This is a genomic window from Kitasatospora sp. NPDC091276, from assembly GCF_040684355.1.
GTDB lineage: Bacteria > Actinomycetota > Actinomycetes > Streptomycetales > Streptomycetaceae > Kitasatospora.
Window position 1 is genome coordinate 1 of sequence record NZ_JBFBFU010000004.1, and the last position, 56763, is coordinate 56763.

The 56763-nt window shown below is 72.4% G+C and carries 53 protein-coding genes and 1 tRNA gene (1 of these 54 only partly in view); 37 read left to right on the forward strand and 17 right to left on the reverse strand.

The features are described from left to right. The 4 genes from AB0O19_RS05935 to AB0O19_RS05950 form a co-directional block, all read left to right on the forward strand. Positions 1–267, forward strand: a 267-nt coding sequence (locus AB0O19_RS05935) for an acyl-CoA dehydrogenase family protein (RefSeq protein ID WP_363618064.1), incomplete at its 5' end; no start/stop codon positions are given. A gap of 76 nt (positions 268–343) precedes the next feature. Next, positions 344–1108, forward strand: a complete 765-nt coding sequence (locus AB0O19_RS05940; RefSeq protein ID WP_363618066.1) for a TetR family transcriptional regulator — start codon at positions 344–346, stop codon at positions 1106–1108. Between the two features lie 190 nt (positions 1109–1298). Continuing rightward, entirely contained in the window at positions 1299–2684 is a 1386-nt protein-coding gene (locus AB0O19_RS05945; protein WP_363618068.1) for a chloride channel protein, read from the forward strand. Positions 2685–2888: 204 nt separating this feature from the next. Next, positions 2889–3611, forward strand: a complete 723-nt coding sequence (locus AB0O19_RS05950) for a YukJ family protein (protein ID WP_363618070.1) — start codon at positions 2889–2891, stop codon at positions 3609–3611. A 25-nt stretch (positions 3612–3636) separates the two neighbouring features. Here the strand turns inward: AB0O19_RS05950 and AB0O19_RS05955 are convergent, their stop codons facing one another. The 7 genes from AB0O19_RS05955 to AB0O19_RS05985 form a co-directional block, all read right to left on the reverse strand. Beyond that, a complete protein-coding gene (locus tag AB0O19_RS05955) occupies positions 3637–4308 on the reverse strand; it encodes a prolyl oligopeptidase family serine peptidase (protein ID WP_363618072.1) in 672 nt (223 codons plus the stop codon). Positions 4309–4398: 90 nt separating this feature from the next. Next, positions 4399–5880, reverse strand: a complete 1482-nt coding sequence (locus AB0O19_RS05960) for an NAD(P)/FAD-dependent oxidoreductase (protein WP_363618074.1) — start codon at positions 5878–5880, stop codon at positions 4399–4401. Between the two features lie 77 nt (positions 5881–5957). After that, on the reverse strand, positions 5958–6602 hold the full coding sequence (locus tag AB0O19_RS05965) for a flavoprotein (protein WP_363618076.1): 645 nt from the start codon (positions 6600–6602) through the stop codon (positions 5958–5960). A gap of 17 nt (positions 6603–6619) precedes the next feature. Next, positions 6620–7150, reverse strand: a complete 531-nt coding sequence (locus AB0O19_RS05970; protein ID WP_363618078.1) for a hypothetical protein — start codon at positions 7148–7150, stop codon at positions 6620–6622. After that, complete coding sequence (locus tag AB0O19_RS05975) at positions 7147–8058, reverse strand: alpha/beta hydrolase (protein ID WP_363618080.1); 912 nt, start codon at positions 8056–8058, stop codon at positions 7147–7149. Before AB0O19_RS05975 ends, AB0O19_RS05970 begins: the two co-directional genes overlap by 4 nt. Beyond that, entirely contained in the window at positions 8055–8903 is an 849-nt protein-coding gene (locus AB0O19_RS05980) for a hypothetical protein (RefSeq protein ID WP_363618082.1), read from the reverse strand. Before AB0O19_RS05980 ends, AB0O19_RS05975 begins: the two co-directional genes overlap by 4 nt. A 106-nt stretch (positions 8904–9009) precedes the next feature. After that, complete coding sequence (locus AB0O19_RS05985; RefSeq protein WP_350878031.1) at positions 9010–9183, reverse strand: cypemycin family RiPP; 174 nt, start codon at positions 9181–9183, stop codon at positions 9010–9012. A gap of 505 nt (positions 9184–9688) precedes the next feature. Here AB0O19_RS05985 and AB0O19_RS05990 point away from each other — a divergent pair. Beyond that, a complete protein-coding gene (locus AB0O19_RS05990; protein ID WP_363618084.1) occupies positions 9689–10387 on the forward strand; it encodes an ATP-binding cassette domain-containing protein in 699 nt (232 codons plus the stop codon). A 5-nt stretch (positions 10388–10392) separates the two neighbouring features. Continuing rightward, entirely contained in the window at positions 10393–12069 is a 1677-nt protein-coding gene (locus AB0O19_RS05995) for a DUF6297 family protein (protein WP_363618086.1), read from the forward strand. Between the two features lie 208 nt (positions 12070–12277). Here AB0O19_RS05995 and AB0O19_RS06000 read toward each other — a convergent pair. Further along, positions 12278–12365 (reverse strand) — tRNA-Leu (locus AB0O19_RS06000). Positions 12366–12656: 291 nt separating this feature from the next. Here AB0O19_RS06000 and AB0O19_RS06005 point away from each other — a divergent pair. From AB0O19_RS06005 to AB0O19_RS06015, 3 genes are all read left to right on the forward strand, one after another. Continuing rightward, positions 12657–13988: a M20/M25/M40 family metallo-hydrolase gene (locus tag AB0O19_RS06005; protein WP_063346934.1), complete on the forward strand. Its 1332-nt coding sequence runs from the start codon at positions 12657–12659 to the stop codon at positions 13986–13988. Between the two features lie 246 nt (positions 13989–14234). Then, entirely contained in the window at positions 14235–14480 is a 246-nt protein-coding gene (locus tag AB0O19_RS06010) for a chaplin (RefSeq protein ID WP_363583937.1), read from the forward strand. Between the two features lie 341 nt (positions 14481–14821). Continuing rightward, the gene (locus AB0O19_RS06015; protein WP_363618088.1) at positions 14822–15661 is read left to right on the forward strand and encodes a chaplin; all 840 of its coding nucleotides are present in this window, start codon (positions 14822–14824) and stop codon (positions 15659–15661) included. Positions 15662–15977: 316 nt separating this feature from the next. Here AB0O19_RS06015 and AB0O19_RS06020 read toward each other — a convergent pair whose 3' ends face one another. Next, on the reverse strand, positions 15978–16187 hold the full coding sequence (locus AB0O19_RS06020) for a DUF5703 family protein (protein ID WP_280681853.1): 210 nt from the start codon (positions 16185–16187) through the stop codon (positions 15978–15980). 366 nt (positions 16188–16553) lie between these two features. Here AB0O19_RS06020 and AB0O19_RS06025 point away from each other — a divergent pair, with 366 nt between their 5' ends. After that, entirely contained in the window at positions 16554–17159 is a 606-nt protein-coding gene (locus AB0O19_RS06025) for a hypothetical protein (protein ID WP_063346931.1), read from the forward strand. Between the two features lie 86 nt (positions 17160–17245). Here AB0O19_RS06025 and AB0O19_RS06030 read toward each other — a convergent pair whose 3' ends face one another. After that, entirely contained in the window at positions 17246–19516 is a 2271-nt protein-coding gene (locus AB0O19_RS06030; RefSeq protein ID WP_363618090.1) for a helix-hairpin-helix domain-containing protein, read from the reverse strand. Between the two features lie 49 nt (positions 19517–19565). Then, positions 19566–20546, reverse strand: a complete 981-nt coding sequence (locus AB0O19_RS06035) for an aldo/keto reductase (protein ID WP_363618092.1) — start codon at positions 20544–20546, stop codon at positions 19566–19568. A 251-nt stretch (positions 20547–20797) separates the two neighbouring features. Between AB0O19_RS06035 and AB0O19_RS06040 the strand changes: the two genes are divergently transcribed. Continuing rightward, positions 20798–21844 (forward strand): LLM class F420-dependent oxidoreductase, encoded by a 1047-nt coding sequence (locus tag AB0O19_RS06040; RefSeq protein ID WP_363583931.1) that lies wholly within the window; start codon positions 20798–20800, stop codon positions 21842–21844. Positions 21845–21867: 23 nt separating this feature from the next. Here AB0O19_RS06040 and AB0O19_RS06045 read toward each other — a convergent pair whose 3' ends face one another. Continuing rightward, positions 21868–22851: a magnesium and cobalt transport protein CorA gene (locus AB0O19_RS06045; protein ID WP_363618094.1), complete on the reverse strand. Its 984-nt coding sequence runs from the start codon at positions 22849–22851 to the stop codon at positions 21868–21870. A 196-nt stretch (positions 22852–23047) separates the two neighbouring features. Between AB0O19_RS06045 and AB0O19_RS06050 the strand changes: the two genes are divergently transcribed. From AB0O19_RS06050 to mshC, 6 genes are all read left to right on the forward strand, one after another. Then, positions 23048–23740: an MSMEG_4193 family putative phosphomutase gene (locus AB0O19_RS06050; RefSeq protein WP_363618096.1), complete on the forward strand. Its 693-nt coding sequence runs from the start codon at positions 23048–23050 to the stop codon at positions 23738–23740. Positions 23741–24131: 391 nt separating this feature from the next. Further along, positions 24132–24707, forward strand: coding sequence for a DUF3090 domain-containing protein (locus AB0O19_RS06055; RefSeq protein WP_350878006.1), 576 nt, complete (start codon positions 24132–24134; stop codon positions 24705–24707). Positions 24708–24763: 56 nt separating this feature from the next. Beyond that, entirely contained in the window at positions 24764–25549 is a 786-nt protein-coding gene (locus tag AB0O19_RS06060) for an SCO1664 family protein (protein WP_063350993.1), read from the forward strand. Positions 25550–25617: 68 nt separating this feature from the next. After that, the gene (locus AB0O19_RS06065) at positions 25618–26547 is read left to right on the forward strand and encodes an AraC family transcriptional regulator (protein ID WP_363618098.1); all 930 of its coding nucleotides are present in this window, start codon (positions 25618–25620) and stop codon (positions 26545–26547) included. A 131-nt stretch (positions 26548–26678) separates the two neighbouring features. Continuing rightward, positions 26679–27518 (forward strand): carbohydrate-binding protein, encoded by an 840-nt coding sequence (locus tag AB0O19_RS06070; protein WP_363618100.1) that lies wholly within the window; start codon positions 26679–26681, stop codon positions 27516–27518. 284 nt (positions 27519–27802) lie between these two features. Further along, entirely contained in the window at positions 27803–29032 is a 1230-nt protein-coding gene (mshC, locus tag AB0O19_RS06075; RefSeq protein ID WP_363618102.1) for a cysteine--1-D-myo-inosityl 2-amino-2-deoxy-alpha-D-glucopyranoside ligase, read from the forward strand. A 91-nt stretch (positions 29033–29123) separates the two neighbouring features. On the opposite strand, the gene AB0O19_RS06080 is transcribed toward mshC, so the two are convergent. Both AB0O19_RS06080 and AB0O19_RS06085 read right to left on the reverse strand, forming a co-directional pair. After that, complete coding sequence (locus tag AB0O19_RS06080; RefSeq protein WP_363583922.1) at positions 29124–30074, reverse strand: PAC2 family protein; 951 nt, start codon at positions 30072–30074, stop codon at positions 29124–29126. 370 nt (positions 30075–30444) lie between these two features. Continuing rightward, positions 30445–31536, reverse strand: coding sequence for a hypothetical protein (locus AB0O19_RS06085; RefSeq protein WP_363618104.1), 1092 nt, complete (start codon positions 31534–31536; stop codon positions 30445–30447). 143 nt (positions 31537–31679) lie between these two features. On the opposite strand from AB0O19_RS06085, the gene metH reads away from it, so the two are divergent. From metH to AB0O19_RS06100, 3 genes are all read left to right on the forward strand, one after another. Further along, on the forward strand, positions 31680–35186 hold the full coding sequence (gene metH, locus AB0O19_RS06090; RefSeq protein ID WP_363618106.1) for a methionine synthase: 3507 nt from the start codon (positions 31680–31682) through the stop codon (positions 35184–35186). A 154-nt stretch (positions 35187–35340) separates the two neighbouring features. Continuing rightward, positions 35341–36045, forward strand: a complete 705-nt coding sequence (locus AB0O19_RS06095) for an HAD family phosphatase (protein WP_363618108.1) — start codon at positions 35341–35343, stop codon at positions 36043–36045. A gap of 353 nt (positions 36046–36398) precedes the next feature. Further along, entirely contained in the window at positions 36399–38018 is a 1620-nt protein-coding gene (locus tag AB0O19_RS06100) for an ABC transporter substrate-binding protein (protein ID WP_363618110.1), read from the forward strand. A gap of 88 nt (positions 38019–38106) precedes the next feature. Here AB0O19_RS06100 and AB0O19_RS06105 read toward each other — a convergent pair whose 3' ends face one another. Together AB0O19_RS06105 and AB0O19_RS06110 are read right to left on the reverse strand one after the other, a co-directional pair. Beyond that, on the reverse strand, positions 38107–38778 hold the full coding sequence (locus AB0O19_RS06105; RefSeq protein WP_063346919.1) for a response regulator transcription factor: 672 nt from the start codon (positions 38776–38778) through the stop codon (positions 38107–38109). After that, a complete protein-coding gene (locus AB0O19_RS06110; RefSeq protein ID WP_063346918.1) occupies positions 38778–39686 on the reverse strand; it encodes a RecB family exonuclease in 909 nt (302 codons plus the stop codon). Before AB0O19_RS06110 ends, AB0O19_RS06105 begins: the two co-directional genes overlap by 1 nt. A 168-nt stretch (positions 39687–39854) precedes the next feature. On the opposite strand from AB0O19_RS06110, the gene AB0O19_RS06115 reads away from it, so the two are divergent. From AB0O19_RS06115 to AB0O19_RS06125, 3 genes are all read left to right on the forward strand, one after another. Continuing rightward, entirely contained in the window at positions 39855–41075 is a 1221-nt protein-coding gene (locus tag AB0O19_RS06115) for a site-2 protease family protein (protein ID WP_363618112.1), read from the forward strand. A 45-nt stretch (positions 41076–41120) separates the two neighbouring features. Beyond that, positions 41121–42080, forward strand: coding sequence for a tRNA (adenine-N1)-methyltransferase (locus tag AB0O19_RS06120; RefSeq protein ID WP_350877994.1), 960 nt, complete (start codon positions 41121–41123; stop codon positions 42078–42080). Positions 42081–42205: 125 nt separating this feature from the next. Continuing rightward, positions 42206–42811: a hypothetical protein gene (locus AB0O19_RS06125; RefSeq protein ID WP_363618114.1), complete on the forward strand. Its 606-nt coding sequence runs from the start codon at positions 42206–42208 to the stop codon at positions 42809–42811. 13 nt (positions 42812–42824) lie between these two features. On the opposite strand, the gene AB0O19_RS06130 is transcribed toward AB0O19_RS06125, so the two are convergent. Further along, positions 42825–43130, reverse strand: a complete 306-nt coding sequence (locus AB0O19_RS06130; protein ID WP_363583906.1) for a ferredoxin — start codon at positions 43128–43130, stop codon at positions 42825–42827. A 283-nt stretch (positions 43131–43413) separates the two neighbouring features. On the opposite strand from AB0O19_RS06130, the gene arc reads away from it, so the two are divergent. From arc to tatA, 14 genes are all read left to right on the forward strand, one after another. After that, the gene (arc, locus tag AB0O19_RS06135) at positions 43414–45180 is read left to right on the forward strand and encodes a proteasome ATPase (protein ID WP_363583904.1); all 1767 of its coding nucleotides are present in this window, start codon (positions 43414–43416) and stop codon (positions 45178–45180) included. A gap of 230 nt (positions 45181–45410) precedes the next feature. Continuing rightward, positions 45411–46922, forward strand: a complete 1512-nt coding sequence (dop, locus tag AB0O19_RS06140; RefSeq protein ID WP_208869055.1) for a depupylase/deamidase Dop — start codon at positions 45411–45413, stop codon at positions 46920–46922. 174 nt (positions 46923–47096) lie between these two features. Next, on the forward strand, positions 47097–47315 hold the full coding sequence (locus AB0O19_RS06145; RefSeq protein ID WP_031069167.1) for a ubiquitin-like protein Pup: 219 nt from the start codon (positions 47097–47099) through the stop codon (positions 47313–47315). A gap of 163 nt (positions 47316–47478) precedes the next feature. Continuing rightward, positions 47479–48321 carry a proteasome subunit beta gene (gene prcB, locus AB0O19_RS06150; protein ID WP_363583902.1) on the forward strand — a complete coding sequence of 281 codons (843 nt, stop codon included), beginning with the start codon at positions 47479–47481 and terminating at the stop codon, positions 48319–48321. 31 nt (positions 48322–48352) lie between these two features. Continuing rightward, positions 48353–49108: a proteasome subunit alpha gene (gene prcA, locus AB0O19_RS06155; protein WP_363583900.1), complete on the forward strand. Its 756-nt coding sequence runs from the start codon at positions 48353–48355 to the stop codon at positions 49106–49108. 121 nt (positions 49109–49229) lie between these two features. Continuing rightward, the gene (pafA, locus tag AB0O19_RS06160; protein WP_363618116.1) at positions 49230–50591 is read left to right on the forward strand and encodes a Pup--protein ligase; all 1362 of its coding nucleotides are present in this window, start codon (positions 49230–49232) and stop codon (positions 50589–50591) included. 136 nt (positions 50592–50727) lie between these two features. Beyond that, on the forward strand, positions 50728–51714 hold the full coding sequence (locus AB0O19_RS06165; RefSeq protein ID WP_363618118.1) for an FKBP-type peptidyl-prolyl cis-trans isomerase: 987 nt from the start codon (positions 50728–50730) through the stop codon (positions 51712–51714). A 246-nt stretch (positions 51715–51960) separates the two neighbouring features. Further along, positions 51961–53271 carry an FKBP-type peptidyl-prolyl cis-trans isomerase gene (locus AB0O19_RS06170; protein WP_363618120.1) on the forward strand — a complete coding sequence of 437 codons (1311 nt, stop codon included), beginning with the start codon at positions 51961–51963 and terminating at the stop codon, positions 53269–53271. Between the two features lie 163 nt (positions 53272–53434). Next, positions 53435–53818 carry an FKBP-type peptidyl-prolyl cis-trans isomerase gene (locus AB0O19_RS06175; protein WP_363583892.1) on the forward strand — a complete coding sequence of 128 codons (384 nt, stop codon included), beginning with the start codon at positions 53435–53437 and terminating at the stop codon, positions 53816–53818. Between the two features lie 165 nt (positions 53819–53983). Continuing rightward, complete coding sequence (locus AB0O19_RS06180) at positions 53984–54976, forward strand: WYL domain-containing protein (RefSeq protein ID WP_350877984.1); 993 nt, start codon at positions 53984–53986, stop codon at positions 54974–54976. Between the two features lie 26 nt (positions 54977–55002). Beyond that, positions 55003–55950 carry a WYL domain-containing protein gene (locus AB0O19_RS06185; protein WP_363618486.1) on the forward strand — a complete coding sequence of 316 codons (948 nt, stop codon included), beginning with the start codon at positions 55003–55005 and terminating at the stop codon, positions 55948–55950. 27 nt (positions 55951–55977) lie between these two features. After that, positions 55978–56184, forward strand: a complete 207-nt coding sequence (locus AB0O19_RS06190) for a hypothetical protein (RefSeq protein ID WP_363583890.1) — start codon at positions 55978–55980, stop codon at positions 56182–56184. Positions 56185–56244: 60 nt separating this feature from the next. Further along, a complete protein-coding gene (locus AB0O19_RS06195; protein WP_159398379.1) occupies positions 56245–56421 on the forward strand; it encodes a hypothetical protein in 177 nt (58 codons plus the stop codon). Positions 56422–56676: 255 nt separating this feature from the next. Continuing rightward, positions 56677–56763 carry the start of a Sec-independent protein translocase subunit TatA gene (tatA, locus tag AB0O19_RS06200; RefSeq protein WP_363583888.1) on the forward strand. The gene runs 231 nt beyond the window's last position, so only the first 87 of its 318 coding nucleotides appear in the window; the start codon lies at positions 56677–56679; its stop codon lies off the right edge, out of view.

Sequence of the window (56763 nt, forward strand, 5' to 3'; positions counted from 1 at the left end):
CTGGAGGCGGCGCGGCAGCTGACGTATGCGGCGGCGGCGAAGTCGCAGCGTGGGGACGGGGATCTGACGTTCTTCGGGGCGGCGGCGAAGTGCTACGCGTCGGATGCGGCGATGGAGATCACGACGGACGCGGTGCAGTTGCTGGGCGGGTACGGGTACACGCGGGACTATCCGGTGGAGCGGATGATGCGGGACGCGAAGATCACCCAGATCTACGAGGGGACCAACCAGGTCCAGCGCATCGTCATGGCCCGCAACCTGCCGTAACAGCGCCTCCGAGGTGCACCGACGGCCGGGCCGAGCACCCGGTCCGGCCGTTCGGGGCCGATGCTATGTTCCGGGAATGAGCGAGAAGGAAGAGCAGGACCTGCCCATGAACGACGGGCCCGCCAAGCCGGCGATGCGCGAGGCGCTCGTCGCCGCGGCCTTCGAGCTCTTCCTGGAACGCGGCTTCGAGCAGACCACCATCGACGACATCGTCTCGCTCGCCGGGGTCGGCCGGCGCTCCTTCTTCCGCTACTTCCCGGCCAAGGAGGACGTGGTCTTCCCGGACCACGAGCGCAGCCTCGCCGAGATGACGGAGTTCCTGGAGTCCGGCACCGGCGAGGAGGACCCGGTCAAGCACGCCTGCGACGCGGCCCGGCTCGTCCTGCGGATGTACGCCGAACAGCCCTCCTTCTCCGTCCAGCGCTACCGCCTCACCCGCAAGGTCCCCGGCCTGCGGGCGTACGAGCTCTCCGTGGTCTGGCGCTACGAGCACACGCTCGCGGCCTACCTGCGCGGCCGGTTCGCCGACCGGCCGGACGGCCCGCTGCGCGCCGACGTGACCGCCGCCGCCGTCGTCGCCGCGCACAACCACGCCCTGCGCACCTGGCTGCGCTCGGGCGGCGAGAGCGACTGGGTGGCCGAGGTCGACGCGGCGATGGCCTTCGTCACCGGCACCTGGAACGACCGCCCGGGCGGCGAGAACGGCGCGGGCGGGGAGTCCGGGGAGTCCGGGGAGTCCGGGGCGGACGATGTGGTGGTGCTGGTCGCCAGCCGCCGGGCGCCGCTGTGGCGGATGGTCCAGGGCATCGAGAGCGCGCTCGGCGACGCCCACCGGCTCTGACCGCCGGCTCCGGCCGACGCCGACCCGCTCCGGTCGCCACCCGCTGCGGAGGACGCTCCCACCCGAACGGCGCAACTCCGCTCGTCCGGCGCCCGGCTGACGGGCCGCACGCCGTGCGGGCCGCCCGGCCCCGGGCGAGACTCGGTCGCAGGACGGGGGCCGCGCGCCCCGGGAGCGCGAAGGAGCGGCGATGCCGGGGACGCCCCAGCAGGAGAACGGTGGCCCCACCCTGCGCCAGGTGCTGCTCGGCAAGGGCTACCTCGGCCTGCTGCTGGTCGCCGCCCTGATCGGCGCCCCGGTCTCGCTGGTCGCCTTCGGCTTCGTCGGCCTGGAGCACCAACTCCAGCACTGGGTCTGGGAGAGCCTGCCGGTCACCGCCGGCTTCGACCGCGCCCCCTGGTGGTGGCCGCTGCCCGCGCTGCTGCTGGCCGGCCTGCTGCTCGCCCCCGTGGTCACCCGGCTGCCCGGGCACGGCGGCCACGTGCCGGTGGACGGGCTGGGCGGCCCGCCCACCCCGCCGGGCGCCGTCCCCGGCGTGGTGCTGGCCGCGCTCGCCTGCCTGCCGCTCGGCGCGGTGCTCGGCCCGGAGGCGCCGCTGATGGCGATCGGCGGCGGCCTCGCGCTGCTCTCCGTCCGGTCCGCCAGGCGGTCCCAACACCCGGAACTGGTACCGGTGTTGGGCACGGCCGGGGCGGCGGCCGCGATCTCCACCATCTTCGGCAGCCCGCTGGTGGCGGGCGTGATGATGATCGAGGCGGCCGGGCTGGGCGGCCCGCGGCTGATCGCTCTGGTCCTGCCCTGCCTGCTGGCCAGCGGGGTCGGTGCGCTGGTCTTCACCGGCTTCGGCCACTGGACCGGGCTGTCGATCGGCGCGCTCTCGCTGCCGCGGGTGCCCGAGAGCGGCGTCCCGGACCCGGGTGACTTCCTCTGGGGCGTCCCGCTGGCGGTGGTGATCGCCGTGGTCTGCGTGGCCGGGCAGGCCCTCGGCCGGCGGGTCAAGGCCTTCACCACCCGCGATCCGGACGGCCCCCGGCCGATGCCGACCGCTCGTCGGACCGCCGTCCGGACGGTGCTGTGCGCGATCGCCGTCGGAGCCTGCCTCGCGGCGTACGCCCTGCTCACCGGTCGCTCACCGGAGGAGGCCGCGCTCTCCGGGCAGGCCACCCTGGGCGCGCTGGCGGCCGACCCGGCGGCCTGGCCGATCGGGGCGCTGCTCGCCCTGGTGCTGTGCAAGACGGTCGGCTGGGGGATCGCCCTGGGCAGCCTGCGCGGCGGCCCGATCTTCCCGGCGATCCTGATCGGTGCCGCGCTCGGGGCGGCCTGCGCGCCGCTGCCCGGCCTCGGCACCGCGCCCGCGCTGGCCGCCGGACTGGCCGCCTCCGGCGCGGCCGTCACCCGGCTTCCGGTCACCAGCACGGTGCTGGCGGCGGCGTTGCTGGGTGGTCAGGCCGCCGATGCGATGCCGCTGCTGATCGTCACCGCGGTGACGGCCTTCGTCACCGGCGAGCTGGTCCGGGGGCGGTCGAGACGCGTCCACGTCCCGCCCGGCGGGGGTGGGCCGGCACCGGCCGACTGACCGTCCAGCCCTCGCCCGGCCCCCAGGCGCCCGTGGCCCCGACGTCAACGTTCTGCGGCGCGAAAATCCCTTCGGGGGACGGCAGATGAACAACTGCGGATTCCACGGTCCCCGGTCGGCGGGGTGCGCGATAACGGAGGCACCCCGGCCGGCCGGCCGACGGGGCACCAGGACCAGCAGCCAGGGAACCGAGGAACGACACCCATGCCGATCAGCGACTACGGCGTGCTCGCCGCCACCGCCGTCGACCGGCGCCGCGAGGGCGCCACCGACACCCCGCACTACCAGATCCACCTGCGCGACGCCGGGGGCACCGACTACCGCGCGGCGGTCAACGTCCTCTCCCAGCAGGCCCCCGCCGACCTGCGCTACCTCGCGGTCGAGGACTTCCGGCACCCCGTCACCGGCCTCCTCCCGCCGGCCGGCAGCGGCTGGAACCCGGTGCCGTCCCGGCCGGGCACGGCGAGCCTGGACTTCGTCCGCGGGCGCCTGTTCGACCCCGCGGCGATGCGCGTCCTGCCGCCCGACCTCCCGGGCCCGGACAACGACCTCGCCGACGTGCTCGACCAGCACGTCCAACGGGCGATCGCCGACCCGGCGGCCGCGGTGTACGTCTTCGGGCAGCGCTTCGGGCCCGAACCCGGCGTCCCGGACAAGGTGTTCGGCTTCCTGCCCGGCAACGGCGTGCACGACGTGCACATGAACCAGGGCAACAGCGGGCGGTTCCGGACGGACGACGGCGTCTACCAGGACGGCGCGCTGCTCGTCCACCTGCCGGCGGAGAGCCGGTGGGCGGCGGTGTTCCTGGCCTTCCAGTCGCAGTCCTGGCACACCGACGACCGCACCGGACACGCCCTGCCCGCGTCCGTCCCGCACCCCACCCGCCCCCGGACCGGGCCCCGTCAGGCGACCGGCCCCCAGCAGTAGGTCCTGTCCGGCCGATCCTGGCGGATCAGCCCGCGCTGTGGGACCGGCGGGACTGGGCGAGCAACCAGGCGTAGACCTCGGGGTCGTCGTACGTCCGCGTCCAGGAGTCGTGGCCGACCCCCGGGTAGCGGGTGAACCGCACCGGACCGCCCGCCTCCCGCAGCGCCTCGACCACCCGCTCGGTGTGGGCGACCGGGACGACGTCGTCCTCCCCGCCGTGGAAGGCCCACACCGGGAGGTCGACGAGGCGCGGCGCCGCCTCGCTCAGCCCGGACCCGCAGATCGGCACGGCGGCGGCGAACCGGCGCGGGTACCGGGCGGCCAGCGCCCACGTGCCGGTGCCGCCCATGCTCAGCCCGGTAACGTACCGCCGGTCCGGGTCGATCCGGTACGTCCGCGCCACCTCCTCGACCAGGGCCGCCAGCGCGCTCACCTCCGCGACCCACGAGCTGTGCGCCGGGCACTGCGGGGCCACCACCACGAACGGCAGCTTCGCCCCGGCGGCGATCTGCCGCACCGGACCGTGCACGGCGAGCGCCGCCAGATCCTCGCCGCGCTCCATGGCGCCGTGCAGGAACAGCAGCAGCGGCCACGGCCTGGGGCCCTCGTCGTACCCGTCCGGCAGCGACAGGGCGTACCCCAGGTCGTTGCCGTCCTCGTCGACGGCGAAGCGGTGGTGCTGAACAGGTGCGGACATCGGTCTCCTCCAAAAACGTCAGGGGTTCCACGGGGCGGACCCGCCGCCACCACCCTTACCGAGGAGCCTCTCCGATTGATGACGCCGCCGTCACGGTTCACGTCGCAAAGACGCCGGACAGGGCCCGAGCGAGGGCGGCGCGGCGATGCCGAACTCCCGGCGGAGCGCGGAGACGGCGGCGAGGTAGCCGCTCATGCCGTGGACGCCCGGACCGGGCGGTGTGGACGCGGAGCACAGGTAGACGCCGGGCAGTGGGGTCGCGTACGGGTTCCACCGGGGGGTCGGGCGCATGAGCAGCTGGCCGAGGGTCAGGGCCCCGGCCCCGATGTCCCCGCCGACGTAGTTCGGGTTGTACGCCTCGTACTGGACGCCGTTGGTGCTCCGGGCGGCGACGACCGTCTCGGCGAACCCGGGCGCGTACTTCTCGATCTGTGCCGTGACGGAGCCGGTGGGGTCCGCCGCGTACCCGTTGGGCACGTGCGCGTACGCCCAGACGGGCCGTTTCCCGGCGCGGACCCGAGCGGGATCGGCGACGCCGGGATCCACCAGCAGCACGAACGGGTCGCCCGCGTCGACACCGCGGGCGACCCCGGACTCCCGGCGGTAGATCTGCGCCTGCGACCCTCCGAGGTGCACGGTGGCGGCCCTGGCCACGTCGGTGTTCCGCCACGGGATCGCCTCGGACACCAGGAAGTCGACCTTGGCCGCCGCGGGCCCGTACCGGAACCTGCGGAGCCGCCGCCGGTAGGCGGCGGGCAGCCGGTCGCCCGCCACGGCCGAGAACTCCTTCGGCCCGGTGTCGAACATGACGACGCGCGAACCGCGCACCTGCGCCAGGTCGGTGATGCGCGCACCGGTGTGGATCTGCCCGCCGTGGCGCCGGATGTCCTCGGCCAGGCCGGCCGCGATCTCCGAGCTCCCGCCGCGCGGCACCGGCCACCCCGAACTGTGCGCCAGGTGGCCGAGGAAGACCGACACGGCTCCGCCGACGATGCTGGGGAGCCTGCCGACGGCGTGCGCGGCCACCCCGGCGAGGAGGGCGGCCGCCTCGTCGGTCGCGAACCGGCGGGTGGCGAGCGCCGTCCCGTGGACCAGGGACCGCCACGCGAGCATCGCCGGAGTCCGCAGGGACGTGGGGACGGAACGGAAGTCGGAGAGGAAGAGCTCCCCGATCTCGGCGCTGCGGCCGATGAGCGGTGCCATCAGCCGCCGCCAGCCGGCGCCGTCGCGGCCCAGCGCGTCGCAGGTCCGGTCGAGGTCCTGGTACGCCACGGCGGCCCGCCCGTCCGCCAGCGGATGGGCGTAGGACGCTTCCGGCCGGAGCAGGTCGACGCCGCGGGCCGACAGGTCGAACCGGCGGAAGAACGGCGACACGGCGGCCATCGGATGGACGGCGGAGCAGATGTCGTGCCGTACGTCGCTGTCGAAGAGGGCGTGCGTGCGCAGGCCGCCGCCGATCTCGTCCTGGCTCTCGTAGACGTCCACGTGCAGCCCGGCGCGGGCGAAGGTGACGGCCGCCGCCAGGCCGTTCGGCCCGCTGCCCACGACCGCGACGTCCCTGTTCCACTTCATGGTCGGTCCGCCTCGTTCATGGTCGGTCCGCCGCGCGGGATTCCACGGGCGGGGCGGCCGCTCACCGCGAGCTGGTGCTACCGGCGGCCCTTTGCATCGAACATTCCTTCCAGCTCCTTCAGGACCGACGGCAGGTAGAAGCCGGTCTCGCCCTCCCATTTTCGCTTCCCGACGCTGTACGCCGCCACGGTCTGGCTGACCGAGACGTTCGGGCGCCGCAGCAGGAGCTCCATGTTGTGTTCGACGACGGCATTTCCGGCCGGAAAGGCGGTGGCGAGCACGATCGGCTTTTCGGTGATCTGCAACGCCATGGTGGCGGGGGTGTCGCAGTTTCCCGAGGCGAGCCGCATCGCGAAATCGAGCGTCGCGGGGAAGACGGCGAAGGCGTCGACGCGTTCGCCGATCCCCACGTGCGCGGATTCCGGGAGGGAGGGGTCGGCGTAGTCGTCGGTCCACACGTCGCCGCCCACCAGTCGGCGCAGGGCTTCCAGCGTCACGAATCGCTGTGCGGACCTGGTCACCAGGAGATCGCTCGTGATCCGGGGAAACGACTGGCGCAGCCAGTGCAGCCAGTACGGTGTGAGCGCGGCATTGATGGATCCGGTCACGATGAACAGGATCCGCTTCTCGCCCAGGTCGGGGATCGCCTGACTTCCGGCGCTTGCGGCGATTCCGGTGCTCGCAGCGCTTCCGGAGTTTCCGGTGCTTTCGGTTTCGGGCATCTCGGTGTTCCCCCGGTTCACAGGGCGAGTTCGGGCGAGATCATGATGGGCTTGATCCCGTCGGCACCCTCGGCCGGGACGGACGCCACGATCATGAACTGGTAGTCCCCCGACTCGCTGCTCCTCCTGCACGCGTCCCGCACGGCCCCGGCCATCAGGTTGTACCCGTCGCTGTTCAGCATCCATTCGAACATGGCCCCGTTCGAGGCGAGCGTGCGCACCTGCGACGCCATGTCGAACAGCGCCTTCGGAACCCGGCTCCCCGGGTTCCACAGCACGGCGAGCGGCTTCGCCTCGTTCCGCATGGCCAGGTCGGCCCACGTGGTCCACCCGTCCGCGGGCGTCGCGCGCGTGCGGTAGAAGACGTACAGGTCCTCGATGCCGGGGTTCGGAGCGAAGAAGCGCCACTGCGGCAGGTCGGGGAAGAACGGCAGGCGCATCTTGATCGGCAGCTTGTCGTCGGGCAGGTTCTCGAAGACCGTCAGCACGACGTGCGTCACCAGGGCGGCCTTGACCAGGGACGTGACGGTCCTGCGCCACGCGCTCATGAGTTCTCCAGGATGATCGCCGCCGTCTGCTGCGCCAGGGCGGGCTTGGCGATGATGGACCGGTGGCTGCTCGCCGGGACGACGTGGAAGTCCGCGGCGACCCGCTCGCTGAGCTTGCGCTGCTGCTCGGTGTTGTTTGCGGCCGAGATGACGACGCGCCGCAGCGGGCCGGCGGCCACGAAGTCCTGGCCGGCGAGGGGCTCGTGGAGGTACTCCTGGCGCGCCGCCAGCAGCACCTGGGGGCTGGAGATCGAGGCCAGGTAAGCCCGTTGGATGTCCGGGCGGTACTCGAGTTCCCGCTCGGTGGGGCTCGTCAGCCAGCGGGTGGTGCCCAGGGCCGAGCCGAGCAGCCGTCGCGCGGTGTCCTGGTTGTAGCGCGCCACCCGCCGCTTCGACCCGCGGTCCTCACCGAGGAGTACGGCGTCCGTCCCGTCGACGATGTGCAGGACGGTGGCGCGCTCGCGCACGTAGGCGGACTCCGCCGCGACGTTCATGGCGGTGAGGGCGCCGATCGAGTGGCCGCACAGGACGACGTCGCCCTCCGGCGCGAGCTGTTGCAGGAGGAACTCGACCGACTGGGCCGGCCGCAGTCCGCTCTTCGAGCGCCAGTACCCGCTGCGGTGGTAGCGCAGGACCCGGAAGCGCCGGCTGAGCAGCCCGGCCACCCAGTCCCAGGACTCCAGCGGCGCGCCCAGGCCGCTTTCGAGGACCGCGACGGGGGCGGTGGGGCCGAGCTCCTCGCCATCGAGCGCGTACTCGATCGCGAGGCCGTCCGGGCCCTGGATCAGGGAGGTCCCCTTGAGTCCGCTGCGCCGGGTGTACTCCTCCTCCAGGCGGATGTACGAGAGGTAGGCGCTGACCGCGGCGGCGGCGCTGAAGGTGGCGACCACCTGGCGTTCGAACCTCATCCCCGGCCCCCGTTCCTGGGCAGGCGGTCCACGGCGTAGAGGACCGCCGCGTGGGCCGAGCTGAATCCCCAGAAGAACCGCGGCAGGCCCATCGTCACGGCGATGCCCAGGTGGAAGAGCTTGACGCCGGCCAGGGCCTTGCGGGCGTCCGCCGGCGCCAGCAGGTAGACGACCGGGAACCCGGTCTCCCAGACGATGGTGAACCACGTCATCGAACTGCACAGCAGCGGGCTCTTCTTCAGCCACCTGGCGACCGCGCTGTCCCCGTACTGCTGGGTCTGCAGGACCTGTTCCAGCGCCTCGCCCGACCGCCAGGTGCTGGAGATCGCCTTCGCCGCGCCGGCCGTCACGTAGGCGATGAAGGTCTGGGCGTTGACCGCGCGCAGGAAGAGGTCGTCGGACTTCTCGGCCTCGGGGACCAGGGCGGTGAGCAGGCGGTAGCCGCAGATCAGGGCGGCCATGTGGTCCGCCCCGTCCCTGCCGAACGAGGTGCGGTACTTGCTCAGGCCGCTGGAGGCCAGCATCAGGCCGGCTCCGGTGATCTGCTGCGCCCGGCTCCTGCGGCCGGTCAGGGTCAGCGCTCCGCCGACGACGCCCATGGCCTTGATGGCGACGGCACCGCCGCGGCTGTCGATCGCCTTGCGGAGGGCCTGCGGGACCACGCTGCGATCACGTTTCGAACTCAGGCCCTGCAAAAGGCCGTTGGGTCCGTAGGCGGCCGTCCTGGTCAAGGCTTCGAGGCCGCTGATGATCTCGCCCACCGCGGCCGGGGCCAGCGTCCAGTAATGCGCGTCCTCGCGCGATATGGGGTGGGAAGGCTCGTTGACGATCTTGGTGAATGGCATTCACGCGTCCTAGTGCTCCAGTCGAGCGGGGCCGGAAAGGGGAACCGCTCGTCCCCCTTTCCGGCCCGTCTGCTCACATGGGTGGTGTCACCGGTGGGTCAGTGGTTCAGCAGCCGAGGCAGATCGTGCTGCCCGTCACGACGACCTCGCATATGGCGACGATGGTGGGGGTGGTCATCGCGGGAGCGTTGTGTGCGTTCACGAAACCCTCCTGCGCCTCCGCGAACGAAGCGTTGACGGCATCGGTCACGAACTCGACACGCGATTCGGTGGCGTTCACTCTTTCTCCTTTTGATGGTGGAGACAGCGGCCAACCCGCAGAGGACCGACGTCCGCTGCCGGCCGCTGCCGTTCGACCATATGTCGTTTCGGTAACCACGGGAAGACCCTTGATGCGTTCATGGTGTGCGCAATGCGAATCAGTGGCGGATAATTTCGAAGAAATTGACCAATTCCATTGTAGGCGGACATTCTTCGAATTCTGTGCAATGCCCCTTTTGTTGCGGAGTCGCCGGATGCTCATGTATTCGATCATTGATGTCGCAGGTCAGGCCTTGATCGAGAATCCGGGCGGGCGGAGGATTCCGCCGAACAGTCCGTATGGCCTCAAATCGCCCCATTTGACTTGACGGCCTCGGGGTCGACCGGAGGATGCGTGCCGGGTCGTCCGGAGGGTGTATTTGGGTCGGCTTTGCAGGATTGGGACGCCTTGCTATGATCGGCCCAATGTTCAGAAAAGTGTGAAAATGAACGTTTCGATCATCCGAGAGAAGACGGCTCGTCGATTGAAAAAGAAAACCGGCAAGGCGGCGGACGCACCGCTGCTGCAACTCGTCGACGTCACACACGCGTACGGTGACAGCACCGTGCTCGACCGGGTCTCCCTCCGCATCCACCGTGGTGAGTGCGTTTCCCTGGTCGGGGAGAACGGATCCGGCAAGAGCACGCTGCTCCGCGTGGCGGCCGGCCGGGAGAGACCCTCCGCGGGGTCGGTCGTCTTCGACGGGGAGGAGATCCACGAGGATTCCCTGGACGTGCGCAAGCGGGTCGCGTCGGTGATGGATCCCGGTGCGTTCTATCCGGACCTCACCGTGCGGGAGCACCTGCGGCTCGTGGCGCTGTCGCACGGCATGGGCGCCGGAGCCGATGCCGCGGTCGACGGGGCGCTGGAGTCGCACCGCCTCACGGCGCAGTCCGAACAGTTCCCCTCGGCCCTGTCCTCCGGGCAGACCCAGGCGCTGCTCCTCGCCGCCGCCTTCATCCGGCCGCACGACCTCCTCATCCTCGACGAGCCGGAACAGCGGCTCGACTCCCACGCCCGGACCGCCCTCGCCCGCCTGATCGCGGAGCACCGCGACCGCGGAACGGCCGTCCTCATGGCCACCCACCACCGGGCCCTGAACGAGGTCGCGGACCAGATCGTCGAAGTCGGCTCGCGTGCGGGGCACTCGGGCCCGTCCGGGGCGGTGCGGGGGGAAGGATGAGCGGTTTGAGCGACAGCGTGGCACCCGCGACCGGGACGAGGACGCGGGTGCCCGACAGGTCGGGGGACTGCACCGCGGACACCCTGCTGTTCCTGCGCGAAGCCCGGAGCGGCACGCGCCAGGAGAAGCGCAGGAGCGCGTGGTTCATCGCCTACACGGTCCTCCTGGTGGGCGGCTGCTGGGGCGTCCCCGCCCTGCTCCAGTGGACGAGTTCGACCCGGGCGGCCGACCGGCCACCCGTGCAGATCGGGGAACAGGCGTCCGCGACGCTCCTGGCGGTCATCCCGGCGGTGCTGGTCCTCGCCCTGCTGCTCACCGCCCGGGGAGCGATGTGGCGCGGCCCGGTCCTGCTGGACCGGGCCACGACCGGCTTCCTGCTGCCCTCGGCCGTCGACCGGCGAGCCCTGCTCGCGCCGGGGCTGCGCTCCTCGGTGGCGCTGGCCTCCGTGGTGAGCGGCGTCGCCGGCGCGGTCGCGGGCTTCCTGTTGCAGGGCCTGGCCCCGCAGTCGTGGCTCCTGCTGACCCTCGCGGGCTCCTGGACGGGCGTCTCGGTGGCGCTCACCACGAGCGCGGTCGGCGTCCTGGTCGAGCGGAACGACCAGTGGATGTCCCGCTACGGCCGCGGGGTCTTCGCCGCGGGGTGGCTCCTCGCCGCGGTCGCCGCCGCCGGCGTGTGGACGGCATGGACACAGGGGCGGACGGGCTGGCTGCAGGACCTCCTGCTCTGGTCGGGCCCGTGGGGGTGGGCGTCCCAACCGCTCCTGTGGGCGCTCGGCCTCGTGGGTACGGCGGGCGCCGTCGGCACGGTGCTGTCGGTCGGCACCCCGGTGGTCGCCCTCGTCCTCGCCTGGCGGGAACTGCCCGCGATCCCGCAGGCCGCCCTCAGGCTGCGCGCGACGGTCGCCGCCCAGATCAGCACGTCCGTCCTCATGCTCGACCTCCGCCAGGCCCGCTCCGGAGTACCGCGGCTCAAGGAGCGGCGCAGCACCCCCCGGCTCCGCCTCCCCGTGCCGCGGCACCGGCTGCTGCTGGTCCCGTGGCGCGACCTCACCTGCCTGCTGCGCAACCCCCGCCGCCTGGGGTGGGCCGTCGTCTGGAGCGGGCTCGCCGTCGGACTGACCGCGGCCGCCCCCTCCTTCACCTCGACCGCACAGCAGATCGTCGTCGTGCTGTCCCTGGTCGCCGAATACCTGGCGGCCGCTCAACTCACCGAGCCGGCCCGGCTGGAGAGCGACGACCCGCGGCGCTCCACCAACCTGCCCTGGACGTTCAAGTCGCTCGCCCTCCAGCACTCGGCGGTGCCCGGCGGCCTCCTCCTCGCGCTCACCGGAGCCGGCGCACTGGCGTGCGCGCTCGGCGGCCGGGGCGCCGCAGGACTCCTCCCGCTCCTCGCCTCCGTACCCGCACTCACCGCGGCCGCGCTGGTCAGCTCCTACCGGGGCGTCGTGCCCATGCACCTGACGATCGGTGTCAACACCCCCATGGGCAACACCGGCCCCGGCCAGGTGGCGCTCTGGTACCTGCGCGGCCCGCTGGCGGTCGGCACCCTCCTGTTCCCGCTCGCCCGCTCCGCAGCCCAGGGCCACCCGTACGCCGCGGCACAACTCGCCTGGACCCTGGCCGTCACCGCGGCCGCCCTCTGGTGGGTCCGGCGCACCGCCCACCGCCTCCACACCCGATAGCCCCGACCCCACACCAAGGGCCGGCCGACCCGCCGTCACGTCGGATCGACCGGCCCCACGAGGTCGGCCGACCACCATGCCCGAAGCCACGACTCCCTGGCGGAGCTCTCCACCACCGCCCGACACCACTCGCCGGGCCGCCGGCCCCGCGGTTGGTCACACGACGGCCGGGAAAAGCAAAAGACCCCTGAATCAACAGGGGTCTTGCTGGTGTCCGAGGGGGGACTTGAACCCCCACGCCCGATAAAGGGCACTAGCACCTCAAGCTAGCGCGTCTGCCATTCCGCCACCCGGACCGGGTGTTGTCTTCACGGCTTTCGTTCTCTCGTCGGCCGCGCTGACAGATGTAACTGTAGCAAAGATCGGCTTGGGGTCCCAAAACGGTTCGGGGCGGGGGAGCGAGGGTGGTGGCGGGGGCAAGGGGGAGTGTGTGGCGGGGGCGTGACCAGGGGGTTTCGGGGGCGCGCAGGGGGTGGATCCGGGTCGGGGGCTGGGGGAGGATGGGCGTACGTGCTCGTACGGCCCGGGTGCAGGTCCTGGGGGTGGCGCGCTGGTGCGTCGGTGCGGGCCAAAGACGAGGAGTGACCGTGAGCGAGCGGAGCGAGTCGGCGGGGCCGAGGGCGACGGCTGAGTCGGAGGTCGCCGGGATCTGTCGCGATCTGATCCGGATCGACACCAGCAACTACGGGGACGGCTCCGGCCCGGGGGAGCGCAAGGCGGCGGAGTACGTCGCCGAGCAGCTCGCGGAGTTCGGGGTGGAGCCGCAGATCTTCGAGTCTGCCAAGGGGCGGGCCTCGACGGTGGTGCGGATCGAGGGCGAGGACCGTTCCCGCCCGGGCCTGCTGATCCACGGCCACACCGACGTGGTGCCGGCCAACGCCGCGGACTGGACGTACGACCCGTTCGGGGGCGAGATCGCGGACGGCTGCGTGTGGGGGCGCGGCGCTGTCGACATGAAGGACATGGACGCGATGACCCTCGCGGTGGTCCGCGACCGGCTGCGCACCGGCCGCAAGCCCCCGCGCGACCTGGTGCTGGCGTTCGTCGCGGACGAGGAGGCCGGTGGCACGTACGGGGCTCGGTTCCTGGTGGACAAGCACCCGGAGCTGTTCGAGGGCGTGACCGAGGGCATCGGCGAGGTCGGCGGCTTCTCCTTCACGGTCAACGACCAGGTGCGGCTGTACCTGGTGGAGACGGCCGAGAAGGGCATGCACTGGATGCGCCTGACGGTCGAGGGCCGCGCCGGGCACGGTTCGATGGAGAACGACGACAACGCGATCACCGAGCTGTGCGAGGCGGTCGCCCGGCTCGGCCGGCACAAGTTCCCGCTGCGGATCACCAAGACCGTACGGGCGTTCCTGAACGAGCTGTCGGACGCGCTCGGGGTCGAGCTTGACCCGGAGAACATGGACGAGACCCTGCGGGTGCTCGGCGGCATCGCCAAGATGATCGGCACCACGCTGCGCAACACCGCCCAGCCGACCATGCTCGGCGCCGGCTACAAGGTGAACGTGATCCCCGGCCAGGCCACCGCACACGTGGACGGGCGCTTCCTGCCCGGCTACGAGGAGGAGTTCCTGGCGGAGCTGGACAGCGTGCTGGGCCCGCGCGTGAAGCGGGAGAGCCTGCACTCGGACAAGGCGATCGAGACCACCTTCGACGGCGCGCTGGTGGAGGCGATGCAGACGGCGCTGCGGGCGGAGGACCCGATCGCCCGCGCGGTGCCGTACTGCCTGTCGGGCGGGACGGACGCCAAGTCGTTCCAGGACCTCGGGATCCGCTGCTTCGGCTTCGCGCCGCTGCAGCTGCCGCCGGAGCTGGACTTCGCCGGGATGTTCCACGGTGTGGACGAGCGGGTGCCGGTGGACGGGCTGAAGTTCGGCGTCCGGGTGCTGGACCGGTTCCTCGACGCCTGCTGAGCACCTTGGGTGGGCGGCCCGTTCCCGGAGTGCCGGGGGCGGGCCGTCCGCATTGTCCGAGCTAATGATTTGGGACAGGGCGAAGGAGATCAACAGAAACGATCCTGCAAGGAAATGCGGATCGACCGTGTGTGCGGACCGTCACCGTTGCGAGTGAATGGCAAATCTGTTCCGTACCCCGTTTGCCACACCCTCGTTCATCCCTGTGCAACCCGCCGAACGGGTTGCGTTGTCCATACAGGAGGAATGATGAAGGTCAAGAAGATCGCCGCTGTTGCCGCCGCCACCGGTGGCCTGGTGATCGCCGCCGCTGGTGTCGCGTCCGCTCACGGCGGTGCCGGCGCCGAGGGTGTGGCCGCTGGCTCCCCGGGTGTCGTCTCCGGCAACCAGGTGCAGATCCCGGTGCACGTCCCGGTCAACCTGTGCGGCAACACCATCAGCGTGATCGGCGTGCTGAACCCGGCGTTCGGCAACCACTGCGCCAACTTCTGAGTCACGCTCCGAGCTGCTGAGGCTCGTTGAGCCGACTTATTCGGCCCCCGGGCGGCGGACGCGCCGCCCGGGGGCCGCTTGCATGCGGAGTGAGGGGAGCTGGGTGCAGGGAGCTGGATGCGGAGAGGCAAACAAGAGAGCAATCGCTCGATCGGGTGAAGTTGGTTCGTTCGGCTCAACCTCTCCGCCGCTCTCTCGTTAACTCCTGTGCAGTCGAAGACCTTGCCGGATATCCGGATATTCCGACTTTCGGAAGGTATTTACGTCAAGGTCGTCACGTCGTTCTCGATACGTCAGGGGAAAAGATGAGGAATGTAGCCAAGAAGGGGATCCTCACGGTCGTGGCCACCGGCAGTGTCCTGGCCTCGACCGCCGGCTACGCCTACGCGGGTGCCGAGGCCCAGGGAGGTGCCGCCGGATCGGCGGGCGTCGCCTCCGGGAACTCGGTGCAGGTGCCGGTCGAGGTGCCGATCAACGCCTGCGGCAACACCGTCGACGTGATCGGCGTGCTGAACCCGTCCTACGGCAACCGCTGCGCCAACGTCAGCGGCCACCCCGAGGCCGCCAAGCCGGGCGGCTCCCACGCGGGCTCCGGTTCCCACACCGGCTCCGGCTCCCACGCCGGCCCCGGGGCCAACACCGGCTCCGGCCGGGGCTCCTCCGCCTCGGGCACGTCCGCCTCCGGTGTCGCCGCCAACTCGCCCGGCGTGGTCTCCGGCAACAGCATCCAGGCCCCCGTGCACGTCCCGGTCAACGCCTGCGGCAACTCCGTCGACGTGGTCGGCGTCGGGAACCCGGCCTTCGGCAACGACTGCGCCAACGTCGCGCAGCCCGCCCCGGCCCCGAAGCCGGCCGACGACTGCCCCGAGAAGCACAGCCCGTCCATCCCGCCGCAGGCCGGCGGAGAGGTCCCGGGCAACCCGCGCAACGGCGGCCCGTCCACCACCCCCGAGGCCGGCGCACACTCGGCCCCCGCCGTCGCGCCGGTCGCGAGCGGCCAGGTCGCCCCGGTGGCGGCCCGCGCCGCAGCCCCGGTCGTCGCCTCCTCGCCGGGCGGCGCCGTCGGCAGCCAGCTGGCCTCCACCGGCGCCGGTGACGTCGAACTGCTCGGCGCCGCCGGTCTCGCCCTGCTGCTCGGTGGCGGTGTGCTCTACCGCCGCGCCCGCGCCGGGGCCCGCTGAGCCGCCGGTAGGCCACACCCCGCGGCGCCGCCGGAGCACGAGGCCGGAGCGTGACGCGCCCGCGGCCGCCTGGAGGTACGGGTGGCCGCGGGCGGGCGGAGGTCCGGTGTGAGAACCCGCATCAAGGCCTGACATGACGTGAAGCCCCGGCTCGAAGCCCGGCGTGAGATCCCCACCGCGACGGGCGCGTTCCCCGGCCCGGAGCTCGCCGATCCGGAGCCCCCCGACCCGGCCGCCTCCCGCCTGGGCCTTCCCCACCCAGGCGCCCCGCCCGTCCATCCCCGCGGCGGCGGGCGGGTTCAGGCGCGCTCGCCCGTCACCAGCTCCGGACCTGCCGGATGATCCGCCGCCGCAGCCGGACCGTCCGGCTCCCGTCGGGGAACAGCCTCAGCCGGTCGAGCTCCCAGTGCCCGTACTCGGCGTGCTCGGTGAGCAGTTGGCGTGCCGCGTTGCGCGTGGTGCCGCGCGGCATGCGCAGCGACTGGTACTCGTACTCCGGTTGCCGGACCGGCTTCGGTGGGGTCAAAACGCTCCTCCTGAGGATCACCTGCGCGCAAGCCTACGACCTGCCTCGGACAGTCGGCCCGGGTATTTCCGGACGTCCTCCCGGCCGCCCGTCCGACCCGGTGGGACGCCCCGGACCGGCCGGGGCGCGCCGGCCCGACTGACAGTGCATCAGTCCCGTTGTTCCTCCGGACGGGATACCCCGATCCCGGCGCGCGAAGCGGCACCCGATCGGCCCCGCGCGGCCCGGCCGCACGCCCTTCGCGCCGGGCATGCGCGGGGACAGAAGCACGCGGATCGGACATCAGGGGGGAAGTTGCGGTGAAATCGCGGGTGTAGGTGACAACCGCTGTGCGTACCGACACCGCGGGGAGATAGCGTCTGCACCATGTCTGATGCCGCGCAGCCAACCATTGCCGAGGTACGCGCCGCCGCCGAGGCGGTCAAGGCCGCCATCGACCGTCATCTGGAAGCGGTGTCAAGCCCCAGCGCAGCGGATGATCCCGCTGTGTCCGCCGCCTACGAGCAGCTCGCGACGGCGGCCATCGCCTACGACCAGATCCTCTACGAGGTCTACGACGAGGTCACCCCCTTCGAGATCCCCGGGGACGAGGGTCCGGGCGGCTACCACGGCCCCGAACAGCCGGAGGCGATCAGCGTGCTGATCCGCCGCGACTACCACGTCGCCGACCCCAAGCGGCTGCGCGCCCAGGCCGAGCGGCTCGACGAGTCGCTGACCCCCGGCGGGGGCGGCACCAGCGGGGTGAACGCCGCGATCGGTGTGCTGTTCGGCGAGTACGAGCCGGACGAGATCGCCGCCCGCAGCGAGGAGTTCGGCCTGGAGGAGGCGGACTCGACGCTCTGGGTCGCGGCGGCGGAGCCGACCGAGCCGGGGGAGTGGCTGCCGGAGCCCTTCGAGCACGCCGACCCGCAGATGCTGATCTGCCGGTTCGACGTGAGCGAGGTCTACGACGACGAGGACCCCGACGACTGAACCGTTCGTCGTGCGGACACCCGGAGGGCGGGCCCCACCTGTAGGGGGCCCGCCCTCCGCGCGTTCCGCCGACCGGCGCGCAGGACCTAGTACGCCGAGGCGGCGTTCTCGGCGAGGATCGCCCGCAGCCGGGTGGTGCGCGGCTGCGCCGGGCGCTCGGTGACGGCCTGGGCGAGCGCCGGGCCCGCCGCGTGCACCACGGACAGGTGCCGCTCGCCGCGGCCGAAGGCGGTGTAGACCCACTGCCGGGTGAGCGCCGGGCCGGCGTCCTCCGGGAGCACCACGACCGCGCCCGGCCAGCGGCGGCCGAGTGCCTGGTGGACGGTCAGCGCCCAGCCGTGTCGCAGCCGGCCCGCCTGGGCGGGCGGGACGGTCCGGCGCGAGCCGTCCGCGTACGCCAGGTGCAGGCCGGTGGCGTCGCCGTCCAGCACCCGGGCCGGGCGGGTGACGCCGGGGGCCGGGGAGTCGACCACCCGGTCGCCCGGGTCGAAGCCGCCGAACCGGCCGGGCCCCGGGTTGAGCCGGGCCTTCGCGGCGGCGTTCAGCGCCCGGGTGCCCGCCGGGCCGCCGTGGCCGGGGGTGAGCAGCACCACCTGCTCGGCGGGGATGCCGAGGGCGCGGGGGATGGAGTCGGTGAGCAGCTGGAGGGCGCGGTGGACGGCTTCGCCGCCGTCCTTCGCGGTCAGGATGACCACCTCCTTGTCCGGCGCCTCGACGGGCTGGAGCTCGCCGATGCCGACGCCGGAGACCAGCTCGCCGATCGGGCCGAAGTCCGGGGTGCGGGAGGCGACCGCCGGGCAGACCTTGGCGGCCAGCAGGTCGGCGAAGAACCGGCCGGGGCCGGCCGACCAGAGCTGGCCGGGGTCGCCGCTGAGCACCAGCCGGGTGCCGTCGGCGAGCGACTCCAGGACGGTGGCGGCCAGTTCGACGTCCAGCAGCGGGGCGTCGAGGACGACCAGGACGTCCAGGGCGAGCGTGCCGTCGGAGGCGCGGCCCGGCCCGGCGGCGCCGGAGAGCAGGTCGGCGAGGGTGATCACGGCGGCCGGGGTGTCGGTGAGCGCGGCGAAGGACTCCCGGCCCTGGTCGGTCCAGGTGGCGGCCCAGGCCCGCAGCCCGAGGGCGCCGGCAGCGGCCAGCAGCGCGGCGGGTTCGGCGCGGGCGGCCTCGCCGCCGGTGTGCAGCACCAGGGCGCTGTCGGCGACGGCCTGGATCAGGGCGGTCGCGGAGGAGGACGGCGCGGCCTCGCCGGCAGCCGCCCACGCGGTCGGGCCGGGCGCGGCGGGGGCCTGCGGAGCGTCCTCCGCCGTGGCCTCCGCGGGGGCCACGCCCGAGCCGGAGCCGGAGGTCGGCTCGGAGCCCGCCTCGGAGCCGGAGCCCGCCTCGGAGTCGGAGGCCGGCGAGGAGTCGGCCGCGGACTCGGAGTCCTCCGCCGTCCCGGCGTCCTCCGCCGTGTCCTCCTCCGGACCCTCCTCGCCCGGCTCCGGGTCCTCGCCCGGCACGAAGGTCGACATCAGCCGGACCAGCCCGTCCGCGAGGCTCTCCTCGGCCAGCGCGAGTCGCTCCAGGGCGAGCAGCGTCCGGGTCGGCGGCTCCTCGTCCTCGTCGCCGCCCGCCGCGTGCGCCTCGGGACCGGTCAGCTCCTCCTGGAACGGCATCGCGCGCCCGTCCAGGACGGCGGCCTGGATCGCCGCGGCCGAGTCCGGCAGCCCGTGGCGGTCGAGCCCGGCCGCGATCTCGGCGACCTCGACGGCGGAGTGGCCGCGCAGCGCCGCCTGCTCCAGCAGCCACGGCACCAGCGCCTGGGCACGGCGCGGGTCGCCGGGGCCGGCGGCGGGGCCGAGCAGGCCGCGGGCGAAGCCGTCCGCGTGCTCGGGGCGGACGCCGGGCAGGGACAGCACGGCCCACGGGTCGGAGCGCAGCTGTTCGGCGGCGCCGTCGCCGAACTCGGCCACCGCGGCGGCCGCGAGATCGGCCGGGGCGCCCCCGGCGGTCAGCACCTCGGCGGTGTCCTTGAGGGCCTGCGCGCGCTGCTGGTCGGGCTGCGCGGAGGCCGGGGCCGGGGCCTTGGCGTCCTTAACGTCCTCGGCGTCCTCGGGAGCCGCGGGCCGGCCCTCGCCCTCCGGCGGTGCGGCCTGCGGGCCGACACTGCGGATCCGCTGCGCCAGCTCGGCGATCGCCGCCGCTTTCTCCGCCGGGCTCGCCTTCTCCGCCGGGCTCGCCGTCTCCGCGGGGCTCGCCGTCTCCGCGGGGCTCGCCGTCTCCGCGGGGCTCGCCGTCTCGGCCGGGCCGGCCGACTCCGTCGGGCTCACCGAGACTGCCGAGGTCTCCTCCGGAGCGCCGTTCTCCGTGTCACTCATCGTCCGCTCCAAGGGTCACTCCACTGCGTGTTCAGCTGAACGAGGGGGGCTACAGCTCGCTCCACCCCTGGTCCGGGTAGCGGTGCACCGGCGACGAGATGTCGTCCAGCGCACCACGGATCTCACCCGGAAGCGTAAGCGCCTCCACCGACAGTGCCGCCTGCAGCTGTGCCACCGTACGGGCCCCGACCAGCGCGCTCGCCACTCCGGGCCGGTCCCGGACCCAGGCGAGGGCGACCGCGAGCGGGCTGCTGGCGAGGCCGTCGGCGGCCGTGGCGACGGCGTCGACGATCCGCCGCGAGCGCTCCCCGAGGTACGGCTGGACGAACCCGGACAGGTACGGCGAGGCGCCGCGCGAGTCCTGCGGGACGCCGTGCCGGTACTTGCCGGTGAGCACCCCGCGCCCGAGCGGCGAGGAGGCGAGCAGTCCGACCCCGGCGTCCGCCGCGGCGGGCAGCGCCTCGCGCTCGATGCCGCGCTGGAGCAGCGAGTACTCCAGCTGGGCCCCGGCCAGCGGCGTGCGCCCGTGGTGGGCACGCTGCCAGGTGGCGGCCTTGGCGAGCTGCCAGCCGCTGAAGTCGCAGACCCCGACGTACCGGGCGCGTCCGGAGGAGACGGCGATGTCGAGGACGCTGAGCGTCTCCTCGACGGGCGTCATGGGGTCGAAGGAGTGCACCTGCCACAGGTCGACGTAGTCGGTGCCGAGCCGGCGCAGCGAGGCGTCGAGGGCGGCGAGGAGGTGGCCGCGGGAGCCGTCGAAGCGGCGGGCGGACTCCGGCACGCTGCCGGCCTTGGTGGCGATGACGAGTTCGGAGCGGGGGATGAGGCTGTCGGTGAGCCGGGAGATCAGGTACTCGGCGCCGCCGTCGGCGTACACGTCGGCGGTGTCGAGCAGGGTCCCGCCGGCGTCGACGAACTCCTTGAGCTGCTCGGCGGCCTCGTGTTCGTCGGTGTCGCGGCCCCAGGTCATGGTGCCGAGGCCGAGCCGGGAGACCTGGAGACCGGTACGGCCGAGGTGACGCTTTTCCATCGGACGGGCCCTCCACTGGCCGGTGGCACCGGGCGCCCCGGTAGCCCTGAGAACGCGCAGGCGGGGAGAGCGCTCCCCACGTCGGCTGAGCGTAGCGGCCGGTGTCCGGGCAGGGGTGGCGACCCGCAGAACGATCACCGGGCCCGGGCGGCGGCGGGTGTGACCCAGACCACCACTACCGGTCAGTAGCATGACCGGCGAGTGCGCGGCTACCCTCGCCACCAACCCTCACCGACTGGAAGGTTCGGCACATGCGACTCGGAATCAACCTCGGCTACTGGGGTCTCGGCATGGACGCCGACAACATCGCCGTGGCCCAGGAGGCGGACCGGCTCGGCTACTCGGTGTGCTGGGCGGCCGAGGCGTACGGCTCGGACGCCGCGACGGTGCTGAGCTTCGTCGCCGCGAAGACCGAGCGGATCGACGTCGGTTCGGCCATCTTCCAGATCCCCGCCCGCACCCCGGCGATGACCGCGATGACCGCGGCGACCCTGGACACCCTCTCCGGCGGCCGCTTCCGGCTCGGCCTCGGCGTCTCCGGCCCGCAGGTCTCCGAGGGCTGGTACGGGGTGAAGTTCGACAAGCCGCTCGCCCGCACCCGCGAGTACGTGGAGATCATCCGCAAGGCGATGTCCCGCGAGCGGCTGGTCCACGAGGGCGCGCACTGGACGCTGCCGCTGCCCGGCGGCCCCGGCAAGCCGATCAAGCTCACCGTGCACCCGGTGCGCGAGCACATCCCGCTGTACATCGCCGCGATCGGCCCGAAGAACCTGGAGCAGACCGGCGAGATCGCCGACGGCTGGCTCGGCATCTTCTTCTCGCCCGAGCACGCCGCGCTCTCCCTCGACCCGCTGAAGGCCGGCCGCGCCAAGGCGGGGCAGGGCTTGGACGGCTTCGACCTCTGCCCGACCGTCACCATCGCGGTCGGCGAGGACATCACGGCCGGCGTCGACTCCCAGCGCTCCTACGCCGCGCTGTACATCGGCGGCATGGGCAGCAAGGAGAAGAACTTCTACAACCAGCTCGCCCGGCGGATGGGCTACGAGCAGGCCGCCGACGAGATCCAGGAGAAATACCTGGCCAAGGACTACGCGGGCGCCGCGGCCGCCGTCCCGCACGACCTGATCGACGCCACCTCGCTGATCGGCGACACCGCCCGGATCGCCGACCGGATGCAGGCCTACGCCGACGCGGGCGTCACCACGCTCACCCTGGCCCCGTCCGGCTTCACCCTGGACGAGCGGATCCAGGCGCTGCGCACCGGCGTCGAGGCCTTGGAGCGCGCCGGCCTGGCGTAGCGGTCCGGGGCCGTCGGGCGGTACTACAGCCAGTCGTGCCGCTTGAACACCCGGTGCAGCACTATGCAGACCGCGACCATCAGCGACAGCACCGCCGGGTACCCCCAGGGCTGGCGCAGTTCGGGCATGTCCTCGAAGTTCATCCCGTAGACGCCCGCGATCATCGTCGGCACGGCGGCCAGCGCCGCCCAGGCCGAGATCTTCCGCATGTCGTTGTTCTGCTGCACGCTGACCTGCGCCAGGTTGGCGTTGAGGATGTCGGACAGCAGCCGGTCCATGCCGTCGACCTGGTCGGTCACCCGGGCCAGGTGGTCGGCGACGTCCCGCAGGTAGGGCAGGGTCTCCGGTCGGATGTACGGTTCGCCGCCGCGGGCCAGGCGCAGCGTCGGTTCCAGCAGCGGGCCGGTGGCGCGGCGGACGGTCATCACCTGGCGCTTGTAGCCGTAGATCCGGCCGGCGGTGTCGCGGCCGACCCGGTTGGGGGCGAAGACGTCCGCCTCCAGTTCGTCCAGGTCGGTCTGGAGCCCGGTGGCCACGTCCATGTAGCCGTCGACGATGGTGTCGCAGACCGAGTGCAGCACCGAGCTGGGCCCGTAGCGCAGCAGTTCGGGCTGCTTCTCCAGCCGGGCCCGCAGGCCGGAGAGCGGGGCGTCGGCGCCGTGCCGGACGGTCATCACGAAGTCCGCGCCGAGGAAGACCATCACCTCGCCGATGGTCACCGCGTGGGCGCCGGGGTGGTAGCCGAGCGTCTTGAGGGCGACGAACAGGGAGCCCTGGTACGGCTCGATCTTGGGGCGCTGGTGGGCGCTGACGGCGTCCTCGACGGCCAGCGGGTGCAGGGCGAACTCCCTTCCGACGTGGTTGAGTTCCTCGGCGGTGGGCTCGAACAGTCCTATCCAGACGAAGCCGCCGGGCCCGGCGGCGCGGGCGGCGGCGAGCGCGCCGGCGAGGTCGTCGGGGGCCTCGATCCGGTGGCCGTCGTGGTAGCTGGCGCAGTGGACGATCATCGGGCCATTGTGGCCCGGGGAGGGGTGCCCGGGGCGGAGCCGGGCCAGGACGGCCTCGCGGGCCGGTTGCGGCGGCGGCCCGGGAGGGCCCGTACCCCGCCCGCGCGTTGCGCGCCCGCACCCCGCGCCGGCACCCGACGGCCGCAGCTCGCACCGACACTCCACGCCCGCGCCCGGAGGCCGTAGGCTGAGCCCCATGCCCACCCTGCTGCTCGTCCGCCACGGCCGCTCGACCGCGAACACCGCCGGAATCCTGGCCGGTTGGACGCCCGGCGTGGACCTCGACGACACCGGGCGCGCGCAGGCCGCCGCGCTGGCCGGCCGGCTCGCGGGGATCCCGCTGGTGCAGGCCGTCAGCAGCCCGCTGGAGCGCTGTCGGCAGACCCTGGAGCCGCTGCTGGCGGCCCGGCCCGAGCTGGGCCCGCCCGCCGAGGACGAGCGGCTGGGCGAGTGCCACTACGGCGAGTGGACCGGTCGGCCGCTGGCCGAGCTGGCCAAGGAGCCGCTCTGGCGCACCGTGCAGGACCACGCGGCCGCCGCGGCCTTCCCCGGCGGGGAGTCATTGCGCGAGCTGAGCCACCGGACGGTCGGTGCGGTCCGGGAGTGGAACGAGAAGGTCGCCGCCGAGCACGGCGCGGACGCGGTCTGGCTCGCCTGCTCGCACGGGGACGTGATCAAGGCGGTGGTGGCCGACGCCCTCGGCCTGCACCTGGACCACTTCCAGCGGATCAGCGTCGAGCCCTGCTCGGTCACCGCGATCCGCTACACCCCGCAGCGGCCCTTCGTCCTGAGGATGGGCGACACCGGCGACCTCGGCTCGCTCGCGCCCAGGACCGGCGCGGCCCCGGCCGCCCCGGCGGGCGACGCGGTGGTCGGCGGCACCACCTGAGACGGTCGCCCCGCCTGACCCGCCTGACCCGCCTGACCCGCCTGACCCGCCTGACCCGCCTGACCCGCCTGACCCGCCTGACCCGCCTGACCCGCCTGGTACGACCCTGGCCTGACCGGCGCCACCCGACCTGACCGGAGCCGCCCGGCCCGGAGCCGCATCACGCGGGCGGGAGAGCCGCCGCACGCCGCTCCGCAGCGGCCGGCGGCACCACCTGAGCTGGCCGGTGCCACTGCGGCTCGGCTCCCCTGCGGGGGCCCGGAGGTCGTAGGGTGACTAACGAGCCCCGCCGCGTGGCGAGCCCGCGCCCGGGCCGCCGTACGGCAGCCCGAGCCATGACGTCCGAACGATCCCTGTGATCCCCACGACCGACACGATCCGGAGCGAGAGCGTGCCCCGTCAGGTCTTCTTCTACGACCAGCCCGAACGGTTCGTGGCCGGCACCGTCGGCCAGCCCGGCGCCCGGGCGTTCTACCTGCAAGCCAGCGCCCGGGGCCGGATCACCAGCGTCCTGCTGGAGAAGACCCAGGTGGCGGCGCTCGCCGAGCGGATCGACGAGGTCCTGGACGAGGCGCTGCGGCGCAGCGGCGGCGACGTCTCCATCCCGGCCGCCGCCCCGCAGGACCTGCTCGACACCGCACCGCTGGACCTGCCGCTGGAGCAGGAGTTCCGGGTCGGCACCATGGCCCTGGCCTGGGACAGCGTGGACGGCTGCCTGGTGGTCGAGGCGCAGGCGCTGATCGAGGTGGAGGAGGACGAGGACGAGGACAGCGCCGCGGCGGTCTTCGAGGACGACGACAACGGTCCGGACATGCTGCGGGTGCGGCTGTCCGGCGCGATGGCCCGGGTGTTCGCCAAGCGGGCGCTGGACCTGGTCTCGGCCGGCCGCAAGCCCTGCCCGTTCTGCAACCTGCCGCTCGATCCGGAGGGCCACCTGTGCCCGCGCGCGAACGGCTACCGGCGCTGAACACCGAGACCCCGCCCCAGGCGGATCCGGCGACCGCCGCCGCCCTCGCCGCCGACGTGCCCACCGCGCTGGAGCTGCTGCGCGAGGGCGAGTTGACGGTGCACGGGCGCCTCACCGAGGCGTCCAACGCCGCGCTGTACTGCACCGCCACGCACGGTTCGCTGAGCGCGCAGGCCGTCTACAAGCCGGTCGCCGGGGAGCGCCCGCTGTGGGACTTCCCGGACGGCACGCTGGCCGGCCGCGAGGTCGCCGCGTACGAGGTGTCGGCCGCGACCGGCTGGGCGCTGGTGCCGCCGACCGTGCTGCGTGACGGGCCGCACGGGCCCGGGATGGTGCAGCTGTGGGTCGAGCCGGATCCGCAGGCCGAGCCGCTGCTGGCCCTCCAGGACCCGCGCGGCCCGGAGCACGGCTGGCTGCCGATCGTGCGGGCCGAGGTCGGCGGGGGACGCACCGCGCTGCTGGTGCACCACGACGACCAGCGGCTGCGCCGGCTCGCCGTGCTGGACGCGGTGCTCAACAACGCCGACCGCAAGGGCGGCCACCTGATCCCGGCCGCCGACGGCCGGGTCTACGGCATCGACCACGGCGTCACCTTCAACACCGAGGGCAAGCTGCGCACCCTGCTCTGGGGCTGGGCTGGCGAGCCGCTGCCCGCCGAGGCGCTGGAGGTGCTGACCCGGCTCGCCGAGCGCCTGGACGGCGAGCTGGCCGCGCGCCTCGCCCCGCACCTGACCGCCGCCGAACTGGAGGCGACCCGCGCCCGGGTGGCCGGGCTGCGCCGCACCGGCCGGCACCCGCTGCCCTCCGAGGACTGGCCCTCGATCCCCTGGCCGCCGGTCTAGGGCCTGCGGACCGGTTCGGACCGGCTGATGGTCTGGACCTGTCCGCGAACCGGCAGCACACTGCTCCGATGGACGCGTTACGGACCACCCCCACCCCCCGTACCACGCCGGACCTGCCGCTGCACCGGCTACAGGTCCCGCTGCCGCACCTGCTCCCGTTCGCCATCGGGAGCTTCGACACGATCGGCCCGCTGTCCCGGGCGGGCTTCCCGCACCGGCACTCGTTCTACGAGATCGTCCACGTCACCGGCGGCCGCGGCGCCCACGTCCTGGACCTGGTCCACCGGCCGCTGGCGCCACCGCAGTTGTGCGTGATCACGCCCGGCCAGGTGCACTACTGGTCGGACGCGGACGAACTCACCGGCCAGGTCGTCCTGTTCAACGAGGACTTCCTGCTCCGGAACCCGCAGGACCTCGCCGCGCTGCGCACCCTGGCCACCCGCCCCGCGCTCGGGCTCGGCGAACAGGCCGGGCCGGTCGGCGCGTTGCTCGCCGACATGGAACACGAGTACCGCTCCAGGCAGCCCGGCTACCAGGGCGTGCTGCGGGCCAGTCTGCACATCCTGATCGTCCGGGCGCTGCGCGCCGGCCGGCCGGGGGAGCGGCCGTCGCCGCCCGGCCGTCCGACCGAACTGGCCTCCGCCTTCACCCGGTTGATCGCCGGCCCGGGCGGGGTGCGGCACTCGGTGGCGTCCAGTGCGCAGGAACTCGGCGTCTCGCCGGGCCACTTGCAGACCCTGGTCAAGCAGGCCACCGGCCGCACCCCGGGCGGGCTGATCCGGCGCCAGCAGACCCTGGAGGCCAAACGGCTGCTGGCCTGCACGGATCTGACGATTCGTCAGGTCTCGAAGGAGGCGGGCTTCGCCGACCCGGCTTACTTCTGCCGTTTCTTCCGGCGGGAGACCGGGATGACGCCGGGGGAGTTCCGGGCCCGGGTCGACGGAAATCACCACGATCCCCGGATCGCGTCCATCGCGGCGGCCCCGGACTGCCCGTAACTTTGCTGGTGGCCACCGGTGGCCGGTCCGGCGCGCGCGGACGGGCGGCCGGTTCGGCCCTTGTCATGCCCCCACCATGGCAAGGGCCGCCCCCCACATCCACCCCACCCCCCACCCGAAGGAGAGGGCGCATGCCCACGCCCGACGGCATGATCAGCCGCAAGACCGTCCTGAAGGCCGCCGCCGCGCTCGGCGCCGCCCCGCTGCTGGTCGGCGGCGGCGTCGCGCTGGCCCGCGAGCAGGCCGGCACCGGTCGGCCCCCCGGCCTCACCCCCGAGTGCCACGACGGCGACGACCCCACCATCGAGCAGACCGAGGGCCCCTACTTCAAGCCCAACTCCCCACTGCGCAGTTCCATGGTCAACGACGGCCCCGGCACCCGGCTGACCGTCAGCGGCTACGTCTTCGGCCGCGCCTGCCGACCGATCTCCGGCGTCCTGCTGGACTTCTGGCAGGCCGACGACAACGGCGCCTACGACAACACCGGGTTCACCTTCCGCGGCCACCAGTTCACCGACGCGAACGGCGCCTTCAAGCTGGACACGATCGTCCCCGGCCTCTACCCGGGCCGCACCCGGCACCTCCACGTCAAGCTCCAGGCGCCCGGCCGCCCGGTGCTCACCACCCAGCTCTACTTCCCCGGCGAGCCGCGCAACAGCACGGACACCATCTACGACGCCCGGCTGCTGATGAACGTCCGCCAGAACGGCCCGGGCCGTGAGGGCAGCTACGACTTCGTCCTGGACGTGCCGCAGACCCCGGGCACGCCGAGCCCGACCCCCACCGCCACCCCGACCGGAACCCCCACCGGAACGCCCACGCCGCCGAGCGGCAGTTGGAAGCCCGGGGCCTCGTACAACGCGGGCGACCGCGTCACCTACTCCGGTGCCTCCTACCTCTGCCTCCAGGCGCACACCGCCATGGTGGGCTGGGAGCCGCCGAACGTGCCGGCCCTCTGGCAGCGGTCGTAGCGGCTCCGGCCGCGTCCCCCGGGGTGCCGGGCGCCCGGTCGGCGGCAGGGTCGACCGGGCGCTCAACCGTGTCCGAAAGCCTGCCCGAAGCCTGTTGAAAGCCCGCCCGACGCCTGCCCGAAGCCCGCCCGAAGCCTGCCGCATGCCTGTCGGAAACAACGCCGGTCCCGTCAAGGTCCGTTCCTTATCAGTCGGGAAGCGGTCCGGCAATGACAGGAAGCGAATCCAGTCGATCTTGTGTACTGGTTAGGCTTTCAAATGTTCGCAAGGTTAAAGTCGGTTCCATGCATGCCTGGCCCGCCTCCGAGGTTCCCGCCCTGCCTGGTCAGGGGCTCCCCCTCCGTATCTTCGACACCGCAGCGGGCACGGTCCGTGAGGTCGTGCCGCAGGACGGCACCGCCCGGATCTACGTCTGCGGCATCACCCCCTACGACGCGACCCACATGGGCCACGCCGCCACCTACAACGCCTTCGACCTGGTGCAGCGCGTGTGGAAGGACGCCGGCCACGACGTCCTGTACGTCCAGAACGTCACCGACGTGGACGACCCGCTGCTGGCCCGGGCGGTCGAGACCGGTCAGGACTGGGTGGCCCTCGCCGAGCGCGAGACGGCCCTGTTCCGCGAGGACATGACCGCCCTGCGGCTGCTCCCGCCGGCCCACTACATCGGCGCCGTCGAGTCGATCCCGTGGATCGTCCCGCTGGTCCAGAAGCTGCTCGCCAGCGGCGCCGCCTACCAGGTGGACGGCGACATCTACTTCTCGGTCGACTCCGACCCCCGCTTCGGCCAGGTCTCCGGCCTCGACCGGGAGGCCATGCGCCCGGTCTTCGCCGAGCGCGGCGGAGACCCGGACCGCCCGGGCAAGCGCCACCCGCTGGACGCCCTGCTCTGGCTCGCCGCCCGCCCGGGCGAGCCCGCCTGGGAGACCGAACTCGGCCACGGCCGCCCCGGCTGGCACATCGAGTGCGTCGCCATCGCGCTGCAGTACCTCGGCATGTCCTTCGACATCCAGGGCGGCGGCAGCGACCTCTCCTTCCCGCACCACGAGATGGGCGCCTCGCACGCCCAGGTCGCCACCGGCGCCCACCCGTACGCCAAGGCGTACGTGCACGCCGGCATGGTCGGCCTGGACGGCCACAAGATGTCCAAGTCCCGCGGCAACCTGGTCTTCGTCTCGGCGCTGCGCCGCGAGGGCGTCGACCCGGCGGCGATCCGCCTGGCGCTGCTCTCGCACCACTACCGCGAGGACTGGGAGTGGACCAAGGCGACCCTGGACGAGGCCGTCGAGCGCCTCGCCCGCTGGCGGGCCGCGGTCTCCCGGCCGGACGGCCCGGCCGCCGAGCAGCTGCTCGACGAGGTCCGTACGGCGCTCGCGGACGACCTGGACGCGCCCGCCGCGCTGGCCGCCGTCGACCGCTGGGCCGAGCGGCAGGAGGCCGGGGGCGGCACCGACATGGGTGCGCCCGGCCTGGTCAGCCGCACCGTGGACGCCCTGCTCGGCGTCGCGCTGTAGGACCTGCCCCCCTCGACACGCCGAAGGGGCGTCCGGACCACGCGTCCTGACGCCCCTTCGGAGTTGTCCGGGGGCGGGCCCGGGGTGGCGGCTACTCCTCGTCGCCGTCCTGGCTCTCCCGGGCCGAGCCCGGGGACTCCGGCTCGGCCGGCCGCTCCGCCGTGGCGTGCCCGGCCACCGGCTTCTCGCCGGTCGGTCCGACGTTCTCCCGGCGGCGCAGGTAGCGCTCGAACTCGCGGGCGATCGCGTCGCCGGAGGCCTCCGGCAGCTCCGCGGTGTCCTGCGCCTCCTCCAACTGCTGGACGTACTCGGCCACCTCGCTGTCCTCGGCGGCCAGCTGGTCCACGCCCAGCTGCCAGGCCCTGGCGTCCTCGCCGAGCTCGCCCGGCGGGATGCGCAGGTCCAGCAGGTCCTCCAGCTTGTTGACCAGGGCTAGCGTCGCCTTGGGGTTCGGCGGCTGCGCGACGTAGTGCGGCACGGCCGCCCAGAGCGTCACGGCCGGGACCCCGGCGTGCGTGCAGGCCTCCTGGAGCACCCCGACGATGCCGGTCGGGCCCTCGTAGCGGCTCTCCTCCAGGTCCAGCCGGCGGGCCAGCTCCGGGTCGGAGGTGACCCCGCTGACCGGCACCGGGCGGCTGTGCGGGGTGTCGCCGAGCAGCGCGCCCAGGATCACCACCAGCTCGATGCCGAGCTCGTGCGCGAAGCCGAGCAGCTCGTTGCAGAACGAGCGCCAGCGCATGCTCGGCTCGATGCCGCGCACCAGGACGACGTCCCGGGTGGTCGGCTCGGTCACCCGGATCACCGAGAGCCTGGTGGTCGGCCAGGTGATCCGGCGGATGCCGCCGTCCAGCCAGACCGTGGGCCGGTTGACCTGGAAGTCGTAGTAGTCCTCCGCGTCCAGGGCGGCGATCACCTTGCCGCCCCAGGTGTCGTCCAGATGTGCCAGGGCCGCGGAGGCGGCGTCGCCCGCGTCGTTCCAGCCCTCGAAAGCGCAGACCATCACCGGGTCGATCAACTCGGGAACATCTTCCAGCTCGATCACCCAGCGTCTCCCTCCGGTCGGCGGTCGAACCTGCGCCGCCTCGGCTGGCCTGCCGGGGCGCCGACGGGTCGGCTGCCGACTGTCGAACCTCTCGTCACCCATGGAACGCCTCGCCCCATGGTCCCTACCTGCCCAGCCTACGGGCTTTGATGCGCACCGCGGCCGGGCACCGGGACAGTCTGGGGGAGCGTGCCGCCCCGATCCAGCGGATATCCGGACGGTCCGGGCTGACGGGTCGTCAGCTCCTCCGGGGCGGGCGCGGACGGTGTCCGGGCGGCGACGCGGCGCGACGACGCGCCCTTCCCGCACGCGCCGTTCCCGCACGCACTCTTTCCGCGCGCGCCGTTCCCGCACGCGCCGCCGGAACCCCTCAGGCGTCCACCCACCCGCGCCGGTACGCGGCCCAGTGCTCCGGGGTGGCGGCGAAGTCCACGTAGAGCGCGACGCCGAAGTTCCGCCGCCCCGGGTCCTGGCGGCCCAGGCCCAGCCGGACGCCCCGGACGGCGGCCGGCACGGTCTCGGCGTCACCCCGATGGCCGTGCCGGTCGTCCCAGAAGAACGGCAGGCCGATCAGCAGGTCCACCTTGGCCGGGGTGGCCTCCAGCGCCAGTTCGGTCTGCAGGGCGACGTAGCCGCCGTACAGCGGCTCGGTCGGCATGCTGGTGTCGTACGCCATCACGGCGACCTGGTCGACCCGGCGGGCGGTCTCGGTGAAGTACGCCTGGTCCCACCACTTGCCGTGGTCGGTGAGCAGGATCCCGGCGGTGTGCAGGCCGGGCACCGGGTCGAGCTGCGGGGCCGCCACCGAGAGCGCGGCGCCGTGCTCGGCCGTGACCGGGCGGACCTGGTCGAGCAGGGCCAGCCAGCCGGCGCTGCCGGGCCGGATCGGTTCCATGTCGAAGTGCACGCCGTCGAATCCGAGGTCCAGGACCTGCCGGGCGGAGGCGGTGACCCGGTCCCGGGTGGGGGCGTCCTCCAGGTCCAGGGCGTCCTTCTCCGGCTTGACCTCGTCGCCCAGCCAGCTCTGCACCCGGACGTCCGGCAGCGCCCGGTGCACCGCGTCGGTGAACCAGCGGGCCCGGGGGTGGACGGCGGGCGGCAGCGAGCCGTCGTGTTCCAGCGGGCCGGTGTGCACGTACAGGTCGCGGACGCCGGTGCCGGCCAGCTGTCGCACCAGCGCGGCGACGTCGGCCTCGCCCTTGCGGCCGTCCACCCAGGCGTGGCCGAGCCAGAGCGCGTCCCGGCCGCGGGTGCGGGCCTCGGCGGACGGGTCGCCGGTGTAGTGCAAGCGGATCGCGACGAAGGCCGAGCCGAGCGCGGCCGCCGGCACGGCCGCCGCGAGGCCCAGTGCCAGCAGCGCCCGGTGCCACCGGGACCAGCTCCGCCAGCGCTTGCGCAACGCCCGGAACGGGGCCGCCAGGGCCCCCGTGACGCGTCGCGCGACGGTCGGGAATCGGCCCACGCGGTTGCTCCCCCCTTGCGGTCGAACGCTCAGGATACGGAATGCGACCGCAGGCCGGGGCGCGGGCCGGATACCCTGGCCACGTGCGGGCCCGAGTAAGCGGGCCCGCAAAGCCGACAGCCGTCGCACCAGGGAGAAGCCCCATGGCCACTGCAGCCAATCCGTCCATCACTCAGCAGAGCCGCGCGAACGCGCTGCGTGAAGCGCTCGCCACCCGGGTGGTGGTCGCCGACGGTGCAATGGGCACCATGCTCCAGGCACAGGATCCGACGCTGGAGGACTTCCAGAACCTGGAGGGCTGCAACGAGGTCCTCAACGTCACCCGGCCCGACATCGTGCGCTCCGTCCACGAGGCCTACTTCGGGGTCGGCGTGGACTGCGTCGAGACCAACACCTTCGGCGCCAACTTCTCCGCACTCGGCGAGTACGAGATCGCGGATCGCATCTTCGAGCTGTCCGAGTCGGGCGCCCGGATCGCCCGCGAGGTGGCCGACGCCCACGCCGCCGACGGCCGCACCCGCTGGGTGCTCGGCTCGATCGGCCCCGGCACCAAGCTGCCCACCCTCGGCCACGCGCCGTACGAGACGCTGCGCGACGGCTTCCAGCAGAACGCGGCCGGCCTGATCGCCGGCGGCGCCGACGCGCTGCTGGTCGAGACCAGCCAGGACCTGCTGCAGACCAAGGCCGCCATCCTGGGCTGCAAGCGCGCCCTCGCCGAGGCCGGGCTGGACCTGCCGGTGCTGGTGCAGGTGACCGTGGAGACCACCGGCACCATGCTGCTCGGCTCCGAGATCGGCGCCGCGCTGACGGCCCTGGAGCCGCTCGGCGTCGACTACATCGGCCTCAACTGCGCCACCGGCCCGGCCGAGATGAGCGAGCACCTGCGCTACCTGGCCAAGAACGCGCGGATCGGCCTGTCCTGCATGCCGAACGCGGGCCTGCCGGTGCTCGGCAAGGACGGCGCCCACTACCCGCTCTCCCCGTCCGAACTGGCCGACGCGCACGACGTGTTCACCCGCGAGTACGGCCTCTCGCTGGTCGGCGGCTGCTGCGGCACCACGCCCGAGCACCTGCGCCAGGTGGTCGAGCGGGTGCAGGGCCGGCCGGTCACCCCGCGCACCCCGCAGCCGGAGTCCTCGGCGTCCTCGCTGTACCAGGCGGTGCCGTTCCGCCAGGACACCTCGTACCTGGCGATCGGCGAGCGCACCAACGCCAACGGCTCGAAGAAGTTCCGCGAGGCGATGCTGGCCGGCGACTGGCAGGCCTGCGTGGAGATCGCCCGCGAGCAGATCCGGGACGGCTCCCACCTGCTGGACCTGTGCGTGGACTACGTCGGCCGCGACGGCGTCGCCGACATGAAGGAGATCGCCGGCCGGCTGGCCACCGCCTCCACCCTGCCGATCGTGCTGGACTCCACCGAGCCCCAGGTGCTGCGGGCCGGCCTGGAGGCGCTCGGCGGCCGCGCGGTGCTCAACTCGGTCAACTACGAGGACGGCAACGCCCCGGACTCGCGCTTCGGCCGGATCGCCTCGCTGGCCCGCGAGCACGGCGCCGGCCTGATCGCGCTGACCATCGACGAGGAGGGCCAGGCCCGCACCGCCGGCAAGAAGGTCGAGATCGCCGAGCGGCTGATCGCCGAGCTGACCGCCGACTACGGCGTCGACGAGGGCTCGATCCTGGTGGACTGCCTCACCTTCACCCTGGCCACCGGCCAGGAGGAGTCCCGCCGGGACGGCATCGAGACCATCGAGGCGATCCGCGAGCTCAAGCGCCGCCACCCGGCCGTGCAGACCACGCTGGGCCTGTCCAACATCTCCTTCGGCCTCAACCCGGCCGCCCGGGTGGTGCTGAACTCGGTCTTCCTGCACGAGTGCGTGGAGGCCGGCCTGGACTCGGCGATCGTGCACGCCTCCAAGATCCTGCCGATCTCCCGGATCCCCGAGGACCAGCGCGAGGCCGCCCTCGACCTGGTCTACGACCGCCGCCGGGACGGCTACGACCCGCTCCAGCACCTGCTGGAGCTGTTCGACGGCGTCTCCTCCGCCTCGGTCAAGGCGTCCAAGGCGGAGGAGCTGGCCGCGCTGCCGCTGGACGAGCGCCTGCAGCGCCGGATCATCGACGGGGAGCGCAACGGCCTGGAGGCCGACCTGGACGAGGCGCTGGCCGGGCGGCCCGCGCTGGAGATCATCAACGACACCCTGCTGGCCGGCATGAAGGTGGTCGGCGAGCTGTTCGGCTCCGGCCAGATGCAGCTGCCCTTCGTGCTCCAGTCCGCCGAGGTGATGAAGACCGCGGTGGCCCACCTGGAGCCGTACATGGAGAAGTCCGACAGCGAGGGCAAGGGCACCATCGTGCTGGCCACCGTCAAGGGCGACGTCCACGACATCGGCAAGAACCTGGTGGACATCATCCTGTCCAACAACGGCTACAACGTGGTCAACCTGGGCATCAAGCAGCCGGTCTCGGCGATCCTGGACGCCGCGCAGGAGCACAAGGCGGACGTGATCGGGATGTCCGGCCTGCTGGTGAAGTCCACCGTGATCATGAAGGAGAACCTGGAGGAGCTCAACCAGCGCAAGCTGGCCGCGAGTTACCCGGTGATCCTGGGTGGCGCCGCGCTCACCCGGGCCTACGTCGAGCAGGACCTGCACGAGATCTACGAGGGCGAGGTCCGCTACGCCCGGGACGCCTTCGAGGGCCTGCGGCTGATGGACGCGCTGATCGCCGTCAAGCGCGGCGTGCCCGGCGCGAGCCTGCCGGAGCTCAAGCAGCGCCGGCACGCCCGGGTCGAGGTGGTGGAGGAGCCGGAGGTCAACCTCGGCCAGATCCGCTCGGACGTCACCGTCGACAACACCGTGCCGACCCCGCCGTTCTGGGGCGACCGGATCGTCAAGGGCATCCCGTTCGCCGACTACGCCTCCTGGCTGGACGAGGACGCGCTGTTCAAGGGCCAGTGGGGCCTGAAGGCGGCCCGCAGCGGCGAGGGGCCCTCGTACGAGGAGCTGGTGGAGACCGAGGGCCGGCCGCGGCTGCGGATGTGGCTGGACCGGCTGCAGACCGAGGGCTGGCTGGAGGCGGCCGTGGTCTACGGCTACTACCCGGCCAACTCCAAGGGCGACGACCTGATCGTCTTCCACGAGGACGGCACCGAGCGGACCCGCTTCACCTTCCCCCGCCAGCGGCGCGGGCGCCGGCTCTGCCTGGCCGACTTCTTCCGCCCGGAGGAGTCCGGCGTGCGGGACGTGGTCGGCCTCCAGGTGGTCACCATGGGCAACCGGATCTCGGAGGCGGCGAACGAGCTGTTCGCCGACAACTCCTACCGCGACTACCTGGAGCTGCACGGCCTGTCGGTGCAACTGGCCGAGGCGCTGGCCGAGTTCTGGCACGCCCGGGTCCGCTACGAGCTGGGTTTCTCCGGCGAGGACCCGCAGGACGTCAAGGACATGTTCGCGCTCAAGTACCGGGGCGCCCGCTTCTCGCTCGGCTACGGGGCCTGCCCGGAGCTGGAGGACCGCGCCAAGATCGCCGAGCTGCTGAAGCCCGAGCGGATCGGCGTGGTGCTCTCCGAGGAGTTCCAGCTGCACCCGGAGCAGTCCACCGACGCGATCGTCATCCACCACCCGGAGGCGAAGTACTTCAACGCCCGGTAACCCCGGCGCCTCGTTCCGTTCGCTCTTTTCGGGCGAACCGGGCGTATCCTGGATGATCCTGAACGGGCCGGTCCGCTCACCAGCGGGTCGGCCCGTGCCATCCCCGGGGGGCGCTCGAACGCGCCCGGGGGGTACCGACGGAAGGACTCCCGCCATGACCACCACCTCCACCGCCACCCGGGTCCTCGACCACGGGGACGGTCGCGGCCTGCAGGCGGTGCTGCTGGACATGGACGGGACGCTGGTGGACACCGAGGACTTCTGGTGGCAGGCCGAGGTCACCCTGTTCGCCGAGCTGGGCCACGCGCTGACCGACGAGGACCGGGCCCAGGTGGTCGGCGGTCCGATGACGCGGGTGATCGACTACCTGGTCGGCACCACCGGGGTGGACCTCGCCCCGGCGGACCTGACGGTGCTGATCAACCAGCGCTTCGTCGACCTGCTGGCGGGCGGCGTGCCGCTCATGCCGGGCGCCGAACGCCTCCTCAACACCCTGGCCGCACACGGGATTCCGGCCGTCCTGGTGACCGCCTCGCACCGGCACGTGGTGGACATCGTGCTGCGCTCGCTGGGCTCCCACCACTTCGCCTTCACGGTCGCCGGGGACGAGGTGCCGCGCACCAAGCCGCACCCGGACCCGTACCTGGAGGCGGCCCGGCGGCTGGGCGCGGACCCGGCCCGCTGCGTGGTGGTCGAGGACGCGCCGACCGGGGTGCGGGCGGCCGAGGCGGCGGGCTGCCCGGTCGTCGCGGTGCCCTCGGTGGCGCCGATCGAGCCGGCCCCGGGGCGGCTGGTGCGCTCCTCGCTGGAGCAGGTCGATCTTGAACTGCTGCGCTCGCTGGTCGCTTCGCGGGTGTGATTGTCATCTCATTGCGAGGGTGGTCTACTCGCCGGTAAGCAGCCGGATCCGGCCACTGCCGACGGCCGCCCGGGGAGAAAAAGGGCATTGCCTGACAACTCGTCGGGTGTTTCGCGATGCCCTCAACCACCGTGTCCCAAACGTCATCTGCACGGGTATCGGTCGTGCGTGTTCGATATGGCACGCTACTCCAGTTCGTTCCCCTCCCTCGCGCCCTGCCACCGCCGACGACGGGCAACCCCGTCCCGCCCGCGGTCGTACGGGCGCCAGGCCCGCGCACGCCTTCCGCACCGGGAGCGCCCTCGACGCGGGCCGCCGGCCCCGGTCGGACCGCACCCAGAAGGACGCGCCCCGTGAAGACTTCAGCTGAACGCCTGGCAGCACTCGGCTGCGCCGGTCTTGTCGCCGTGACGGCGGCAGGCTGCGGATCGGTCACCGACGCCGTCAAGGGGGACGGCGGCAAGGCGATCGTCATGGGCACCACGCAGCTCACCGGCGTGCTGGACCCGGCCGCCGCCTACGACTCCGGCTCCTGGCTGCTGCTGCGCAACACCTTCCAGTCGCTGCTCACCTTCCCGGCGGCCTCCAGCGCCCCCTCCCCGGACGCTGCGCAGTCCTGCGAGTTCACCGCGGGCGACGCCACCCAGTACCACTGCACCATGCGGACCGGCCTGAAGTTCTCCAACGGCCACCCGCTGACCGCCGCCGACGTGGTGTTCTCGATCGAGCGCACCAAGAAGATCAACGACCAGAACGGCGCGGCCCCCCTGCTCTCCTCGATCAGGAGCGTCGAGGCCAAGGGCGACACCGAGGTGATCTTCCACCTCTCCACGCCCGACGCCACCCTGCCGGCCAAGCTGGCCGGCCCGGCCGGCGCCATCCTCGACCACCAGGCCTACCCGGCCGACAAGGTCGTCCCCAACGACAAGCTGATCGGCTCCGGCCCGTACCGCTTCGAGACGGTCGAGGTCATGGGCGGCAACGGCGACACGGCCAAGCAGCTGGGCAAGGTCGTCCTGGTGCCCAACGACAAGTACAGCGGCGAGGCCAAGCTCCGGAACAGCAAGTTCACCATCCGGTACTTCGACAAGCCCGCCGACCTGAAGGCCGCGCTGGACAAGGGCGACGTCGACCTCACCGACAACAGCCTGGACCCGAACACCGCCGCCCAGATGCACTCCGACCAGCAGGGCGGCAAGACCGACCTCCAGGTCGTCGAGGGCGACAGCAACGACACCCGCTCGCTGGTCTTCAACACCAAGGACCCGGTCGCCGGCAACGTCGCCGTCCGCCAGGCCGCCGCCCAGCTGCTCGACCGCAAGTCGCTCGCCCGCGACGTCTTCGCCCGGACCGTCCAGCCGCTGTACGCGATGGTCCCGGCCGGCGTCACCGGCCACACCACGGCCTTCTTCGACCGTTACGGCGACCAGGACAGCGGCAAGGCCAAGAAGATCCTCACCGACGCCAAGGTCCAGCTCCCGGTCAAGCTCACCCTCACCTGGTCGCGCTCGCGGGCCGGCAGCGCCGAGCCCGAGACCCTGAAGAAGCAGTTGGAGGCCGGCGGCCTGTTCCAGGTGACCGTCCAGACGGAGCCGGACTGGGACAAGTACCGGGCCGGCTGGTCCGAGGGCCGCTACCAGGCGTACCTCATCGGCTGGTTCGCCGACTACCCGGACCCGGACAACTACATCGCCCCGCTGCTCATCGACGGCGGCGCCTACCACCACGGCTGGGACGACCCGAGGATCAGCCAGAAGCTGGTGCCGGACGGCCTCAAGCAGGCCGACCGCAGCGCCGCGGTGGCCGGCTACGCCCAGATCCAGCAGATCGTCGCCGAGAACGCGCCGCTCATCCCGCTGTACCAGAACAAGGGCTTCTTCGCGTCGCGTTCGTACATCATCGGCGTCGAGTCGACCATCGACACCACCGGCGTGTTCCGCTTCTGGGAGATCAGCCGCAGCGCCGGCAAGTAGACGACCGGACGACACCCCTCAACACGGCGGCCCGCCCGCCTTCCCCCAGGGTGCACGGGGAAGGCGGGCGGGCCGCCGGCTACAGGGTCTACAGGGCGCCCGGGCGCACCAGCCCGCTCTCGTACGCGTACACCGCCGCCTGCACCCGGTCGCGCAGCTGGAGCTTGGTCAGCACATGGCCGACGTGCGTCTTCACGGTGGTCTCGCTGACGAACAGTTCGGCCGCGATCTCCGCGTTCGAGAGCCCGCGCGCCACCAGCTTCAGCACCTCCAGCTCGCGCTCGGTCAGCGCGCTCAGCGCCTGCGGCGGCGCCTCCTCGCCCGAGGGCAGCTTGGTGGCGTACATGTCCAGCAGCCGGCGGGTGATGCTCGGCGCCAGCATCGCCGCGCCGTCCGCCACCACCCGGATCGCCTGCACCAGTTCCTCCGCCGGGACGTCCTTCAGCAGGAAGCCGCTGGCGCCCGCGCGCAGCGCCTCCACCACGTACTCGTCCAGGTCGAAGGTGGTCAGCACCAGCACCTTGGCCGGGCCGTCCCGCCCGGGACCGGCGATCCTGCGGGTCGCCTCGACGCCGTCCATCCTGGGCATCCGGATGTCCATCAGCACCACGTCGGGCTGCAGCGCCCGCACCTGGTCCAGCGCCTGCTGACCGTCGCCGGCCTCGCCGACCACGACCAGGTCGGACTCGGCCTCCAGGATCATCCGGAAACCGGTGCGCAGCAGCGGCTGGTCGTCGACCAGCAGCACTCGGATCGTCACTAGGACTCCTTGCTCATCTGATCCCCCGTGGGATCGTCTTCGTCAGACGTACGCGACAGCGGCAGCGGGTACGGCGGGGGAGTGCCGCCGAACTCCGGGCAACTGGCCTGGTGGTCGCACCAGTCGCAGAGGCGGTTGCGGGTCGCCGGGAACTCCCCGGTGGCCACCGCGTGGGTGATCCGCTCCCAGAGCGCCCGCAGCTTGCGCTCCACCGCGAGCAGGTCGGCCTCGTCCGGGTCGTAGCTGACCACGTCCCCGCCCCCGCCGAGGTAGACCAGCTGGAGCCGCTTGGGGACGACACCCTTCCAGCGCCACACCACGAGCGCGTAGAACTTCATCTGGAACATCGCCTTGCCCTCGAAGTCCCGCGAGGGCGCCCGGCCGGTCTTGTAGTCCACCAGCCGGACCTCACCGCTCGGGGCGACGTCCACCCGGTCGATGTAGCCGCGCAGCAGCAGCCCCGACTCCAGGGCCGTCTCCACGTACAGCTCGCGCTCCACCGGGTGCAGCCGGGTCGGGTCCTCCAGCCGGAACCACTGGCCGACCAGCTTCTCGGCGTCCGCCAGCCAGCGGGCGAGCGCCGCGCCGTCCGGATCGTCCGGGAACAGCGAGCCCAGCTCCGGGCGCTCGCCCAGCAGCCGCTCCCACTGCGGGCGCAGCAGGCCCAGCGCCCGCTCCGGCGTCCGCTCGGTCGCGGGGCTGTCGAAGAGCCGCTCCAGCACCGCGTGCACCAGCGTGCCCCTGGTCGCCGCCGCGCTCGGCGGCTCGGGCAGCCGGTCGATCACCCGCAGCCGGTACAGCAGGGGACAGGTCAGGAAGTCCCCCGCCCGGGACGGGGACAGGCCGGTCGGGGGCGCCGCCGGGCGCGCCGGGGCCCCGGCGGCGCTGGTGGTGTCGGTCTGCTGCATGCCTCCGACCCTATTGCCCTTCGCTGTCATCCCGCTGCCACGGTGCTGCCACACCGCGCGGCACAGTGGGTATGAAGCCGGACAGAGGGCCGCACGCCACCGGAGGGCCGCGATCACGTAGCGTGGGCGCACCGGGGCACGACGGGGCAGACGACCGAAGGGATCACGGTGAGCGACAGCAGGGGGCAGCAGACCTCCGACCAGCCACCGCAGGACGACGGCGGCCGCCCGGCAGGGCGACCGCCCCGGCCGCCCGAGCGCGGCAGCGGCCTCCTGGTGGGCCGCCCCTTCGGCGTGCCCATCTACGTGACCCCCTCCTGGTTCGTCATCGCCGCGCTGATCACCTGGGTGTTCGGCGGCCAGCTCGGCGACGTCCTGCCGGACCTCGGCGCCGCCCGCTACCTGCTCGCGTTCTTCTTCGCGGTCGCCTTCTACGCCTCCGTCCTGGTGCACGAGCTCGCTCACACCCTGGTCGCGCTTCGCTACAGGCTCGGTGTACGGCGGATCCAGCTCCAGTTCTTCGGCGGCGTCTCGGAGATCGAGAACGAGGCCGAGAGCCCGTGGCGCGAGTTCTGGCTGGCCTTCGTCGGCCCGCTGCTCTCGCTGGTGCTCGGTGGCGTGTTCTTCCTCGCGATGCAGGCCGTGGAGCTCTCCACGGTGCCCGGGGTGCTGCTCACCGGGCTGATGGTCTCCAACCTGGTGGTCGCCGCGTTCAACCTGCTGCCCGGCCTGCCGCTGGACGGCGGCCGGATGCTGCGCGCGGTCGTCTGGGCGATCAGCGGCAAGGCGATGACCGGCACGGTCGCCGCCGCCTGGGTCGGCCGGGCGCTGGCCGTCGCGGTGCTGGTCGGCCTGCCGCTGTTCAGCGCCGCCCGCGGGATCGAACGCACCACGACCGACACTCTGGTGGACGCGGTGCTGGCCGCCGTCCTCGCCGCGATCATCTGGAACGGCGCCACCGGAAGCCTGCGCAACGCCCGGCTCAAGGAGGTGCTGCCCGGCCTGCGGTTGCGCGAGCTCGCCCGCCGGACCGTCGAGGTCACCGCCGACACCCCGCTCGGCGAGGCGCTGCGCCGGGCCCGCGAGGCCCAGGCCGGCGCGGTCGTGGTGGTGGACGGCCGGGGCGACCCGATCGGCATCGTCCGCGAGTCCGCCGTCCGCGCGGTGCCCGAGCACCGCCGCCCGTGGGTCGCCGTCGGCCCGCTCGCCCGCGACCTCGAACCCGGCCTGCGGCTGGACGCCGACCTCGGCGGCGAGGACCTGCTGCGCGCCGTCCAGGCCACCCCGGCCGGGGAGTACCTGGTGGTCGAGGCGGACGGCCGGGTGTTCGGCGTCGCCGCGCTCACCGACATCGAGCAGCGCCTCACCGCCGCCGTCGCCGGCCGGTGATCACCCTGGTCGGGCGGACCGTCCGCTTCCCTTAGGATTGACCGCATGTCCGAACCGACCGGTGCCACCCGCCGACGCGGGCCCTTCCAGGTCGGGGACCAGGTCCAGCTGACCGACCCCAAGGGCCGCCACTACACGTTCACGCTCCAGGCCGGGAACCAGTTCCACACCCACAAGGGTGCGTTCCCGCACGACGAGCTGATCGGCGCCCCCGAGGGCACGGTCGTGCGCACCACGGGGAACGTCCCGTACCTCGCGCTGCGCCCCCTGCTCCCCGACTACGTCCTGTCCATGCCGCGCGGCGCCGCCGTGATCTACCCCAAGGACGCGGGGCAGATCCTGGCCATGGCCGACATCTTCGCCGGCGCCCGCGTCGTCGAGGCCGGTGTCGGCTCGGGCGCGCTCTCCACCTACCTGCTGCGCGCCGTCGGCGACACCGGCATGCTGGCCTCGTACGAGCGCCGGCAGGACTTCGCCGACATCGCCAAGGGCAACGTCGAGCGCTACTTCGGCGGGCCGCACCCGGCGTGGAAGCTCACCGTCGGCGACCTCCAGGACAACCTGGTCGAGGCCGACGTCGACCGCGTCATCCTCGACATGCTCGCCCCCTGGGAGTGCCTGGACGTCGCCTCCAAGGCGCTCGTCCCCGGCGGCCTGATCTGCTGCTACGTGGCGACCACCACGCAGATGTCCAAGACCGTCGAGGCACTGCGCGACCACGGCACCTTCACCGAGCCGCAGGCCTGGGAGACCATGGTCCGCACCTGGCACCTGGAGGGCCTGGCCGTCCGCCCGGACCACCGGATGATCGGCCACACCGGCTTCCTGCTCACCGCCCGCCGCCTCGCCGACGGCGTCGAGCCGCCGCTGCGCCGCCGCCGCCCGGCCAAGGGCGCGTACGGCGAGGACTACGACAACGGGGGCTCGGAGCCGAGCCTCCAGGAGCGCGCCGCGGCCCGTGCCGCCGCCCGCGCCGTCGAGACCGAGCAGCCCGACCTGGGCTGACCGGAATCGCTTCCCAGGGGTGGTACGAGCCTGCTCGTGCCACCCCTCGGCATTCCGGCCGCCGGCGTGTGGGACGATGCTCGCGCACGCAGACCAGCTCCTGGGAGCACTGGAGGGGACGCCTGGTGGAGACCGCGGTCGGGACGACGGCTGGACAGCAGACACCGCGGGGCCGCACCGGGCCCGGGCACGTGCGCACCGCCCCCTGGCACTGGGCCCTGGCCCTGGCCGGCTGCGGCGCGGTGGTGGCCGCGGCCCTCGCCGCCGGCCCCGCCACCGGCACCCCGGTGCCCGTCCACGGCACTCCCAAGGCCCTCGGGGCGAGTGCCGCCCCCGACCCGGCCAAGGCCCAACTTCCGCTCGACTGCGGCCCGTTCCCGGTCGCGACGGCCATCAGCATGCCGGCCGACCTGGGCGACGGACGGCCCGGCACGGTCGTCGCCGCGCACTGCGCGGCCGAGAACGGCACCCCGCCGGACGCCGTCTACCTGCTCGGTTTCGGCCCCGGCGACCGCCCGGTGGTGCTGGCCACGCTCCTCTCCGAGCGCGAGAACCTCACCCTCGGCCGGCTCGCACTGCGCTCCGACGGCGCCATCACCGGCCACGCGCAGGGGTATTCGAGCGACGAGGTGCCGCGCTTCCGTCCCGACATCTCACTCGACCTCACCTGGATGCGCAAGGGCGGCGGCTGGGAACGCTCCCAGACCGCCGCCCCGGTCAGCCAGACCTGAGGGGGAGGACGCGTCAGTCCGCGTCCGGCCCGTACACCTCGACCCGGTCGGTGACCCGGCGCACGTGGATGCAGTCGCCGGGGCACTCCTTCGCCGAGTCCACCACGTCCTGAAGGATCGTCAGCGGCACCGGGGCGGTCTCCCCGGGCTGCTGGCGCAGCTCGTCGTCCGGCCCCTTCACGTAGGCGAGGCCGTCGATGTCCAGCTCGAAGACCTCGGGTGCGTACTGCACGCAGATGCCGTCGCCGGTGCACAGATCCTGGTCGATCCACACCTCCAGCTGTTCGGCCGCCGCGGCCGTCTGCTCGGTTACCGACATGGTCCCCTGCCGTTTCTGTCCCGGGTCGCCCTTTTCCGGGGCAATCCCGCCATTCGTACAACGATCGGACCCAGGCGCCCGGTCGCGATCGGATATCACTTCGCTCGACGATACATCTGGCCCGCTTTGGGTGGTGAGCGGTGGGTATCCCCTTAGCAGAGGGGAAGCACGCTGGGGCGAAGATCGGACACGCCCGTTCCATCTTTCTTGATCTAGGGGTTTACGGACCCCTGGTCCCAGGTAGGGTCTGGAAGCGTCCAGCTCCCCGGAGGAGGTGAGGACCGTGGCAGCCCACGATGACGACTACAACCGCAGCACCGGCAGGCCCGCTCGTGGTTCCGACGAGGCCGCTCAGGTCTCGTTCCTTGAGCAGGAAATCGCTGTGCTGCGCCGCAAGCTCGCCGACTCGCCGCGCAATTCGAGGATCCTCGAAGAGCGGATCGTCGAGCTCCAGACCAACCTGGCCGGAGTGTCCGCCCAGAACGAACGGCTCGCCTCCACCCTGCGAGAGGCCCGCGACCAGATCGTGGCCCTCAAGGAGGAAGTGGACCGGCTGGCACAGCCCCCGGCCGGGTTCGGCACCTTCCTCGAGGCCAACGAGGACGGCACCGCCGACATCTTCACCGGGGGGCGCAAGCTCCGCGTGAACGTCAGCCCCAACGTCGCCCTCGACGAACTGCGGCGCGGCCAGGAAGTGATGCTCAACGAGGCCCTCAACATCGTGGACGCGATGGCCTTCGAGCGCATCGGCGAGATCGTCACCCTCAAGGAGATCCTCGAGGACGGCGAACGCGCCCTGGTCGTCGGCCACACCGACGAGGAGCGGGTGGTGCGCCTCGCCGAACCGCTGCGCGAGCTCACCGTCCGGGCGGGGGACGCCCTGCTGCTGGAGCCCCGCTCCGGCTACGTGTACGAGGTCGTGCCGAAGTCCGAGGTCGAGGAGCTGGTCCTCGAAGAGGTCCCGGACATCGACTACCGCCAGATCGGCGGACTGAGCAACCAGATCGAGCTGATCCGGGACGCGGTCGAGCTGCCCTACCTGCACGCCGACCTCTTCAAGGAGTACGAGCTGCGCCCGCCCAAGGGCGTGCTGCTCTACGGCCCGCCCGGCTGCGGCAAGACGCTGATCGCCAAGGCGGTCGCCAACTCGCTGGCCAAGAAGGTCGCCGAGGTCACCGGACGCCCCCAGGGGAAGAGCTACTTCCTCAACATCAAGGGCCCCGAACTGCTCAACAAGTACGTGGGCGAGACCGAGCGGCAGATCCGCCTGGTCTTCCAGCGGGCCCGGGAGAAGGCGAGCGAGGGCACGCCCGTCATCGTCTTCTTCGACGAGATGGAGTCGCTGTTCCGCACCCGCGGTTCCGGCGTCAGCTCGGACGTGGAGAACACCATCGTCCCGCAGCTGCTCGCCGAGATCGACGGTGTGGAGGGCCTGGAGAACGTCATCGTCATCGGCGCCTCGAACCGCGAGGACATGATCGACCCGGCGATCCTGCGGCCCGGCCGCCTGGACGTCAAGATCAAGATCGAGCGCCCGGACGCCGAGGCCGCGAAGGACATCTTCTCCAAGTACCTCAAGGAGTCGCTGCCGTTCCACCCGGACGACCTCAAGGAGCACGACGGCTCCCTGGGCACCACGGTGGCCGCGATGATCCAGTCGGTCGTGGAGCGGATGTACTCCGAGACCGAGGAGAACCGCTTCCTGGAGGTCACCTACGCCAACGGTGACAAGGAGGTCCTGTACTTCAAGGACTTCAACTCCGGCGCCATGATCCAGAACATCGTCGACCGCGCGAAGAAGATGGCCATCAAGGACTTCCTCGACCACGGTCAGCGCGGTCTGCGCGTCTCCCACCTGCTCGCCGCCTGCGTGGACGAGTTCAAGGAGAACGAGGACCTGCCGAACACCACCAACCCGGACGACTGGGCCCGCATCTCCGGCAAGAAGGGCGAGCGGATCGTCTTCATCCGCACGCTGGTCACCGGCAAGCAGGGCGCCGAGTCCGGCCGCTCGATCGACACTGTCGCCAACACGGGGCAGTACCTGTAAGCACGCGGTGAGACCGGGCCGCCCGGCGGTCCCCGGAACAGCACGCACCCCGTCCGGCTGTGGCGCCTCGCGGCCCCGCAGCCGGACGGCGCGTCTCGGGGTCCGCCCGTCGGCGCCGGGTTCTAGGCTCGACCCACCGATCGCGGGCAGAACGCCGGCGCCGGTGTTGTTCAGCGGTACGTCGGCGTGCTCCGCCCGTGGGGGGCGGCGCACCGGGCAAGGAGGGCCGCATGACCGTACGGCGCGTGATGGGCATCGAGACCGAGTACGGGATCTCCGTGCCCGGGCACCCCAACGCCAACGCCATGCTCACCTCGTCCCAGATCGTCAACGCGTACGCGGCGGCGATGCACCGGGCGCGGCGGGCCCGCTGGGACTTCGAGGAGGAGAACCCGCTGCGTGACGCCCGGGGCTTCGACCTGGCGCGCGAGGTGGCGGACGCCAGCCAGCTGACCGACGAGGACATCGGCCTGGCCAACGTCATCCTCACCAACGGGGCCCGGTTCTACGTGGACCACGCGCACCCCGAGTACAGCTCGCCCGAGGTCACCAACCCGCGCGACGCCGTGCTCTGGGACAAGGCCGGCGAGCGGATCATGGCCGCCGCCGCGCAGCGCGCGCTGGAACTGCCCAACGGGCAGAACATCCACCTGTACAAGAACAACACCGACAACAAGGGCGCCTCCTACGGCACCCACGAGAACTACCTGATGAAGCGGGCGACGCCGTTCGCCGACATCGTCCGCCACCTCACCCCGTTCTTCGTCTCCCGCCAGGTGGTCACCGGTGCCGGCCGGGTCGGCATCGGCCAGGACGGCTCGACGCACGGCTTCCAGATCAGCCAGCGGGCCGACTACTTCGAGGTCGAGGTAGGCCTGGAGACCACGCTCAAGCGCCCGATCATCAACACCCGGGACGAACCGCACGCCGACGCGGAGAAGTACCGCCGGCTGCACGTGATCATCGGGGACGCCAACCTCTCCGAGATCTCCACCTACCTCAAGCTGGGCACCACCTCACTGGTCCTGTCGATGATCGAGGACTCCTTCATCGCCTCCGACCTCGCCGTCGACCAGCCGGTGCGCACCCTGCACCGGGTCTCCCACGACCCCACGCTCAAGCACCTGATCACCCTGCGCAACGGGCGCAAACTCACCGCCGTCCAGCTCCAGCTGGAGTACTTCGAGCTGGCCCGCAAGTACGTCGAGGACCGCTTCGGCACCGACGCGGACGAGCAGACACTGGACGTGCTGGCCCGCTGGGAGGACGTCCTCGGGCGGCTGGAGCGCGATCCGATGTCGCTCTCCAGGCAACTGGACTGGATCGCCAAGCGGGAGATCCTGGAGGGCTACCGCAGCCGGGACGCCCTGGGGTGGGAGAACCCGCGGCTGCACCTGGTCGACCTCCAGTACAGCGACGTACGGCCCGACAAGGGCCTCTACAACCGGCTGGTGGCCCGCGGCCGGTTCGAGCGGCTGGTGACCGAGGCGGAGGTCGAGCGGGCCGTCTCCAAGCCCCCGGAGGACACCCGGGCGTACTTCCGCGGGCGCTGCCTGGAGCAGTACGCCGACCACGTCGCCGCGGCCTCCTGGGACTCGGTGATCTTCGACCTGCCGGGCCGGGACTCGTTGCAGCGGGTGCCCACGCTGGAGCCGCTGCGGGGCACCCGCAACCACGTCAAGGAGCTGCTGGACCGCTGTCGCACCGCGGAGGACCTGCTACGGGTCCTCTCCGGCGGGTAACTTTTCGATCACCATGGGTGAACGTCCGCCGAATGGGAATCATCCGGGGTGGCAGCGGGTGTTGGACAGGAAGCGCCACCGGCAAACCGGGAGCGGCAGTCGCACCTTGTGTATAGGGTCGGTGCAGCAAGCAACGACCAAACCGTGCCAGAAGAATCGAGCGGGGTGAGGGAAATGGCGAGCAAGGACACCGGCGGCGGCCAGCAGCGGGCGAACCGCTCCTCCGAGGAGGTCGAGGAGCAGGCCGCGGAAACCCAGAATTCCGACGACCTCAAGGAACGCCAGGAAAAGCTGAGCGACGACGTCGACGCGGTGCTGGACGAAATCGACGAGGTCCTGGAGTCGAATGCGGAAGATTTCGTCCGTGGATTCGTGCAGAAGGGCGGGCAATAGCCCGTCCCCGGTATTCGGGAATTCACGGTCGTGACCGTCGAGGGCGGTCGGGCGGCGAGGGCCGCCCGGCCGTCCGGCACCGGCCCCCTGCGCGCGTGGACAGTGATCGTCGGGCGGGTAGGGTGCGGGCAGCGCGAGCTTCAAGCTACCTGGAAGGAATCGTGTGGAAGCCAACACTCGTGGCACCGGGCGTCTACCGGCTGCCTTCCTGACCCCGGGGTCCTCCTCCTTCGTGGACTTCCTCGCCGAGCACCGGCCGGAGCTGATCCCCGGCCACCGCGGGCTCCCCGCGGGGGCCGTGGTCGACGCCCCGCACGGGACCACCATCGTGGCCGCGGTGTTCGACGGCGGCGTGGTGATCGCCGGTGACCGCCGGGCGACGATGGGCAACGTGATCGCCCAGCGCGACATGGAGAAGGTGTTCCCGGCCGACGAGTACAGCGCGGTCGGCATCGCCGGCACCGCAGGCCTCGCCATCGAGATGGTCCGGCTGTTCCAACTGGAGCTGGAGCACTACGAGAAGATCGAGGGCGCGGTGCTCTCGCTGGAGGGCAAGGCCAACCGGCTCACCGCGATGATCCGGGGCAACCTGGGCATGGCGATGCAGGGCCTGGCGGTCGTCCCGCTGTTCGCCGGCTACGACCTGGACCTCGGCCGCGGCCGGATCTTCAACTACGACGTCACCGGCGGGCGTTCCGAGGAGCGCGGCTTCGCCGCCACCGGCTCGGGTTCGGTCTTCGCCCGCGGCTCGATGAAGAAGCTCTACCGCGACGGCCTGACGGCCGACCAGGCCGCCATGCTCGTCGTCCAGGCGCTGTACGACGCGGCCGACGACGACTCCGCCACCGGCGGCCCCGACCTCGCCCGCAAGATCTTCCCGATCGTCTCGCTGATCACCGAGGACGGCTTCCGCCGGCTCACCGACGCGGAGGTCACCGAGATCGCGGTCGCGATCACCGACGAGCGCCGCTCGCACCCCAACGGCCCGCAGGCCCCGCTGCTCTAGCCATCACCTCTCAGGAAAGGGACGACCGCCGGTGTCGACACCGTTCTACGTCTCGCCCCAGCAGGCCATGGCGGACCGCGCGGAGTACGCCCGCAAGGGCATCGCGCGCGGCCGCAGCGTGGTCGTGCTCACCTACGCCGACGGCATCGTCTTCGTCGCGGAGAACACCTCCAGAGCGCTTCACAAGGTCTCCGAGATCTACGACAAGATCGCCTTCGCGGCGGTCGGCCGCTACAACGAGTTCGAGAACCTGCGCATCGGCGGCGTCCGCTACGCCGACCTGCGCGGCTACTCCTACGACCGGGCCGACGTCACCGCCCGGGGCCTGGCCAACGTCTACGCCCAGACGCTCGGCACCATCTTCTCCTCGGTCGGCGAGAAGCCCTACGAGGTCGAGCTGATCGTGGCCGAGGTCGGCCGCACCGCGGACGAGGACCAGATCTACCGCCTCACCCCGGACGGCTCGATCGTCGACGAGAAGAACTACGTCGTGGTCGGCGGCAACGCCGACTCGATCGGCAACTACCTGGGCCAGCGCCACCGGGCCGGGATGAGCCTCACCGAGGTGGTCCGGGCCGCCGTGGACTCGCTCGCCCGCGACCCCAACGGCGGCAGCCCGCGCGCCCTCACCCCGGAGCAGCTGGAGGTGGCCGTCCTCGACCGCCAGCGGTTCCAGCAGCGCAAGTTCAAGCGCATCCTGGGCAACCAGCTCGCCCGGCTGCTCGACGGCGACCAGTCCGCCGAGTCGGACGACGAGGACGACCCGGCGGACACCGCGCCGGAGTAGCAGTGCCTGCGGAGTCCCGTACGGCGGCCGGACGGAGGCCGTACGGGACTCCGGTGCCCCTGCGGCGGCCCAGTCGTCGTGGAGGCGGTTTCGGACAGCTCCGACACAGAATGGAGTGCTCATGGACCGCCGGATTTTCGGGCTGGAGAACGAGTACGGCGTGACCTGCACGTTCCGCGGGCAGCGCAGGCTGTCGCCGGACGAGGTGGCGCGGTACTTGTTCCGCCGGGTCGTCTCCTGGGGCCGCAGCAGCAACGTCTTCCTGCGCAACGGCGCCCGGCTGTACCTCGACGTCGGTTCCCACCCCGAGTACGCCACCCCCGAGTGCGACGACGTGGTCGAGCTGGTGACGCACGACAAGGCGGGCGAGCGGATCCTCGAAGGGCTCCTGGTCGACGCCGAGCGGCGGCTGCACGAGGAGGGCATCGCGGGGGACGTCTACCTGTTCAAGAACAACACCGACTCGGCCGGCAACTCCTACGGCTGCCACGAGAACTACCTGGTGGCCCGGCACGGCGAGTTCTCCCGGCTGGCCGACGTGCTGATCCCCTTCCTGGTGACCCGCCAGCTGATCTGCGGCGCCGGCAAGGTACTGCAGACCCCGCGCGGCGCGGTCTACTGCGTCAGCCAGCGCGCCGAGCACATCTGGGAGGGCGTCAGCTCCGCCACCACCCGCTCCCGCCCGATCATCAACACCCGCGACGAGCCGCACGCGGACGCCGAGCGCTACCGCCGGCTGCACGTGATCGTCGGCGACTCCAACATGTCGGAGACCACGACGCTGCTCAAGGTCGGCGCCACCGACCTGGTGCTGCGGCTGATCGAGGCCGGCGTGGTGATGCGCGACCTCACCCTGGAGAACCCGATCCGGGCGATCCGCGAGGTCAGCCACGACCTCACCGGCACCCACCAGGTGCGGCTCGCCAACGGGCGCGAGGCCAGCGCGCTGGACATCCAGGAGGAGTACTACACCAAGGCGCTGGAGTTCGCCGACCGCAAGGGCATCAACACCGGCACCATCGGCCGGGTGCTCGAACTGTGGGGCCGGACCCTGGAGGCCGTCCGCACCGAGAACCTGGACGAGGTGGCCACCGAGATCGACTGGATCATGAAGTACAAGCTCATCGAGCGCTACCGCGAGAAGCACCAGATGAGCATGTCCAACCCGCGGGTGGCCCAGATCGACCTGGCGTACCACGACATCCACCGCCGGCGCGGCCTGTTCTACCTGCTCCAGGGCAAGGGCCAGGCGAAGCGGGTGACCACCGACCTCAAGACCTTCGAGGCCAAGTCCATCCCGCCGCAGACCACCCGGGCCCGGCTGCGCGGGGACTTCATCCGCCGGGCGCAGGAGCAGCGCCGGGACTTCACGGTGGACTGGGTGCACCTGAAGCTGAACGACCAGGCGCAGCGCACGGTGCTCTGCAAGGACCCGTTCCGCTCGGTGGACGAGCGGGTGGAGAAGCTGATCGCCGGGATGTGAGCCCCGCGGGGGATCCCAGGTTCGTGATCAAGGCGGTGTCCGGCCCCGGTGGTGTCTACCGGGGCCGGACGCCGTCCGGGCATACGCTGTCCGTCGAAGTCAGGAGAGCCGACCTCGATCGACAGTTAGGACCACCGTGCGCCGCACCGCCGGTTTGCTACTCACCCTGCCCCTGCTGCTGGCGGTCGCCTGCGGCAGTTCGCCCAAGGCGGCCGGCCCGGCGACTCCGTCCGCGGCGAGCGCGCCTCCGACGGTGCCCGCACCGGTCGGCGAGGCGTCGCCGATGCCCACGCTCTCGGAGGGCGGTTTCGGCAGCAAGGCCACCATCACCCTCCCGGAGGGCCAGCCCGGCGGCCAGTTCGTGGTGAACACCGTCAGCGAGGGCGAGCGGTCGACGGTCAACAAGGGCGACTGGGTGACGGTCAACTACACGGCGAAGGACTGGACCACCGGCAAGGACCTGCCCAGCTCGTACGACCCGAGCGGGAAGCCGCAGCTCTACCAGGCCGGCAGCGGACAGCTCGTGCCGGCGCTGGACCAGAGCGTGATCGGCAAGAAGGTCGGCAGCCGGCTGCTGGTGGTCGCCCCGCCGGCGGCGGCCTTCGGCGAGCAGGGCAGCACCCAGCTCGGCGTCAACAAGGGCGACACCGTGGTGTTCGTCCTGGACATCATGGAGAGCCTGCCGCAGGACTCCACGCTGACCGGCGCCATGACCCCGCCGCCGGCGACGATGCCGCAGGTCAAGGACAACGGCAAGGCCCCGGTGACGATCACCGTGCCGACCGGGCAGGCCGCGCCCACCGACCTGGAGCAGGCGGTGCTGATCAAGGGCGAGGGCAAGCAGGTCAAGAGCGGGCAGACCCTGGTGGTGCAGTACACCGGGGTGCTCTGGAACAACGGCCAGCAGTTCGACTCCTCCTGGACGCACGGGGGCGCGCAGGCGGTGCAGATCGGCACCGGCAGCGTGATCGAGGGCTGGGACAAGGCGCTGGTCGGCCAGACCGTCGGCAGCCGGATCCTGCTCGTGGTGCCGCCCGGGCTCGGCTACAAGGACCAGGCGCAGGGCTCGGTGCCGCCCAACTCGACGCTGGTCTTCGTGATCGACGTTCTGGAAGCGGTTTAGGGAAGCGGCTCAGGGAAGCGGTTTAGGGCGGACACGCTCTAGGAAGTCCCCCCTGGGATTCCGTACGCTTGGGCGGACGCTCGTACAACGAAGCGTCCGCCCTCATCCTGAGCTGTCATACTGCCCTCGCACTGTGGCAGGCGCCGCCCGGCGTCGAGGTCCGGGGCGGACGGTGCGACGGCAGACCGGCAGTCAGCACGCCGGTCGCAGACCTGGAAGACCTCGTGGCGAGATGGATGGGGAGTCATGACTGAGAAGACGCCGAGCCCGGGCGGGGCCGGCACCGCGGCGAACGACAGCTCTGCGGGTGACCCGACCGCCTCGCGTCCCGGCGGCCCGCTCCCGGGGGACGGCGAGTCGATCGTCGTCCCGCCGTCGATCCTGAAGCAGCAGGCCGGCTGGGCCCAGCCCGGAGAGCAGCCGCGCGCCTCGGGCGGGACCAAGACGGACGACACCCCGCAGATCTTCGCCTCCACCGTGCGTCGGGGCGACACCTCGGAGGCCGGGTACGACGAGAACCCGCCCGGGGTGGGCCGGCTGGGCGTGATCCTCGGCACGGTGCTGGCCGTGCTGCTGGCCGGCAGCGCCGTGACGCTGTACCTGGTGAACAAGGACGGCAAGTCGGACACCGCCGCCAAGCCGGACGCCGCCAAGAGCGCGCCGCCCACGCCGACCGCCGACCCGGTGCCGCCGATCAAGGACAGCGCCAAGGTGCTGCCCACCGTCACCGGTGACTTCGGCAAGAAGGCCGAGATCCAGGTGCCGGGCGAGGCCTCCGACGGCTCCTTCGTGGTGAAGGTGCTGACCGAGGGCACCGGCCCCAAGGTGGACAAGAACTCCTGGACCTCGGTGGACTACACCGCCAAGGACTGGACCACCGGCAAGGACATCCCGAGCTCGTACGACAACAACGGCAAGCCGCAGATCTTCCAGGCCGGCACCGACGCGCTGATCCCGGCGCTGGACCAGGCCGTGGTCGGGAAGAAGGCCGGCAGCCGGGTCCTCGTGGTGGCCCCGCCGGCCGCCGCGTTCGGCTCCCAGGGCAAGGCCGACATGTCGATCGGGGCGAAGGACGACCTGATCTTCGTGATCGACATCCGCAACGCCAACGCGCCCGACGCCGTGGTGAGCGGCACCGTCACGCCGCCGCCCGCGGACTTCCCGCAGGTCAAGGACAACGGCAAGAAGCCGGCCGAGATCACCCCGGTGGCCGGCGCGAAGGACCCGACCGAGCTGAAGTCGCACGTCCTGATCAAGGGCACCGGGCCGGCGGTGGAGAAGGGCGAGAAGGTCGTCGTCCAGTACACCGGCGCGCTGTTCAAGGACGGCAAGATGTTCGACTCCTCGCTCAGCAAGGGCCAGGCGTTCTCCTTCCCGGTCGGCGGTGGCCAGGTCATCCAGGGCTGGGACCAGGGGCTGGTGGGCCAGACCGTCGGCAGCCGGGTGGAGCTGGTGATCCCGGCCGCGCTGGCCTACGGCGACAAGGGCCAGGGCGACATCCCGCCGGGCGCGCCGCTGGTCTTCGTGGTGGACATCCTGGACGCCGGTCAGGGCTGATCCACTTTCGGGTGACAATGGTGTGCGTGTGACCTTCAGGTCCGGCCGCGTGGCCGGACCACCCCGGGCGGTGGGCGCCCGTACCGTGGTCCGGGAACGGACCGGGGGTGCGGGCGCCCGCCGCTTGGTCGTGACTGCAATGCGAAACGTGAGAAGAGGGACTGTGAGCGTCAACCTCAACGAGAAGCCCGAGATCGACTTCCCGATCGGCGACGCCCCGGCGGACCTGCAGATCCGCGACATCGTCGTCGGTGACGGCGAGGAGGCCAAGCCGGGCCACAACGTCAAGGTCCGCTACGTCGGCGTGACCTTCGAGACCGGCGAGGAGTTCGATGCGAGCTGGAACCGGACCCCGAACGAGTTCCGCTTCCCGCTGGGCGGCGGCCGCGTCATCAAGGGCTGGGACCAGGGCGTCGTCGGCATGAAGGTCGGCGGTCGCCGCGAGCTGACCATCCCGTCGCACCTGGCGTACGGCAACCAGTCGCCGACCCCGCTGATCCCGGCGGGCTCGACCCTGATCTTCGTGGTCGACCTGCTGGGCGTCTGAGCCTGCCGCGGCCGTGGGCCGGACCCCTCCGGGGGCCCGGCCCACGGGCGTTTCGGGAGGCCGCTTTTGCCGTGCGTACCGCTACCGGTACGGTCGGTCCCGCCGGGTGGTGATCGCCCGGTTGGCGCACCCCGCGCACGGCGCGGCACACCGGAAGGGTCAGCGATGGCGATCGCCAAGGCAGAGCGGCTGATGAATCTCGCCCTGTGCCTGATGAACACCAGACGTCCGCTCTCCAAGAAGGAGCTGCGGGAATCCATCGAGGCGTACCGCGAGGCCTGGCAGAACAGCAGCGAGGACGCCTTCAACCGGATGTTCGAGCGGGACAAGGACGACCTGCGCGAACTCGGCCTGGTGATCGACGTCGACGAGAGCGCCCTGGACGGCGAGCTCGGCTACCTGGCCCGCGCCGACCGCAACCGGCTGCCCGAGATCGCGCTGGACGCCGAGGAGGCGGCCGCGCTGACCCTGGCCGCCCGGGTCTGGCAGCAGGCCAAGATGTCCGGCGCGGCCAGCGGCGCGCTGCAGAAGCTGCGCGCCGCCGGGGTGCCGTTCGCCGAGCCCGAGGGCCGGACCGCCCTGGAGCCGCGCATCCCCGCCCGGGAGGCCGCGTTCGAGCCGCTGCTCACCGCCGCCCGGGACCGCCGCCCGGTCGGCTTCGAGTACCGCAAGGCCGGCGCCGCCGCCGGCGAGCTGCGCACCGTCGAGCCGTGGGCGCTGGAGTGCTGGCGCGGGCACTGGTACCTGGCCGGGTGGGACCGCGACCGCGGCGACGCCCGGGTGTTCCGGCTCAGCCGGATCACCGGCAAGGTCCGGGCCAGGACCGGCGCCTTCCTCGGCACCGTGCCCGAGCACGTCGACGTCCGCGCGACCGTCGCCAAGTTCGCGGGCGAGGGCGCCACCGCCACCGCCACCGTCCGGGTCCGCCGGGGAGCGGGCTTCCCGCTGCGCACCAAGGCGCTGAGCAGCGCGCGGGTGGACGACGGCTGGGACGAGCTGGAGATCCCGTACGGCAACGGGCTGGGCGCCGACCTCGCCGAGTTCGGGCCGGACGTGCTGGTGCTCGGGCCCGAGGAGCTGCGGGCCGACGTGATCGACCGGCTGCGGGCCGTGGCCGGGCTGGACGTGGTGAACGGAAGCGGAGGGGTTCAGGCGTGAGCAACGCGATCGACCAGACGCGGCGGATGCTGTCGCTGGTCACCTACCTGCGCGAGCGCCCCGGCGCCGAGGTGGCCGAGGTGGCCCGCGCGTTCGGGATCTCCGAGCGCGAGCTGATTGGGGACCTCAACGTGCTGCCGATGTGCGGCACCAGCTTCCGCGGCGGCGACCTGCTCGACATCGACACCGACGGCGAGCGGATCTGGTGGCACAACGTCGACGACGTGGCCCAGCCGCTGCGCCTCGCCGCCGACGAGGCCACCGCGCTGCTGGTCGCCGCCCGTGCGGTGGCCGGGCTGCCCGGCCTGCGGGCCGGCGACCGGGAGGCGCTCACCCGGGCCGTCGTCAAGATCGAGAACGCGGCGGGCGAGAGCGCCGCCGGCAGCGCCCGGGTCGGCGTGACCTTCGAGGCGGAGGGCCACGTGTTCGCCGACATCGACCGCGCGCTCAGCGAGGGGCGCCGCCTGTGGCTGCGCTACTACTCGCACGGGCGCGGCGGGATGACCGAGCGCGAGGTCGACCCGATCCGGCTGCTCACCGAGGGCCACACCTACCTCGAGGCCTGGTGCCGCACCTCCGAGGACCACCGGATGTTCCGGTTGGACCGGGTCGCCGAGATCCGGGTGCTGGACGTCCCCGCCGACCCGCCGCGGCGCGAGCCGCGCGACCTGAGCGGCGGGCTGGTCAACCCGTCCGCGGACGACCCCGAGGTGGTCGTCGAGGTCACCTCCGGCGGGCGCTGGGTGGCCGAGTACTACACCCACGACCGGGCCGAGGAACTGCCCGACGGCGGGCTGCGGATCACCCTGCGCAGCGCCGATCCCTCCCAGCTGCGCCCGTTGGCGCTGCGGCTGGGCCGGGACGGCCGGATCGTCTCGCCGCCCGGGCTGGCCGGGCAGGCCCGCGCGGCCGCCCTGGAAGCGCTGGCCGCGTACGGGGAGCAGACCGTCGCCGACGGGGAGGGGCGGGTCTGATCGGTGGAGCCCGGGACCAGATTCAAGGTGTACTGCTCCGAGTGCCGGGAGAAGGTCGAGCTCCCGGCGGAGGAGTTCCGGCTGACCCTCGGTCGCACCCCGGCCCAGGCGCACTACAGCTTCGGCTGCCCGCTCTGCGGGGCGGCGGTGCGCAAGCCGGCCGGGGAGAAGATCGTCGCGGCGCTCGTCGGGGCCGGGGTGCGCACCATGCGGCTCGTCCCGGCCGAGGGGTAGCGCCGCCGGGCGCCCTCCTCCGGACCCGGCCGGGGGGCCGGGCCCGATAGGGTGGGGCGCATGTCCTGGATGCTCGTCGCCGCCGTCCTGCTCGCCACCGCGGGCCTGCTGGTCCTCGGGGTGCTCGCGATCCGGCTCTGGCTGGACGTGCGGGCGCTGGCCAAGGGAGTGGACGCGGCCTCGCGGGCGCTGGCCGAGGCGGCGGGGGAGCTGGCGGAGGCCGTACCGGGCCGGTAGGGCCGTCCGGTGGTGCCCCTCGGGTGGTGCCCGCTCGGCAGTGCCGTTTAGCACAGGAGGGCCGTCGGTGGTACGGGGGCTGCTGCGGGGAGGCGGGGGCGGGTTACGCTCTCAGGTGGCTCCTGCAGATGGCTCCTGAACTGCGAACCGGGGCCGCTGTCCTGTTCGGGCGGCCGTCGTCGTGGCGTCATCCGCAGCGGTTACCATCCGCGGCGGGGGGCCCGACGGGTCGCCATGAGTGAAGGTGGTCGCGCAATGCGCATCTCGATGACCGCGATCGTGGTGGTCGTGATTTTCGCCGTCCTGCTGTTCGGCGCCAAGCGGCTGCCCGACCTGGCTCGC

Coding starts and splice junctions, on each gene's coding strand:
- AB0O19_RS05940 (WP_363618066.1), top strand. CDS start 344: ATGAGCGAGAAGGAAGAGCAGGACCTGCCCATGAACGACGGGCCCGCC.
- AB0O19_RS05945 (WP_363618068.1), top strand. CDS start 1,299: ATGCCGGGGACGCCCCAGCAGGAGAACGGTGGCCCCACCCTGCGCCAG.
- AB0O19_RS05950 (WP_363618070.1), top strand. CDS start 2,889: ATGCCGATCAGCGACTACGGCGTGCTCGCCGCCACCGCCGTCGACCGG.
- AB0O19_RS05955 (WP_363618072.1), bottom strand. CDS start 4,308: ATGTCCGCACCTGTTCAGCACCACCGCTTCGCCGTCGACGAGGACGGC.
- AB0O19_RS05960 (WP_363618074.1), bottom strand. CDS start 5,880: ATGAAGTGGAACAGGGACGTCGCGGTCGTGGGCAGCGGGCCGAACGGC.
- AB0O19_RS05965 (WP_363618076.1), bottom strand. CDS start 6,602: ATGCCCGAAACCGAAAGCACCGGAAACTCCGGAAGCGCTGCGAGCACC.
- AB0O19_RS05970 (WP_363618078.1), bottom strand. CDS start 7,150: ATGAGCGCGTGGCGCAGGACCGTCACGTCCCTGGTCAAGGCCGCCCTG.
- AB0O19_RS05975 (WP_363618080.1), bottom strand. CDS start 8,058: ATGAGGTTCGAACGCCAGGTGGTCGCCACCTTCAGCGCCGCCGCCGCG.
- AB0O19_RS05980 (WP_363618082.1), bottom strand. CDS start 8,903: ATGCCATTCACCAAGATCGTCAACGAGCCTTCCCACCCCATATCGCGC.
- AB0O19_RS06010 (WP_363583937.1), top strand. CDS start 14,235: ATGATGAAGGTCAAGAAGATCGCCGCTGTTGCCGCCGCCACCGGTGGC.
- AB0O19_RS06025 (WP_063346931.1), top strand. CDS start 16,554: ATGTCTGATGCCGCGCAGCCAACCATTGCCGAGGTACGCGCCGCCGCC.
- AB0O19_RS06030 (WP_363618090.1), bottom strand. CDS start 19,516: ATGAGTGACACGGAGAACGGCGCTCCGGAGGAGACCTCGGCAGTCTCG.
- AB0O19_RS06035 (WP_363618092.1), bottom strand. CDS start 20,546: ATGGAAAAGCGTCACCTCGGCCGTACCGGTCTCCAGGTCTCCCGGCTC.
- AB0O19_RS06040 (WP_363583931.1), top strand. CDS start 20,798: ATGCGACTCGGAATCAACCTCGGCTACTGGGGTCTCGGCATGGACGCC.
- AB0O19_RS06045 (WP_363618094.1), bottom strand. CDS start 22,851: ATGATCGTCCACTGCGCCAGCTACCACGACGGCCACCGGATCGAGGCC.
- AB0O19_RS06050 (WP_363618096.1), top strand. CDS start 23,048: ATGCCCACCCTGCTGCTCGTCCGCCACGGCCGCTCGACCGCGAACACC.
- AB0O19_RS06065 (WP_363618098.1), top strand. CDS start 25,618: ATGGACGCGTTACGGACCACCCCCACCCCCCGTACCACGCCGGACCTG.
- AB0O19_RS06070 (WP_363618100.1), top strand. CDS start 26,679: ATGCCCACGCCCGACGGCATGATCAGCCGCAAGACCGTCCTGAAGGCC.
- mshC (WP_363618102.1), top strand. CDS start 27,803: ATGCATGCCTGGCCCGCCTCCGAGGTTCCCGCCCTGCCTGGTCAGGGG.
- metH (WP_363618106.1), top strand. CDS start 31,680: ATGGCCACTGCAGCCAATCCGTCCATCACTCAGCAGAGCCGCGCGAAC.
- AB0O19_RS06095 (WP_363618108.1), top strand. CDS start 35,341: ATGACCACCACCTCCACCGCCACCCGGGTCCTCGACCACGGGGACGGT.
- AB0O19_RS06110 (WP_063346918.1), bottom strand. CDS start 39,686: ATGCAGCAGACCGACACCACCAGCGCCGCCGGGGCCCCGGCGCGCCCG.
- AB0O19_RS06120 (WP_350877994.1), top strand. CDS start 41,121: ATGTCCGAACCGACCGGTGCCACCCGCCGACGCGGGCCCTTCCAGGTC.
- AB0O19_RS06130 (WP_363583906.1), bottom strand. CDS start 43,130: ATGTCGGTAACCGAGCAGACGGCCGCGGCGGCCGAACAGCTGGAGGTG.
- dop (WP_208869055.1), top strand. CDS start 45,411: ATGACCGTACGGCGCGTGATGGGCATCGAGACCGAGTACGGGATCTCC.
- AB0O19_RS06145 (WP_031069167.1), top strand. CDS start 47,097: ATGGCGAGCAAGGACACCGGCGGCGGCCAGCAGCGGGCGAACCGCTCC.
- pafA (WP_363618116.1), top strand. CDS start 49,230: ATGGACCGCCGGATTTTCGGGCTGGAGAACGAGTACGGCGTGACCTGC.
- AB0O19_RS06170 (WP_363618120.1), top strand. CDS start 51,961: ATGACTGAGAAGACGCCGAGCCCGGGCGGGGCCGGCACCGCGGCGAAC.
- AB0O19_RS06180 (WP_350877984.1), top strand. CDS start 53,984: ATGGCGATCGCCAAGGCAGAGCGGCTGATGAATCTCGCCCTGTGCCTG.
- AB0O19_RS06185 (WP_363618486.1), top strand. CDS start 55,003: ATGCTGTCGCTGGTCACCTACCTGCGCGAGCGCCCCGGCGCCGAGGTG.
- AB0O19_RS06195 (WP_159398379.1), top strand. CDS start 56,245: ATGTCCTGGATGCTCGTCGCCGCCGTCCTGCTCGCCACCGCGGGCCTG.